General features: G+C 42.2%; 58 protein-coding genes and 1 pseudogene (1 of these 59 only partly in view). 16 read left to right on the top strand and 43 right to left on the bottom strand.

What is annotated here, in order from left to right; translation table 11 throughout:
• On the top strand, positions 1-489 hold the 3' portion of the coding sequence (locus tag RMX69_RS08815) for an NADPH-dependent F420 reductase (protein WP_289796599.1). The gene continues 192 nt to the left of window position 1, outside the view; 489 of the gene's 681 nt are visible here — the last part of the coding sequence; the start codon falls outside the window, past its left edge; the stop codon is at positions 487-489.
• Between the two features lie 133 nt (positions 490-622).
• Here RMX69_RS08815 and RMX69_RS08810 read toward each other — a convergent pair whose 3' ends face one another.
• The 9 genes from RMX69_RS08810 to RMX69_RS08770 form a co-directional block, all read right to left on the bottom strand.
• Positions 623-2236: an NAD(P)H-quinone oxidoreductase subunit 4 gene (locus RMX69_RS08810; RefSeq protein WP_322637204.1), complete on the bottom strand. Its 1614-nt coding sequence runs from the start codon at positions 2234-2236 to the stop codon at positions 623-625.
• A gap of 581 nt (positions 2237-2817) precedes the next feature.
• The gene (locus RMX69_RS08805) at positions 2818-3051 is read right to left on the bottom strand and encodes a type II toxin-antitoxin system HicB family antitoxin (RefSeq protein ID WP_289796598.1); all 234 of its coding nucleotides are present in this window, start codon (positions 3049-3051) and stop codon (positions 2818-2820) included.
• Positions 3052-3350: 299 nt separating this feature from the next.
• On the bottom strand, positions 3351-3521 hold the full coding sequence (locus RMX69_RS08800) for a type II toxin-antitoxin system RelE/ParE family toxin (RefSeq protein WP_322637203.1): 171 nt from the start codon (positions 3519-3521) through the stop codon (positions 3351-3353).
• On the bottom strand, positions 3508-3720 hold the full coding sequence (locus RMX69_RS08795; RefSeq protein ID WP_322637202.1) for a hypothetical protein: 213 nt from the start codon (positions 3718-3720) through the stop codon (positions 3508-3510). Before RMX69_RS08795 ends, RMX69_RS08800 begins: the two co-directional genes overlap by 14 nt.
• Before the next feature lie 101 nt (positions 3721-3821).
• A complete protein-coding gene (locus RMX69_RS08790) occupies positions 3822-4499 on the bottom strand; it encodes an MAE_28990/MAE_18760 family HEPN-like nuclease (protein ID WP_322637201.1) in 678 nt (225 codons plus the stop codon).
• Positions 4499-5587, bottom strand: a complete 1089-nt coding sequence (locus tag RMX69_RS08785; RefSeq protein ID WP_322637200.1) for a DUF262 domain-containing protein — start codon at positions 5585-5587, stop codon at positions 4499-4501. The genes RMX69_RS08790 and RMX69_RS08785 overlap by 1 nt, the downstream gene beginning before the upstream one ends.
• Positions 5588-5921: 334 nt before the next feature.
• Complete coding sequence (locus RMX69_RS08780; protein WP_322637199.1) at positions 5922-6119, bottom strand: element excision factor XisH family protein; 198 nt, start codon at positions 6117-6119, stop codon at positions 5922-5924.
• A 17-nt stretch (positions 6120-6136) separates the two neighbouring features.
• Complete coding sequence (gene acnB, locus RMX69_RS08775; protein ID WP_322637198.1) at positions 6137-8800, bottom strand: bifunctional aconitate hydratase 2/2-methylisocitrate dehydratase; 2664 nt, start codon at positions 8798-8800, stop codon at positions 6137-6139.
• Between the two features lie 357 nt (positions 8801-9157).
• Entirely contained in the window at positions 9158-10090 is a 933-nt protein-coding gene (locus tag RMX69_RS08770) for a DUF4351 domain-containing protein (protein ID WP_322637197.1), read from the bottom strand.
• Positions 10091-10776: 686 nt separating this feature from the next.
• On the opposite strand from RMX69_RS08770, the gene RMX69_RS08765 reads away from it, so the two are divergent.
• From RMX69_RS08765 to RMX69_RS08745, 5 genes are all read left to right on the top strand, one after another.
• Complete coding sequence (locus tag RMX69_RS08765; RefSeq protein ID WP_069068216.1) at positions 10777-11097, top strand: 2Fe-2S iron-sulfur cluster-binding protein; 321 nt, start codon at positions 10777-10779, stop codon at positions 11095-11097.
• 285 nt (positions 11098-11382) lie between these two features.
• Positions 11383-11562 carry a hypothetical protein gene (locus RMX69_RS08760; protein ID WP_069068215.1) on the top strand — a complete coding sequence of 60 codons (180 nt, stop codon included), beginning with the start codon at positions 11383-11385 and terminating at the stop codon, positions 11560-11562.
• Between the two features lie 87 nt (positions 11563-11649).
• The gene (locus RMX69_RS08755; protein WP_322637196.1) at positions 11650-12717 is read left to right on the top strand and encodes a DUF3326 domain-containing protein; all 1068 of its coding nucleotides are present in this window, start codon (positions 11650-11652) and stop codon (positions 12715-12717) included.
• A gap of 85 nt (positions 12718-12802) precedes the next feature.
• Positions 12803-13399: a CPBP family intramembrane glutamic endopeptidase gene (locus RMX69_RS08750; RefSeq protein ID WP_322637228.1), complete on the top strand. Its 597-nt coding sequence runs from the start codon at positions 12803-12805 to the stop codon at positions 13397-13399.
• A gap of 506 nt (positions 13400-13905) precedes the next feature.
• On the top strand, positions 13906-14526 hold the full coding sequence (locus tag RMX69_RS08745) for a CP12 domain-containing protein (protein ID WP_289799964.1): 621 nt from the start codon (positions 13906-13908) through the stop codon (positions 14524-14526).
• A gap of 143 nt (positions 14527-14669) precedes the next feature.
• On the opposite strand, the gene RMX69_RS08740 is transcribed toward RMX69_RS08745, so the two are convergent.
• The 14 genes from RMX69_RS08740 to typA all read right to left on the bottom strand — a co-directional run bounded on the left by RMX69_RS08740 (position 14670) and on the right by typA (position 25319).
• On the bottom strand, positions 14670-15785 hold the full coding sequence (locus RMX69_RS08740; protein WP_322637195.1) for an LptF/LptG family permease: 1116 nt from the start codon (positions 15783-15785) through the stop codon (positions 14670-14672).
• Positions 15786-16014: 229 nt separating this feature from the next.
• Positions 16015-16743 carry an LPS export ABC transporter ATP-binding protein gene (gene lptB, locus RMX69_RS08735; protein WP_289796586.1) on the bottom strand — a complete coding sequence of 243 codons (729 nt, stop codon included), beginning with the start codon at positions 16741-16743 and terminating at the stop codon, positions 16015-16017.
• A gap of 30 nt (positions 16744-16773) precedes the next feature.
• Positions 16774-17271 carry an LptA/OstA family protein gene (locus tag RMX69_RS08730; RefSeq protein WP_094351304.1) on the bottom strand — a complete coding sequence of 166 codons (498 nt, stop codon included), beginning with the start codon at positions 17269-17271 and terminating at the stop codon, positions 16774-16776.
• A 303-nt stretch (positions 17272-17574) separates the two neighbouring features.
• Positions 17575-17967: a DUF309 domain-containing protein gene (locus tag RMX69_RS08725; protein WP_322637194.1), complete on the bottom strand. Its 393-nt coding sequence runs from the start codon at positions 17965-17967 to the stop codon at positions 17575-17577.
• The gene (locus RMX69_RS08720) at positions 17964-18329 is read right to left on the bottom strand and encodes a ferredoxin thioredoxin reductase catalytic beta subunit (RefSeq protein WP_099100573.1); all 366 of its coding nucleotides are present in this window, start codon (positions 18327-18329) and stop codon (positions 17964-17966) included. Before RMX69_RS08720 ends, RMX69_RS08725 begins: the two co-directional genes overlap by 4 nt.
• A gap of 206 nt (positions 18330-18535) precedes the next feature.
• Positions 18536-19696, bottom strand: a complete 1161-nt coding sequence (locus RMX69_RS08715) for a DUF58 domain-containing protein (protein WP_322637193.1) — start codon at positions 19694-19696, stop codon at positions 18536-18538.
• Between the two features lie 297 nt (positions 19697-19993).
• Positions 19994-20149, bottom strand: a complete 156-nt coding sequence (locus tag RMX69_RS08710; protein ID WP_322637192.1) for a hypothetical protein — start codon at positions 20147-20149, stop codon at positions 19994-19996.
• A gap of 60 nt (positions 20150-20209) precedes the next feature.
• Positions 20210-20404: a hypothetical protein gene (locus tag RMX69_RS08705; RefSeq protein ID WP_322637191.1), complete on the bottom strand. Its 195-nt coding sequence runs from the start codon at positions 20402-20404 to the stop codon at positions 20210-20212.
• Entirely contained in the window at positions 20401-20661 is a 261-nt protein-coding gene (locus RMX69_RS08700; RefSeq protein WP_322637190.1) for a hypothetical protein, read from the bottom strand. Before RMX69_RS08700 ends, RMX69_RS08705 begins: the two co-directional genes overlap by 4 nt.
• Positions 20662-20850: 189 nt before the next feature.
• On the bottom strand, positions 20851-21135 hold the full coding sequence (locus tag RMX69_RS08695; protein WP_289796581.1) for a hypothetical protein: 285 nt from the start codon (positions 21133-21135) through the stop codon (positions 20851-20853).
• Positions 21125-21421 (bottom strand): BrnT family toxin, encoded by a 297-nt coding sequence (locus RMX69_RS08690; protein ID WP_322637189.1) that lies wholly within the window; start codon positions 21419-21421, stop codon positions 21125-21127. Before RMX69_RS08690 ends, RMX69_RS08695 begins: the two co-directional genes overlap by 11 nt.
• Before the next feature lie 262 nt (positions 21422-21683).
• On the bottom strand, positions 21684-22871 hold the full coding sequence (locus RMX69_RS08685; protein ID WP_322637188.1) for a caspase family protein: 1188 nt from the start codon (positions 22869-22871) through the stop codon (positions 21684-21686).
• A gap of 10 nt (positions 22872-22881) precedes the next feature.
• On the bottom strand, positions 22882-23256 hold the full coding sequence (locus tag RMX69_RS08680) for a hypothetical protein (RefSeq protein ID WP_289796577.1): 375 nt from the start codon (positions 23254-23256) through the stop codon (positions 22882-22884).
• A 272-nt stretch (positions 23257-23528) separates the two neighbouring features.
• Positions 23529-25319, bottom strand: a complete 1791-nt coding sequence (typA, locus tag RMX69_RS08675) for a translational GTPase TypA (protein ID WP_289796576.1) — start codon at positions 25317-25319, stop codon at positions 23529-23531.
• 475 nt (positions 25320-25794) lie between these two features.
• On the opposite strand from typA, the gene RMX69_RS08670 reads away from it, so the two are divergent.
• The 3 genes from RMX69_RS08670 to RMX69_RS08660 all read left to right on the top strand — a co-directional run bounded on the left by RMX69_RS08670 (position 25795) and on the right by RMX69_RS08660 (position 30027).
• Entirely contained in the window at positions 25795-27165 is a 1371-nt protein-coding gene (locus RMX69_RS08670) for a serine/threonine-protein kinase (RefSeq protein ID WP_322637187.1), read from the top strand.
• Between the two features lie 83 nt (positions 27166-27248).
• Complete coding sequence (locus tag RMX69_RS08665; protein WP_289796574.1) at positions 27249-28709, top strand: ABC transporter substrate-binding protein; 1461 nt, start codon at positions 27249-27251, stop codon at positions 28707-28709.
• Positions 28710-28974: 265 nt separating this feature from the next.
• The gene (locus RMX69_RS08660; protein ID WP_289796573.1) at positions 28975-30027 is read left to right on the top strand and encodes a hemerythrin domain-containing protein; all 1053 of its coding nucleotides are present in this window, start codon (positions 28975-28977) and stop codon (positions 30025-30027) included.
• 81 nt (positions 30028-30108) lie between these two features.
• On the opposite strand, the gene RMX69_RS08655 is transcribed toward RMX69_RS08660, so the two are convergent.
• From RMX69_RS08655 to RMX69_RS08610, 10 genes are all read right to left on the bottom strand, one after another.
• Positions 30109-31293 (bottom strand): M20 family metallopeptidase, encoded by a 1185-nt coding sequence (locus RMX69_RS08655; RefSeq protein ID WP_322637227.1) that lies wholly within the window; start codon positions 31291-31293, stop codon positions 30109-30111.
• Between the two features lie 467 nt (positions 31294-31760).
• On the bottom strand, positions 31761-32324 hold the full coding sequence (locus RMX69_RS08650) for a pentapeptide repeat-containing protein (protein WP_322637186.1): 564 nt from the start codon (positions 32322-32324) through the stop codon (positions 31761-31763).
• Positions 32325-32712: 388 nt separating this feature from the next.
• Positions 32713-33033 carry a type II toxin-antitoxin system RelE/ParE family toxin gene (locus RMX69_RS08645; protein ID WP_322637185.1) on the bottom strand — a complete coding sequence of 107 codons (321 nt, stop codon included), beginning with the start codon at positions 33031-33033 and terminating at the stop codon, positions 32713-32715.
• Entirely contained in the window at positions 33030-33284 is a 255-nt protein-coding gene (locus RMX69_RS08640; protein ID WP_322637184.1) for a type II toxin-antitoxin system ParD family antitoxin, read from the bottom strand. The genes RMX69_RS08645 and RMX69_RS08640 overlap by 4 nt, the downstream gene beginning before the upstream one ends.
• 25 nt (positions 33285-33309) lie before the next feature.
• Complete coding sequence (locus RMX69_RS08635; protein ID WP_322637183.1) at positions 33310-33474, bottom strand: hypothetical protein; 165 nt, start codon at positions 33472-33474, stop codon at positions 33310-33312.
• On the bottom strand, positions 33461-36571 hold the full coding sequence (locus RMX69_RS08630; protein ID WP_322637182.1) for an eIF2A-related protein: 3111 nt from the start codon (positions 36569-36571) through the stop codon (positions 33461-33463). Before RMX69_RS08630 ends, RMX69_RS08635 begins: the two co-directional genes overlap by 14 nt.
• A gap of 13 nt (positions 36572-36584) precedes the next feature.
• Positions 36585-36959, bottom strand: coding sequence for a hypothetical protein (locus RMX69_RS08625; RefSeq protein ID WP_322637181.1), 375 nt, complete (start codon positions 36957-36959; stop codon positions 36585-36587).
• 194 nt (positions 36960-37153) lie between these two features.
• Complete coding sequence (locus RMX69_RS08620) at positions 37154-38914, bottom strand: serine/threonine protein kinase (protein ID WP_322637180.1); 1761 nt, start codon at positions 38912-38914, stop codon at positions 37154-37156.
• Positions 38915-39162: 248 nt separating this feature from the next.
• Positions 39163-39351, bottom strand: coding sequence for a 30S ribosomal protein S21 (gene rpsU, locus RMX69_RS08615; RefSeq protein ID WP_012407716.1), 189 nt, complete (start codon positions 39349-39351; stop codon positions 39163-39165).
• A 116-nt stretch (positions 39352-39467) separates the two neighbouring features.
• On the bottom strand, positions 39468-39800 hold the full coding sequence (locus RMX69_RS08610; RefSeq protein WP_094351322.1) for an RNA recognition motif domain-containing protein: 333 nt from the start codon (positions 39798-39800) through the stop codon (positions 39468-39470).
• 807 nt (positions 39801-40607) lie between these two features.
• Here RMX69_RS08610 and RMX69_RS08605 point away from each other — a divergent pair.
• On the top strand, positions 40608-40964 hold the full coding sequence (locus tag RMX69_RS08605; protein WP_289796572.1) for a hypothetical protein: 357 nt from the start codon (positions 40608-40610) through the stop codon (positions 40962-40964).
• 206 nt (positions 40965-41170) lie between these two features.
• Here the strand turns inward: RMX69_RS08605 and RMX69_RS08600 are convergent, their stop codons facing one another.
• Together RMX69_RS08600 and RMX69_RS08595 are read right to left on the bottom strand one after the other, a co-directional pair.
• Positions 41171-41518 (bottom strand): cupin domain-containing protein, encoded by a 348-nt coding sequence (locus RMX69_RS08600; protein WP_099103194.1) that lies wholly within the window; start codon positions 41516-41518, stop codon positions 41171-41173.
• Entirely contained in the window at positions 41515-44409 is a 2895-nt protein-coding gene (locus tag RMX69_RS08595; RefSeq protein ID WP_322637179.1) for a glycerol-3-phosphate acyltransferase, read from the bottom strand. Before RMX69_RS08595 ends, RMX69_RS08600 begins: the two co-directional genes overlap by 4 nt.
• A gap of 739 nt (positions 44410-45148) precedes the next feature.
• On the opposite strand from RMX69_RS08595, the gene RMX69_RS08590 reads away from it, so the two are divergent.
• On the top strand, positions 45149-46114 hold the full coding sequence (locus RMX69_RS08590) for an SGNH/GDSL hydrolase family protein (RefSeq protein WP_322637178.1): 966 nt from the start codon (positions 45149-45151) through the stop codon (positions 46112-46114).
• A 10-nt stretch (positions 46115-46124) separates the two neighbouring features.
• On the opposite strand, the gene RMX69_RS08585 is transcribed toward RMX69_RS08590, so the two are convergent.
• The 4 genes from RMX69_RS08585 to RMX69_RS08570 form a co-directional block, all read right to left on the bottom strand.
• Positions 46125-47018: a lysophospholipid acyltransferase family protein gene (locus tag RMX69_RS08585; RefSeq protein WP_289796568.1), complete on the bottom strand. Its 894-nt coding sequence runs from the start codon at positions 47016-47018 to the stop codon at positions 46125-46127.
• A gap of 76 nt (positions 47019-47094) precedes the next feature.
• Complete coding sequence (locus RMX69_RS08580; protein WP_289796567.1) at positions 47095-47718, bottom strand: class I SAM-dependent methyltransferase; 624 nt, start codon at positions 47716-47718, stop codon at positions 47095-47097.
• Positions 47719-47756: 38 nt separating this feature from the next.
• Complete coding sequence (locus tag RMX69_RS08575; protein ID WP_322637177.1) at positions 47757-48101, bottom strand: DUF1772 domain-containing protein; 345 nt, start codon at positions 48099-48101, stop codon at positions 47757-47759.
• Between the two features lie 689 nt (positions 48102-48790).
• On the bottom strand, positions 48791-49222 hold the full coding sequence (locus tag RMX69_RS08570; RefSeq protein ID WP_289796565.1) for a nucleoside deaminase: 432 nt from the start codon (positions 49220-49222) through the stop codon (positions 48791-48793).
• Positions 49223-49235: 13 nt separating this feature from the next.
• Between RMX69_RS08570 and RMX69_RS08565 the strand changes: the two genes are divergently transcribed.
• The gene (locus RMX69_RS08565; protein WP_322637176.1) at positions 49236-50159 is read left to right on the top strand and encodes a nucleoside hydrolase; all 924 of its coding nucleotides are present in this window, start codon (positions 49236-49238) and stop codon (positions 50157-50159) included.
• Positions 50160-50447: 288 nt separating this feature from the next.
• On the opposite strand, the gene RMX69_RS08560 is transcribed toward RMX69_RS08565, so the two are convergent.
• The 3 genes from RMX69_RS08560 to RMX69_RS08550 all read right to left on the bottom strand — a co-directional run bounded on the left by RMX69_RS08560 (position 50448) and on the right by RMX69_RS08550 (position 52883).
• Positions 50448-51575, bottom strand: coding sequence for a hypothetical protein (locus RMX69_RS08560; RefSeq protein WP_322637175.1), 1128 nt, complete (start codon positions 51573-51575; stop codon positions 50448-50450).
• A gap of 230 nt (positions 51576-51805) precedes the next feature.
• Positions 51806-52204: a tyrosine-type recombinase/integrase gene (locus tag RMX69_RS08555; RefSeq protein WP_322637226.1), complete on the bottom strand. Its 399-nt coding sequence runs from the start codon at positions 52202-52204 to the stop codon at positions 51806-51808.
• 127 nt (positions 52205-52331) lie between these two features.
• Positions 52332-52883: an NUDIX hydrolase gene (locus RMX69_RS08550; RefSeq protein WP_289796563.1), complete on the bottom strand. Its 552-nt coding sequence runs from the start codon at positions 52881-52883 to the stop codon at positions 52332-52334.
• 130 nt (positions 52884-53013) lie between these two features.
• Between RMX69_RS08550 and RMX69_RS08545 the strand changes: the two genes are divergently transcribed.
• The 3 genes and pseudogenes from RMX69_RS08545 to RMX69_RS08535 form a co-directional block, all read left to right on the top strand.
• The gene (locus tag RMX69_RS08545) at positions 53014-54066 is read left to right on the top strand and encodes a dipeptide epimerase (protein ID WP_322637174.1); all 1053 of its coding nucleotides are present in this window, start codon (positions 53014-53016) and stop codon (positions 54064-54066) included.
• On the top strand, positions 54050-55096 hold the full coding sequence (locus RMX69_RS08540; protein ID WP_322637173.1) for a DUF1611 domain-containing protein: 1047 nt from the start codon (positions 54050-54052) through the stop codon (positions 55094-55096). The genes RMX69_RS08545 and RMX69_RS08540 overlap by 17 nt, the downstream gene beginning before the upstream one ends.
• A gap of 25 nt (positions 55097-55121) precedes the next feature.
• Positions 55122-55238: pseudogene (locus tag RMX69_RS08535) on the top strand (Uma2 family endonuclease); the annotation flags it as partial.
• A 38-nt stretch (positions 55239-55276) separates the two neighbouring features.
• On the opposite strand, the gene RMX69_RS08530 reads toward RMX69_RS08535, so the two are convergent.
• Positions 55277-55477, bottom strand: coding sequence for a hypothetical protein (locus RMX69_RS08530; protein ID WP_099101515.1), 201 nt, complete (start codon positions 55475-55477; stop codon positions 55277-55279).
• A 239-nt stretch (positions 55478-55716) separates the two neighbouring features.
• Between RMX69_RS08530 and mnmE the strand changes: the two genes are divergently transcribed.
• Positions 55717-57159 carry a tRNA uridine-5-carboxymethylaminomethyl(34) synthesis GTPase MnmE gene (mnmE, locus tag RMX69_RS08525; RefSeq protein ID WP_289796560.1) on the top strand — a complete coding sequence of 481 codons (1443 nt, stop codon included), beginning with the start codon at positions 55717-55719 and terminating at the stop codon, positions 57157-57159.
• The last annotated feature ends 512 nt before the right edge of the window (positions 57160-57671 follow it).

Here is a 57671-nt window from a genome sequence, read left to right as displayed (position 1 = left end):
ACAGTACGCAACATTATGCCAAAACAGTTGCTTTCTCATCCTGAAGTTCTCGACAGTAAAATTATTATTGATTGTAATAATCAGGATATTCCTGAAGGATTTGCTTATCCACCAATAGTAGAATCCCTAGCCGAAAAGCTTGCTAAAGATATACCTCAAGCGCTGGTGGTAAAAGCTTTTAATACGATGGCGCAGGAAGTCTTTGAATTAGCACCTGAACCACTAAAAGATTATGGAGTTTCTGTTTTTGTTGCAGGAGATGATGAACAAGCCAGAAAAACAGTGATGGGACTTGCCCAAGAAATCGGATTTTTAGCAGTAGATTCTGGTGTTTTACGTAACGCTCGATTGGTAGAAGGCTTAGGAGATTTTATTCGCCTGATCATGATTGGTCAAAAACAAGGTGTTTATGCAACAATCTCTGTCAATGTCTTACCTACAGCGTCAGAACAACGCTTAGGTGGACGGCAAGCTTCGAGTTTGAAGTAAGTCGGCGATCTGGTGGCAACAGGATGAAATGGTGATTCTATAAAGCCAAAATGTTAGGGGTAGTTATTTAACCACCCCTCTATTGCCCTAATAATTTAGAATTTACTTGCAGACCCCTTAATGGGAAGTTAATTTACTCAGAAATGTTAATCGAACTTTCAACTTGAGAAGTAGCCAATGTTGGTGCAGAGAAAATCCGCGAGTACAAACTTGATGGTTGTTGATGAGCAACAACTGGTAGAACTTGACGAGCATGAGCAGCTAGTTCTATTGCCTTTACATCATAAGTCTGCGTTGCCAACTTGGGATAAAATCCGATTCCGATGATTGGTAGCAGCAAACAAGCGGTAATAAATATTTCGCGGGGTTTGACATCAGATATTACAGCATCCAAGTGCAAGTCTTGACTTTGCTCACCGTAAAACACTTGACGCAGCATCGACAGTAAATAAATTGGTGTCAAAATCACGCCAACTGCTGACAGCAGAACGACTACAACTTTGAAGCTGGAACTGTAAACATCACTGCTGGCGATACCCAGAAATACCATCAACTCACCCACAAAACCACTCATTCCGGGTAAGGCGAGAGAAGCCATTGAACCAATGGTAAACAGAGCAAAGGTTTTGGGCATTACCTTAGCCATACCGCCCATTTTATCCATCATCAAGGTGTGGGTGCGATCGTAAGTCACGCCAGATAGGAAGAACAAGCTAGCAGCAATCAAGCCGTGGGAAACCATCTGTAACACTGCACCACTGATACCCAGTTCTGTGTAAGAGGCAATCCCAATCAGCACAAACCCCATGTGGGCAATTGAAGAGTAAGCCAAACGACGTTTGAGATTGGTTTGAGCAAAGGCACAGCAAGCACCGTAGACAATGTTCACCACACCCAAAACTGCTAACACTGGGGCAAAAGTCACATGGGCATTGGGCAACATTTCCACATTGAAGCGGATGAGAGCATAACCACCCATTTTTAACAACACACCAGCCAAAATCATCGAACCGGGTGCTGATGCTTCACCGTGGGCATCAGGTAGCCAAGTGTGTAAGGGGAAAATCGGTAACTTTACACCAAAGGCTATTAAGAAACCTGCATAAACCAACAATTCCAAGGTTTTGGGGTATTCTTTCATTCCTAGAGTCGCCATGTCGAAAGTGACGGTATCTCCAGAGAATGCCATTGCAAAACCGGCAATCAAGATAAATATTGATGCAGCAGCGGTGTAAAGAATGAATTTGGTAGCAGCATAACGGCGGTTTTGTCCTCCCCAAATGGAAATCAGCAGGTAAACTGGCACTAACTCGATTTCCCACATCAGGAAGAACAACAGCAAATCTTGGGCAACAAATACGCCAAGTTGGGCGCTGTACATCGCTAACATCAAACCATAAAATAATCGCGGCTTGGTGTTAACTTTCCAAGCCGCGAATATTGCGAGGGTATTTATTAAGCCTGTCAGAAGCAGTAAGGGCATCGATAAACCGTCAACTCCCACAGCCCAATGCAAACCTAACTGCGGTATCCAAGGATAGTTTTCTATAAGTTGGAGTGTTGAGCTTTGGAAGTCGTACTTATACCAAAAGGCATAAATCATCAGTGCAAAGTCGGCAAAAGCAACGCCCAGACCATACCAGCGGACAGTTCTACCTTCCTTGTCTGGGATTAGGGGGATGGCTAAAGCAGCCACCAAGGGTAAGAGGATTATGGCTGTTAGCCAGGGAAATTCAATAGCATTCATCACTTCTGACAATCAATTTGGCTTATCGCTTTTAATTTCATTATATTAAGGATTCAATACTTTTGTAAACATTCTTTAACTATAGAAAATTAAATTTTTGACATAGATAAGAATATATACTCATTGAATGTCAAATTATCAGGATAAATAAGAATAAATACTTATCTGTTTTTGACGATTCCATTCTAAATGTAAACTTTTGCAACGTCAACAAATAACAGGAGCTAAAGCCACCGTTACAATACAGTTAAATTTCCATGCTTCATCCCTATTGTCAGGGCTATCTAGTCTATGCTTCTAAGTTGAGTCATAGACCTAACGCCCAACCCTTTTTCTACTAGCGTTGGGTAGGGTGTAGAAAATGGATAACTAACAAGTATGAATCTCGTCTAATCAATTGCAGCAAGTCCCAGACTATAGGTACATCCGGGGACGAAGACATGAATTATGGCTGGTATAAAAAATTAGTAAGATACCGTAGGCGTAGCCCGTCGTAGACATCGTACAGCCATTAATATCCGAAGTATGTGATGGGCTACCTGATGCACTTTTATGTCAACTTTCTTGAACTCGAAGATGTATCATCCTAATTCAGTGTCATCCACTGACAAAAACTCATGTAATTCTTTTATAGTGAGTGCAGGATGGTACATATTAGGTTCGATTTTATAGACTTCCAAAAAAGATGCGATCGCTTCTTTAAGTTGCTTGATTGCTGCTGCTTGATTTATCCCTTGTCTTACCAGTCCATTTTCTAAACATAAAGCAAACCAATAACCAGCACTCTTTCGCAAAACTGTTGTGTAGAAGTCCATAAATGTTTATTAGTGAGACAATAGTTGAAGCAACAGGTAATTTGGGCAATTATTCATGATCAAAAGCTAGCCACTTCCACAGGAAGTTCAACGGCTAATTTTTTACGGTTGGTTTTGATTTGTTCAATTTTTTGAAGAGTTTCAGCAGTTAAATAACTTTTGCGATCGCCTATAATTTTAATACTACAGTATGTGCTTCAAGGAAAAATTCTGTAGATGTCTTTGCGGTGAGCAACTCGTTGGCAGATTAATGTTTTTGTTTCTTGATCAAGAGTAATGCCAATCCGATAATCACCAACTCAAATTTTATATTTATCGCTATAGCCTTTCAGTTTTTCAAGATATCCTAATTCAAAGGGATTCTCTGATTCAATTTCTTGAAACACGATAGGTTCTATGCGGCTTTGAATCTCAACTGGTAAAGCAGCAAGTTCTTTCAAGAATCTTTTGGTATATTCAACTTGCCACATTTTCTTCTTTTAGTGATTGATAATATTGTAGTGCTTCATCTTTTGATAATGGTTTTTCTTCCTCTACTTCCTCCATGAGTTTTGCTAAACCATAATTCTCAAGAATTTCTTCAATCTTTTCAAATTCAGCGATAGGAATTTGTACCGCAATAGGTCGTTGATTGTCATCGATAACATAGCTTTTGTGAAGTTCAAGCATTTTAATAACTCCTATGTGTAGAAATCCATACCCTTACTATAAGCTGTAGTAATGAGGCAGGTTTTTATATCTTAATTTTCCACAAAACTCACCTGAACTAACTATTTTAAATATTCTTTGTTAGATAGATAACTCTCTATATTTTCTAATATTCCCTTTAAATAAGAAATAACTCTTTTTTGAATTTCCAATAATTCGTCCGCAGTAGCATCTCTACCAACCTCCTCAAATGATTTAAAACCATGTGCCAAATCATTCCTATTAGTCTTAACTGTTAGTAAATCGCTACCGTCTTTAGTTTTCTTAGAATTTGTTGTACATGAAAAGCCATACATCTCAGATGTTTGTCGTATTTTTCTTGCGTCAATATTACCTGAAAATAATTTTTCTTTATCAAAACTGCTAGATATTATATCACATGAAATATTGTTTATATTCTGTAAAAGAGTATCAGTAGAGTTGTTATCCTTGAAGTTCTTAATAATAATTTTTTTAATTTTATTTGTGGCATCATCAAAAGAAATATTTTTATTTTGAAATTCATCAAAAATTGTTGTAATTGCATTACGCATTGTGGATTCGACCAGATTATAGAGCAACAAAAACCCTGTTGCTTTAAGAGTTTTTTCTAAATCATTGTTTATTGATTTTGTTTTTGTATTCTTAGCATTACCCATGCTTAATTTAATTGAACCTTGCTCTAAATTTTTCAAAAATAAAAAATATCTACTAACTTCTTGAGCGCGGTCATCAAAATCTTGAAATAATGTACTTTTCATTAATTGCCTAGAAGCTGATCGCGAACATAATGAATACGCTTATTGACTTTATTTTGAGAACTACTTGCATCAGATTGAGTACAATCTTTAAATGCTTGAGAATCTAAAAAACCAGTTGATTTTGGTACTAGATTTGGGTTTTTTCTTAATGCTAAAGCAATACCGACAGAGATTGATTCAAACTTGATTCGAGTTGTCGGTTCATAGCGATTTTTTATTTTTCGATAAATATGTAAAGCATTAGGGAAATGCTTTTCCACAAATTCTAACATCAAATAAAACTCATTTTTCATTGCATCAATACTTAGAGAACTAGATTTATTTTCTTGTTCTAAATAGTCATCCAAAAACTCATGAACTTTTCTACCAGAGTAATTTTTATAGTTATTTAAAAATGCAAAAAAACGTAATACAAATTCCTGTGGATCTCTTTTATCAATTTCAGGTTTAGTAAAAGAGCATAAATCTTGAAATTTTTTATTTCTTGATAGTTCCTCAATTAGATCGAGAAACTTTCCTGGTTTACTTCCCCTGCGTTTCTCCATTTCGTTTAATTCAAGACTACCACTATTAATTCTCTCAAACAGATCCCTTCTGACTTCTTCATCTGCTTCTTCTGTTAATTGAATCATTCTAATAGTAGTTCTGTTAAAACGCCTTTGGCGTTGTGGCGGTAAATCTTCAAAAGTAAACCCATTCAGAGTTTTTAATTTTTCAAGATTTTTTAATCTAAGTTCATTGTTAATAAACCTAGTTAAAGTGCGAATACGTTGTGTACCATCTATAATTTCTAAACGTGCTAAATCTTCTGATTCTGATATATCAGCAACGAAAATATAAGGTATTGGTAAACCTAAAACTACAGATTCAATAAATTTTGATTGCCTATCTTCATCCCAAGCCATTTCTCGTTGATAGTCTGGAATAAAGAATTCATTTTCCTCTTTATCTTTGCCATCTAAATATTTTTGAACAATTACTTCGATAGGGTATTCTAAGGTGGTGTAGTCAACACGCTTTCTTTTGTCACGAATTTCTTCTTCAGCCTTTTCTTTGCGTTCCTCTGTAATTTCTAATTGAGTTACCATAAATTGACAATTTGTTTTTGTTAATGTTTAGTCTTAGAAAATTTTGTATTGATTTAACTAGTCTGACCAAATTTTACCACTTGGCTAAGTTAAAGGTGAGTCTCGAAAAAAACATTCTATCTGATATAGCAACGGACAGGGAGCTTAGGACAGCAATAAAATCACAAAGTACGCTGTTGAAGACGCGTTTCCCGCAAACTGTCCTAACGGCTTTGGCGACTGCTATATAATAATTATATGAAACCCTAACTTCATTAAGCTTAAGTATCTTCTCCCCAGGAATCATATCATTTCCTAAAGTCAAGACTCAGTTTCGCTTAAATTATACCAACTGTTAATTTTCTCTACTTATAGACAGGTTTTTTTCACCAGCCATATCCGCAAACAGTTTAACTTCAGGATATTTGATTGGATAGGGATCAGCCGTAATTACCGAGCTATCTTTAATTAAGGCATTTTTCACGGCATTATGGTAAATATCTTTTACTGGCATTTTTATCCAGATAATTAAAGTAGGGTGGGCATTGCCCACCCTACTTTAATTATCTACTAACGCAAACTACTAGCTGGCATACCCAAAATATCCTCAAGCCTCGGCATATCTTCCAACGCAATCACTCGCCCTTCATCCTCAAAACCGACGATTTGATCGAAGTTCAAATACCGATATAAATCATCGGCAAAAGGCTCAATTCTATTCGCCACAATATCCAAGTATTCCTGCACTGTGGGAAGCCGTCCTAGCAGCGCACAAACTGCGGCTAATTCTGCTGAACCAAGATACACTCGCGCATCTTTACCCATACGATTATTGAAGTTGCGGGTTGAAGTAGAAAATACTGTTGTGCCATCAGCAACTCGCGCTTGATTACCCATGCACAAACTGCATCCTGGCATTTCTGTACGCGCACCCGCAGCGCCAAAAACGCTGTATACACCTTCTTCTTTTAATTGGTGTTCATCCATGCGGGTTGGTGGTGCTATCCACAGGCGAGTTTTCACTTCACCTGCGCCTTCCAAAACTTTTGCTGTTGCCCGATAATGACCAATATTCGTCATACAAGAACCGACGAATACTTCTTGCACTGGATCGTTAGCAACTTCCGATAATAATTTAACATTATCGGGGTCATTGGGAGCAGCAACAATTGGTTCTTTGATTTCGTTCAAATCAATTTCAATTATTTCGGCATACTCGGCATCAGCATCCCCTTCTAATAACACGGGATTTGCTAACCATTCTTCCATTTTTGCCACACGGCGCAGCATGGTACGCGCATCTTGATAGCCCCGTGCTATCATATTTTTCAGCAACGCAACGTTAGAACGCAGATATTCCGAAATTGTCTCTACACTCAGCTTAATTGTGCATCCGGCACAAGAACGTTCGGCGCTAGCATCGGTGAGTTCAAAGGCTTGTTCAACTTTTAAATCTGGCAAACCTTCTATTTCCAAAATTCGCCCAGAAAAGATATTTTTCTTGTTCTGTTTTTCTGCTGTCAGCAAACCTTTTTGAATTGCTACGTAGGGAATAGCATTCACGACATCGCGCAGGGTGATACCTGGTTGCAATTCTCCTTTAAATCTTACCAAAACTGACTCTGGCATATCTAAAGGCATGACACCCAAGGCGGCTGCAAAGGCCACTAATCCAGAACCGGCGGGGAAGGAAATACCCAAGGGGAAGCGGGTGTGAGAGTCGCCGCCAGTTCCTACGGTGTCGGGTAGCAGCATCCGGTTTAACCAAGAGTGGATGATACCATCACCGGGACGGAGGGCGACACCGCCACGAGAAGCAAAGAAATCGGGGAGTTCGTGATGGGTTTTGATGTCTACTGGTTTGGGATAAGCTGCTGTGTGGCAGAAACTTTGGATAACTAAGTCTGCACTGAAACCAAGACAGGCGAGTTCTTTCAATTCGTCGCGGGTCATGGGGCCTGTGGTATCTTGAGAACCAACGGTAGTAATGATGGGTTCGCAAGATGTGCCGGGACGTACACCAGGTAATCCGCAAGCTTTACCGACCATTTTTTGTGCTAGGCTGTAGCCTTTGCCTGTATCAAAGGCTTGCTGGGGACGGGTGAAAACTGTGCTGGGTTCTAAACCGAGTGCAAGACGAGTTTTGTCGGTGAGGGTACGGCCGATAAGTAGGGGGATGCGTCCACCTGCGCGGACTTCATCGAGAATGGTGTCAGGTTTGAGGGCAAAGGTGGAAATGACTTCGCCTGTTTCGTTGGTGATTTCGCCTTTGTAGGGATGGATGGTAATTACCATGCCGGTTTCGAGTTTGGTGACATCGCACTGAATAGGCAAAGCACCAGCATCTTCTGCTGTGTTGAAGAAGATTGGCGCGATCGCACCACCTAAAACATAACCCCCAGCGCGTTTGTTTGGCACAAAAGGTATATCATTTCCCATGTGCCACAATACTGAGTTGATGGCAGATTTACGCGAGGAACCTGTACCAACTACATCTCCCACGTAAGCTACAGGATGACCTTTCTTTTTCAGTTCGGCAATGGTTTGTAAGCTTCCCGGTTGCCGTGACTCTAACATCACTAAGGCGTGTAAGGGAATATCTGGGCGAGTTGTGGCGCTTTGGGCGGGGGATAAATCGTCGGTGTTGGTTTCGCCAGGAACTTTAAAAACGGTAACAGTAATCGCTTCTGGTACTGTGGGACGCATGGTAAACCATTCAGCTTCCGCCCAAGAGTCAATTACCCGTTTGGCGAAAGGATTGGTTTTAGACAACTCTAAAACATCGTGGTAAGCGTCATACACCAAGAGGATTTTGCTTAAAGCGTTGGCGGCGTAGGCGGCGATGGGTTCCTTTCCTTGTCCGCCCATTACCAGAGGTGTTTCAGATGAGTCAGAGAGGGATACAGTGGGCCATTGCAGTAAATCGATTAAGGATTGCACATTGTAACCACCTACCATCGTCCCTAACAATTGTACCGCTTCTATGCGCGAAACCAAGGGACTAGTGATTTCCTTTTTGGCGATCGCGGTGAGAAATCCAGCTTTGACATAAGCTGCTGGATCGACACCAGGAGAAACGCGATCGCTCAATAAATGTAATAATATCTCCTCTTGACCCTTGGGCGGATTTTTCAGTAATTCACATAATTCTGATGTTTGCTTCGCATCCAATGGTAAAGGAGGAATACCGAGTGCTGCTCTTTCGGCAACGTGTTTACGATATTGTTCTAGCATTTTGATGTTCTCCATTGGGATGTTCTATCTTTAATTATGAAATTTTTAGGCAATACTTGGCTATAAAAGTTTAGCTTACTTTTATGATGAAAGCCTTACTGGTAATCAGTTATTAGCAGATTTTTTTATACTGAAAGTTTAAAAAGCGAATAGAATTTGTTACTACACAAAACTTAGTCCACCTCCGTGGACTAAGAAGATGTTTGGAAAGTCATGATTGATGTATCAAATATTGTTTTACCCCACCCTAACCCTCCCCTTATAAAAGCGAGGGAACCGGATTTTCTTGTTTCCCCCTTTTATAAGGGGGGATTAAGGGGGGTAATAATTCGATTTCTCAGGTGTAGTAATAATAAATTAGATTGATTGTTGGTTTAACCAAGTTTCTAAATCAGAAAAACTAGAAAAATCTAGCAATGCTTCTCCTAAATTCTCTAATTGTTCAAGTGATAAGCCTTGAATTTGCTCGATTAATGACGTATCAATCTCACCAATACGGCGATTGAGTTGACGCAATATTAAGTTTTGTTTTCCTTCTTGCCTTCCTTCTTGCCTTCCTTCTTGTTTTCCTTCTTGCCTTCCTTCTTCTCTGGCTTGTTCTCTATTTTTTTGATAAAGTGGTTCTAGTCGCATAATTAACTCCCTATCATCTGCTTCTAATTCTTGATTTACTCTCAAGTTTTCGCGCAAGTTGTAAACTAATTCAAGAGTTTGTTTCTGGTATGGATGATCTAATGGTAACGCTTGCAACTCGATAATCGCTTGTGACTGCACACTTCCCCTACCTAAAAGCCTCAACCATAATGTCTCTGGTGTTTGCGGTAGTTGGTGTATCGCTACAATTGCTGTTCGCAAGGCATCTGGCAGAAAATGCACTCCTGATAACCAACCTTGTTTTTGAATAGTTCCAAAGCTAGACAATCTAGTTTCAGATATGGTTGGTGTAAAAACCCACAATTTGGGAATTTCTGAGTCTTGAAGTTTGGTTTTATTTGCCTTAGCTTCTCGTCGCAATAAAGCCTTTATTTCTAATAATTTTAGAATACAGTCGCAGATTTCATCGGTAGAAGCTGGATTGCGGTACGGTTCTATAATTGCAGGATGTTCAGCAAATCTTCCTAGCAAACCCAGTATTTGTATATTAGAGCTTTGCTGTTTAGCAGGAGTGAATAAAACATCTATTTCTTTAATCTCTCCTGATACTTTTTCTGATGCCTTGACTTCTCCGTAATCTTTTAATAATTCTTCTAGATAGTCTTTGGCAAATTGATCATGTATAAACCTGGTCATTAAATCTTAAGATTTCAGAAGTTCTGGGTTAATGCAAAGTCTTATTATATAGCAAGCCTGAATCATTCGTGATGAAATAGATCCCCGACTTCTTTGCGAAATCGGGGATCTGCTGGACACCTTTAATTTTCACCGAAAACTTGGGTCTAAAGCCATGTCTTTTGAGGACGGCTTTTTATCATTGGTGACAGTACTTTAAATGAGTAATGAGTAATGAGTAATGAGTGGATGAGAAATGGGTATTTACTCATTACTTATTACTTATTACTCCAAAATCACCGGCTTAATGTTGTAACCTGAAGGCTTTATGTTGTAACCTTAAGGCTTTATGTTCTAGCTCTAAGGCTTTATGTTGTAACGTTAAGAGTCAACTTTACAACATTGATGACCAAAGTTGGTTGGTGAGTGCAACCATCGCTACATAGTGTATATTGTTGATTTACAGCGATCGCAAGAAACGCGATGCCTACGGCGGGCTACGCCTACGCGAATATTTTATAGTAAGCAAATTTAACTAATTTATTTGTGTATTATATTGTAAATAATGTTACAAACATACAAAATATTCAGAATTAGCTGCTATGATTATCAATCTTTTAGCTAAATTTTTGTGGTAACATCTGGATATTTTTAACTAATTCAGATAAACTGATAAATTTGTCCGTTGCATCACGCTTCTTTTGTATATGCCCAAAACTTACACCGTAGAAATTGATCACCAAGGCAAAATTCATACCTTGCAAGTTCCTGAAAATGAAACGATCTTATCAGTTGCCGAAGCTGCTGGTTTGGAACTGCCGAGTTCTTGTAATGCAGGTGTCTGCACAACTTGCGCCGGTCAAATAAGCGAGGGAACTGTAGATCAAGCTGATGGTATGGGCGTTAGTCCAGATTTGCAAAAGCAAGGTTACGTATTGCTTTGTGTTGCCAAACCCCTTTCTGATTTGAAAATTCAGACCGAAAAGGAAGATGTACTTTATCAGTTACAATTTGGCAAAGGCAAATAATCAGCGAACAGTTATCATGATGATGTTTGTAAAGCCCTGGCGACTAGAAGTCGCGGCTACACAGACTTGTGTTGAGCGGAGTCGAAATACAAAACCTGCCTCCGCAGGTTAAAAACCCTTAATTTTTTCTTAGTCCACGGAGGTGGACTTTGTTTGTGTAGTAGCAAATTCTATTCGCCCAATACTTTTAAAACATCCTCTAAGTACTTTATAAATAACACAAGGATTTTATAGCAACTGATATTCAGTTATTCTAGAAACTACAAATCAACAGGATTTACCAAAATGACGACTCATTTTATTACCGCAGAAATTGATTTACAAGAAACTCCCGCAGAATTACTAGAAGTCATTGAAACAGAGTTAAAAAAACAAGGCGAACCTCTGCGTTGGGCAGTTACTTCTGTAGATGCTGACGAACAAAAAGCTACAGTTGAAGCTGTGGTGACTACAGTCAATAGTTAGGAGTTAGAAGTTAGGAGTTAGGAGTTAGTATTTGATGGCTTGTTATTCATAAACTCATAACTCATAACTCAGCACTCATAACTTAAGATGAATTGTCCATACACCGCTATCTTAATCGTACCAACAGGCGTTGGGGCTGCCATTGGGGGTTATGCAGGAGATGCTTTACCTGTTGCCAAACTTATAGCACAGGTTTGCGATCGCCTAATTACTCACCCCAATGTCCTGAATGGCGCAAGTTTGTATTGGAATCTGCCAAATGCTTTCTATGTTGAAGGTTATGGACTTGACAAATTTGCCTCTGGATGCTGGGGTTTGCGTCCAGTCCGCAACAACAAAGTAGGTTTGCTTTTAGACCAAGCCATTGAGCCAGAGTTACGGCTACGACATATACAAGCAGCGGATGCAGTTAGAGCAACTCTAGGATTGACCTTAACAGATTATGTAATTACTGATGCACCATTAAATGTAGAATTACGGACTACAGCATCGGGAGCGAGTTGGGGAACAATTGGCAACCCAGATAGCTTGTTAAGGGCAGCTGAGATATTAATTAAAAAAGCGGGGGCAGAAGCGATCGCAGTTGTTGCTCGTTTCCCTGATGATATGGATGAGGAAGCAGTACAAAAATACCGCCAGGGTGAAGGTGTTGATTCCTTAGCGGGTGCAGAAGCCGTAATTAGCCATTTGCTAGTGCGAACCTTTCAAATTCCTTGCGCCCATTCTCCCGCCCTTTTGAGCGAACCTCCACAACCTGATTTATCTCCCCGTTCCGCCGCCGAAGAATTGGGCTATACCTTTTTACCGTGCGTCCTTGTAGGATTAAGTCGTGCCCCACAATTTATAGTAGACAGAGGAACAATAGCATCACAGCAAGGAGATATTTGGGCAGATGAAGTAGATGCTGCGATCGCACCTGCAAATGCTTGTGGTAGCAGTGCCTTACTGAGTTTAAGCCAAAGACAATGCCAAATAATTACAGTAGAAGAAAATAAAACTCTGATAAAAGTTCCTGCCCAACCTTTGGGGATCAAATCTATACAGGTAAACTCATATTTAGAAGCAGTAGGTGTATTGGTAGCACACAAAGCAGGTATCAATCCCTCCGCTCTCCGTCCCAAATTATTACCTTTGCAGCCAGTAATTAAAAGTTAGGAGTTAGGAGTTATGAGTTATGAGTTGTTATCTTCCTCATCTTCCTCATCTCCCTCATTTCCCTCATCTCTCCCCTAAAAAACCCGTGATTGAACAACAAAAGCAAGAGCCAGAAATTCCATACCTGACGCGCATCCAAGTACTTGGGGCGATGGGAGCGACTGCAATCATTTTGTTGATAGTCGCCAAACTTTCGTTATACTTTGGCAACTTTTCGCTATTTTCTTGGGACTTGAATCAAAGAGAGTTGCTGTTAGGTGTAGGGTTGGGGTTTGTACTCACCGCGTTAAGTGGCTTAACTTACCGCCTGTGGACTGCCTATCGTAAGAGTGCAGATTATTACCTAGAAGTAGTACTCAAGCCTTTAGCTTTACCAGATTTAATTTGGCTGGGGTTGCTACCAGGGTTGAGTGAAGAATTGTTATTTAGAGGTGTGATGCTACCAGCTTTAGGCTCCGATCTTACAGCTGTAATTGTATCCAGTCTTTGCTTTGGCATCTTGCATTTTAGCGGTTCCCAACAATGGCCTTATGTAATTTGGGCAACAATTGTCGGGATGATATTGGCATATAGCGCCCTGCTTACGGGCAACTTGTTAGTGCCGATTGTCGCTCATATTATTACTAATTTGATTTCTAGCTATTTCTGGAAAATGCGGCAATTTTCGGCAATGAAAAAATAAACCTTCAAACATCCAACCTATCATCAAAATATGGCTATTATGGTGTTGGATAATTTAGGTTGAAACTGAACAAAAAGATCAAATTCCCCAAGTTTTGCGGGTGTGGTTGCGTTACCGCAGTAAGAAATACTTTGGATGCACCGAACGCTACCGAAGTCACGCTAGGTTCAGTAAGAGAACTCCAAGAAATAAATTATCCAATATTGTGGGGTGGGCATCCTGCCCGCCCAGTCTACAGGGCGGGCGAGACGCCCACCCCACAAGAGTTAATTGGATATTTTTTATTTGCAAGTCCCTAAGAGAGTTTTATCACAATTTATGCTTAGTTTTTGGGCATTGGTTACATTGGATAACATCATAAGTTGACAACTGGTCTAATTTATTGTTGTAGCTGGGCAAAAGTTCAACTTTTTTACTTTCTAGTTAGCCAACTGTGCGCTGCAATGCTTCGATACGTCCATGAGGGCGCAGTGCTGCACCGGACTATTAACCAGGAGACTACAGCAATGATGAAAGCTGAAGATATCATGACCAAAGACGTAGTTACCATTCGCGGTTCGGCAACTGTTGCTGAAGCGGTGGGGCTGATGAAAGATAAAGGATTGCGGGCACTGGTTGTGGATTGCCGCCATGAGAATGATGCTTATGGCATTGTCACAGCAACGGATATTGTCTATAAGATCACAGCCTACGGTAAAGATCCCAAGCAAGTGCGGGTTTATGAAATTATGAGCAAGCCCTGCATTGTAGTCAATCCTGATTTGGGTGTGGAATATGTAGCGCGGTTATTTGCTAATACTGGTATTCATCGCGCACCTGTGATTCAAGGCAAGTTGTTGGGCATCATCTCGATTACCGACATTTTGACTAAAAGCGACTTTGTGGAAGCGCCAAAATCGCTACTGCTGGAGGGGAGAATTCAAAAAGCAATTGAGCAGGCTCGTGCTATTTGCACTGAACAAGGTGCTTATTCTAAAGCCTGTGCAGCTGCCTGGGATGAGGTAGAAGAACTTCAGGCAGAAGCAGCTCATCAGAAAGCTGAGGGTATGATATCAGCTAAAGTCTCTTTTGAAGAATACTGCAAGGAAAACCCCAATGCACCAGAATGTCGAAATTATCACCCGTAATTGAAGTGGGAGAATAATAGACATCTGGTGAAAAATAATGTAGAGATGTACCACTGCGATGTTTCTACAGGGGTTATGGATAACGCATATTTAATTTCACCAGATGTTTAATATTGTTTGTCTACTGCCGCATCCACCTCACTTTACCGTCTCGCAACTCGCATCAATAAGAATAAACCTATTCCCAAAAAAAGAAAGTTGGGCAACCAAGCGCCCATAAAGGGAGAGAGGACACCTGCTTGTGCGATCGCGCCACTAATAAAGAAAATTAAGTAGTACGAAAATATAACTAGGACACTAATTCCAAAGCTTGTACCTCTCCCCGTCCGCTGGGGTATGCTTCCCATCGCTGCACCTACCAAGCCAAAAACTACGCATACAAAGGGCAAAGAGATTTTTTGTTGAATCCGCACTTCAAGTTTACGAATTTTTTGGCGATCGCCACCAAGATTTTCCACTTCTAGTTGATTTAGTGCTTCAGAAATATTCATTTCACCATAATCGCGGCTTTTTTCTGCCAGACTTAATGGCGTGCGCGGTAGTTGCAGTTGTTGTTGTTCAAATTTGACGATGTTACGATAAGAGCGATCGGCAGCAACAAAATAGATCGTACCGTTGTAAAAATCCCAGACATTTTGAGAAGGATTCCACTGAGCCGATTCTGATACTACAATTTGATTCAGATTTTTTGTTGAGCGATCTATAATTGTCAACCCTGTCATACGCTTACCATCAAATTGGTCGGCGTAAAACAAGCGTGTCAATATCCGATTTTTAGAACCATCCGGCTGGACAACATCCTGGTATTCAGGATAGAAAATATTTTGCTGTTTAAAAGTTGGCTTGTCTGATTTGAGTGCTTTCTGTAAAGTCATCGCCGCTTGATAATTTGCTGCTGGTGCAATTTCTTCATTAAAGACAAATGTCATTCCTGTGACTACAAGACTTAACATCACAGCAGTTAGCACCATGCGATAGACACTGACGCCACAACCACGCAAGGCAATTAGTTCGCTCTCGCTAGAAAGACGACTGTAGGTCATCAAAGTAGCCAGCAGCGTAGACATGGGGAAAGCTAAAACGATAAAATTGGGAAATTTTAACAAAAAAACTTGAATAGCAATGTCTATGGGTAGCCCAGATTCTACAATTTTTCTGACGAGATCAAATACAGCATCAATGGTGACACCAATTGATGAAAAAGCTCCGACACCAAAGAAAAACGGCGCTAACAATTCGCTGGCAAGGTAACGATCCATGATCGTAAAAGGCAGCAGCGAATAGAGACTATTAAAATACGTGAGCTTCTTTGATATCATAAGCAACTTGAAAATTTAGATATTGGCAACCCTGGCAAAGCAAAGCATCTCTACTGTATTTAAGATCAAAATTAAATTCTTAATGGCTAAACATTAGCTAATAAATTTATGCTGAAGAATCAAAAATCAAAATATCCTTGGAAATTTTCAAGTCTAAATTGATAATAATTTAGACTTGAAAATTATCCCCTAAATAATATTGCCGCACAAGGGGATTGCTGTAGAGTTCGTCAGCAGCGCCAAAAGCGAGAATTTGTCCCTCACGCATGATGTAGGCGCGATCGGTGATCGCGAGGGTTTCACGGACATTATGATCTGTAATTAAGATTCCCATACCGCGATCGCGCAGTTGTGCTACGATTTGTTGAATTTCTGAAACTGCGATCGGATCGACTCCCGCAAATGGTTCATCCAAAAGTAAAAATTTTGGACCTTCTTGTCCAGCAGCTAAAGACCTTGCTAATTCCGTCCGCCTTCGCTCACCACCAGAAAGTTGAATTCCTTTACTCCTAGCTAATTTTTCCAACCGAAACTCCCGCAGTAAAGTTTTGAGTCGCCTTGCCCACTCCCAACGTGGTACATGAGTTTGCTCTAGTACTAACAGAATATTATCCTCTACCGAGAGCTGGCGAAAAACACTTGGTTCTTGTGCTAGATAACCAATACCCAGTCGTGCCCTTTTATGCATTGGCATTCCCGTCACGTCTACATTACCCAGCCAAACTTTTCCTTGATTGGGTTTTTCTAAACCTGTGGCAATGTAAAAAGTCGTGGTTTTACCAGCCCCATTGGGGCCTAGTAAACCAACAATTTCGCCCTGAGCAACTGAAAGATTGACACGATTGACAATTACTCGCTTGCCGTAAGATTTGTGAATATTCTCTAAAACAATTTTCACGCTGGAAGCACCCTTTCTTGGTGGTAAATGCTAATTAGAAGGCTTCAAAGGTGGTGTTTGTGGGGCAGGTGTCGCAGTTTGTCCGCTATTATTTGATTCCTCGATCATGTAGATGGACTCTACCTGACGGTTGGATTGGGGTAAAGCAACAAATCGCCCTTCATCGATTAAATAGGTTACTTTCTCTGCTCGGATACTGTTACCGCCCTGTTGCAAAATATAGACGTTACCACTGAAATCAATTCGGCGTTCCTTACTAAAATACTGTGCTTGGGCAGATGTTGCCTGAAGTTGACGAGCCGGATACAACATTTGCACATTACCACGAGCGGTAATTACTTGATTTTTAGCGTCATATTCTTGCACATCAGCGCGGATAGTCAGGGGGCGATTTGCCTGAGATGTTTGTGCAGTAGCGGTTTGCACTTGGGTAGGGAAGGCAAAAGCGCCCAAAAGTGCAGCTGGCAGCATTAAAGCTAATCCAAAGCGACGCATTTGGGATATGGGTAATTGATAGCAGGGCATCATAGCAATTGGGGATTTAGGATTTCAGCTTGCATTCTAATTATCTCAAGTACTTTATCCAGATATGAAGTATACAATCTGGAGTGATTGCCGATAACTACTGGCTGAAATAGTGACGCTAGCCCCAACCTCAAGGTTTCAGGTAATTAATATCTGAGTGAAATCGATGTAGGCACAATATTCTTCTTTTAACGGAGACACTACGCGTAGTTTGCTTCCACGTAGCGGTACGGGAAGTCGTCAGCTAGATGAATTTTGCCTACCAAGGATTTCGGGCAACGCAAATTAATTAATTTCACCTGAAGTTTAATCAGTCGCTAGCACAATTCTAGGCAAAGATAAGACTTGATTTTCGCCCAGATCGCCAGCGGCAATTTTATCTGGCCCGATTTGTTGTAAATTCGTCAACAACACTGCGCTCTGGTTCAATAGCTCATCTACGTCAACGCCGCTGTAACTAGATGGGTAACGGCGTAGGCGATTGCTGCCTTCTCCCAATAGAATTACAGCACCTCGCCAGTTCCGATTTTCCAAATGATACAGCGCTACAGCAATTTGGAGAATGCCTTGATAAAAGCTTTTTTCTGGTTCGCTAGCTTCAATCCACAAAGCCTCTAAAGTGTCATGACAAGCGTAGAACTCTCCAGAATTGAACTGTTCTACGCCTTGCCAAAACTCTTGGGGGATGATTTCGCTCATCCCATGCTGTCTCGTACTTCTTTGATTGTTTCTAGAGAGATTTCTTGTTTGTCTCCAGCAAACTCGTTGTCAGGGGTGAGGAATAACATGCAATGACACTCTTTGCGTTCTCTCATTGGCACACAAGGACAGTTCCAATATGTGGCGTGAATCTCAGCTTCTTTATCTTCGTAATGGCGACAAGGACATAAAGGCGCACCCAGGTCGTCTTTATGTTTGGCTAGTCCTTCAATCACGACTGCGGTGACAGAAGGTTCAGAACAGAAGTATGTTCCAGTACGCTTGGCGTATTGTTCGGAAAAATGCCGCATTGCCTCTAGGCTTTTATCGCTGGATTTTGTGTTATGTTCTGATGCGATCATGTCGTTCATAATTTAAATATTTCTTTGCATTGTACCTCAGCCTCATGTGGGGATTACTGGGTGTATTTCCCCAACCTTACCTGCTCAAATTGTTTTACATTTGCTCAAAGGCTGATATATCCGGTGTTCTGGGATCAGAGAAAATCTCAGAAATCGCAGAAGCTGTACTTGTCAGCAGTCTTTGAAATTATAAAATTTGAATTGATTTATGAATGTAATGTTTTTTGTAGCTGGGGTTGCAGTTGGCCATCGCTTTGCAAAACTATACCAGGGTGTTCCCAATTAATTACCTCTGGTTCTGCTGCTGAGGAGATATTTGGCCACAAAACCCAGCGACTACCTTGAGGAAGAGTAGCAAGGCTCAGAGGATTCTGAGTTAGCCAAATCAAGGGATAGCTTTTAGGAACAACTGAACTGGCATCTTCTAAGGCTGCGGTTGCTGCTAAGGTTTCTAGAACAAAGCGATCGCCTTTAATTAAATTTGTTGATGCTGTCCATAGTTGCACCTGTAATTGTTGTTGCTGTGCATAAAAATACAGTGATGCTGCGGCAATTACTGCTTGTTCAAAGTTTTCTTCTTCCCAATTGCTAGCACTGTCAAGGGCAATAACTATTTCTTGTCCACCTGTTACCATCTCTAACTCTCGCACCCTTAATTCGCCATAGCGGGCGCTAGTCCGCCAGTGAATCAGACGGGTGGGATCTCCTACACGATAAGGACGGAGCGATCGTACCAGTCCGGTTGTCGCTGTTTGCAAGGGTTTACCACGAGGATCGCCCCTTTTGCTCTCTTCTTGTCCCATTTCATCTACTAAGGGGCAGGTAGCCAAGGGTAACACTGTCGGATAAACGATCGCAGTAGCAGCACAATCACGCTGACGGCGACACCAGAACAACCCCAAAGGCGCACCAGAACCTAGTTCAACTGTGTGCCAGCGATAAACACCCCGGCGCTGAGTCGGGTGGTAATATACCCAACGGTAACTACCTTGGCGAGGAATTGTTTCGATTGCCTTTTGTACTGGTTTCCCTAAGACGAAGGGCAGTATATCTTCAACTTGCAATAAGCTTACAGGCTGCTGTGTCTGATTGCAGATTTCTAATTCCACCGTTAGATCGTCACCTGCTGACACTGGTTGCATAGGACGGCGAGTGATGGATAGACCTGTGAGCGATCGCGGCGGTAAGATGGCTGCTACACCCAAAAGGGCAAAACTGATGCCGCTAATGGCGTAAAGCCAACCAGCCATCGTATTGATACCTGCGCCAAAAAAACAAATAGCCGTTGCTGCTAGTACCCAACCGCCATAAGCAGGGGCACTGGCGCGAGTTTCTAACCAATTGGTGATGGGTTTGATGATTTTCATGTTTCTTTTTTAACCCAACACCACCAGAAATTCACAGTGTTTCAGGGATTTACCAAAAAAATCTGTAGTTACGAGGCTTGTTGAAGTTAGTAGAAAGTTTAGAAGCCGAGGATATCGCAAATGAATTAGTGTTTCTAAGAAAATATATTGATAATTTTTAATCGGCGATCGCTTTGTGTGAAATATGTAAAAGAGCGATGTCTACGACGGGCTACACCTACGCGCAGGTCATTCAAACAGACATCCATCCTAGCGTTGCTAAACCTCATCTAAATCGTGATTTGGTTACTCATTGCTTTAGACTGAGATAATTTCAAAGGTGTCTTGATGACCAATTCGATAAAATAAGAAATCAGAATCGAGAGTGAGAATTTGACGATAGCCTGTCTTTTCAGCAGTCAAAACCAATGTTGCATCTGCTAAATCCATTGGGCGATCGCGGTATTGTTCCATCAGCGCCAACAAACGGCTGTAATCACTCTCCTGAATCTCGTAAACTGTCAGCAGTTTATTTCAAAGAAGCTGCCCCAACTGTTTTTGCATTTGCCAGCCACCACGATGCAGGGCAAGATACATGGCTTCTGTCAGGCATGACCAGGTTGTAACAAGAGGCTTTGCCAAATGCATCACTGCGATTTTATAAGCATTGTGCTGAGGTTGAGTGCGATCAACTAAACACAATAAGACTCCTGCATCGCACAGGATCATAGCTCTAGCCCTTGTTGCCGATATTTGTTGAGTAAGAGTTGCTGATAATTACTGACTGCTTCAGGTGGAGATACCTCTAGGGAATCCACAGCCTCAAACCATTGTGACCATTTTTCCACAAGTGGTTCATCAGGCTGACTGTCAGCAATTTTAACTTGATGTTTGTGGATCACAAAATCAATGAAATCGGTCACTTCTTGCAGGAGTGGTTCGGAAAGTTGCTGCAATTTTGCGATCGCAGTTTCACGAATAGTCATGATAATTGCCTTTTTCAGTCCTCTTCATTTTGACTCAAAAATTTGACTAATATGCACGACAAGGGCGATCGCACTGTAAACCTATGCTGCTAATTGGCGATCGCAGTTTCACGAATAGTTATGATAATTGCCTTTTTCAGTCCTCTTCATTGTTACTCAAAGATTTGACTAAGGGCGATCGCAATTGCACTATTTTTGAGTAACTTCACTGAGGGCTTCATGGATAACCTCATCGCTAACACCATGACGCTTCAAGCTAGCAATCAGTGCTGAGATAGTATCATCCTCTAGTCGTTCCAGATCAACTCTTAGCCCTTGTCCAATATAGGCACGAACTAACGGCTGATAGCCAGAAAATCCCAGTAATGGTGCTATTCTTTTCAAATCTTCAATGACATCTTCGGGAATACGAATTGTGATTGTAGTCATTGGACGATTTTTATCGAGTCGCTTTTTCAGTGCTTCAACCTTCATAATATTCTCGCTCCTTACGTGTAGCTTTACGAGCTGAAATGATCCGAATTATGTCGTTTTCACGTTCAATGTAGACGACATACAGAAGATTCCACCGTCTGTCTAAGCCAATAACAGCATCTCTTTGTTCATCATTGCGACTTGCATCAACAACCACTAAAAACGGATCGAAAAATACCTCTGTGGCTTGCTGAAATGTCACGCCATCATGATTGCTAGGATTTATCCAAGCTTTTTCTTCGTTCCAAACGAAAGTGACACCATTAAGCACGAAATACACATCCATACCTTACATAGTAGGCATTGTGTATTTACGTTGTCAATACGTTTTATGAAACAGAGATATTTCCGTAAGAGCGAGCGCACTCTAAATCTATGCTATGGTTTGGCGATCGCAATGTCACAAATAGTTACGATAATTGTCTTTTTCAGTCCTTGTCATTTTTACTCAAGGATTTGACTAAATGTACGGTAAGTGCCAACACTTACATCTTTATCTAATCTGCTTATTTTAATGAAGTTCTCATGACTTAATTGACTGATAAAATCTAGGCTAATTTCTCCGAGTCTTTACAATTAGGACAAATAGAAACTTCAGTAAAAGAACCAAATGGAGTTCTTACGCGTTTGCGAACTTCTCTCGATCCTTTGCAAGCTTGACATACAAACTGTGCCTCGATTTGTTGCTTAATCGGCAAAATATTATCGTCTTTTAACCCTAAAAGCTCTTGAAGCATATTCATTTCTTTACAGGCTTCCTCACTTAAAGGATATTCATGGTCTACTTCTGCAATTAAAGCTTCTCGATAGGTTTGTAAATTCTCTAATCGCTCCTGATAAGGGCGTAATACCTCGGTTTCAATTTCAGCAGCTTCTTCAGAGGTCAAGCCTAACTGCTGCCTCAGTGTATTCAGAACAGCCCGACCAGCAGGTCGAATAGTTCCGACATTTGCATAACGTGAAGTGGCTTTCCGATATCTCAACTTAGGGTCAGTAACTCGTGCTTTAGAAAGAACAATTTCAAACCCCTTGTCTTTAAGAACAATAATCTTCGGGGTCATATTGGGGGCAGTTTCCTGCACCTTGCTGACAGCATACTCATGCAATTCCAGTACCGAAACAAAGCCATCCTCATCGCGATCGCCTGCTCCTGTTTCAATCCCCTCCACTAGATATCTGGTGTAAATCGATAAGTCTGATCCCTGCTGCTCAAAGGAATACTGAGTTGAACTGGAGGAAGTGAGTACCACTCGCCCTTCAGATCCGAGTTGTGTTTGCAAGTCAACTAATCCATCATCTTTGGCTTGTAAGGCAGGATCGAACGCTCCACTAAAGCAACAGTCTAAGATAATTACCTGCCGTTTAGCACGGCTATTGTTCATGATTTCTTGAACAAAGTTGGCAGGTACAGATGTTGACCGAATCAACTCCCCTTTGGAATTCTTGCGAGTTATCGGAGTTGCAAAATATAGCTTGCCACCATCATCTTTGATGCCATGTCCAGAGAAAAATAGCAACACAAGATCGTCTTTGGCTCGACCTGAAAACAAGGTTTCAATCTCAGATTCCATTGTTTGTCGGTCAGGATTAAGAAGCGCTTTCACGTCATCAAATCCGCCCATTCCCGAATCTTTCAAAATCCGTTGCAACGCCTCAATATCTTTGACAGCCGCAGGTAAAGGATTTAGTTCTGGCTCATACTCACTGACTCCAATCAGCAATGCTACCTTTGCCATCTTTTCCTGTCTATACTGCAATAAAATCTTCGGCTGCTTTGATGGCGGCTTCTAGTTCTTCCCGACTGTGTGCTTTCACCGACAGTTTTTTGCCGTTGGCTTCCACCGACAATTCAATCGGTTTACCACCGAGGCGATCGCCCAGAAATCCCACTAACTTTTTTGCATTGGCTGTATTTACCTCAGCCATTAACAAACCCACCAGAAACCCGCCTAATGCTTTGTTGCCTTCTGGTGGGTTGGGATCAAGAACACGACCAACTGCATCTAATTCGTCAATTTGCTTAAGTTCAGTAATTAGTCGTTGAACCTGCTCGTCCTTTTCTTCCGCGTCCAAGTCAGGGTCGTTGAAGGCGATCGTAAATTTAATGTTATTTGCGGTCATGCTGTACTAATAAAAGCTTAGTTAGTTTTTTTATAAAGACTGACAATTATATTTATTTATACCAATAAAAACCTTATGTTCTAATGAACATAACGAACATTTGTATAAATCTTCATAGAAAACAAATTTGTCTTTTGGGATACAAGTACGACAAACAATACCAGATAGTTTCGAGGAATTGAGCAACTTAAAAAAGACATACACGAGATATAACCAACAAAATAAAAAGCCCACATCAGTGGGCTTTCTAAATCAATAAGTTATAGCTTTACTTACCGTTTCGCCAACTTCTTCGACATCTTCCGCAGACGAATTGATTGGGGTGTAACTTCTACCAATTCATCGGGGCCAATGTATTCCAAAGCACGCTCTAGGCTCATGTCTATCGGTGCTTGCAGTTGCACTAGTTCATCGCCACCAGCAGCGCGGTGGTTGGTTAACTGCTTGGTTTTACAGATATTTAGTTCCAAATCTTGGGAACGATTGTGTTCTCCCACAATCATGCCTCTGTAAACCTTTGTGCCGGGAGTAATAAAGAATGCTCCTCTATCTTCGGCATTTCTCATGGCGTAGAAGGTAGAAACGCCTTCTTCAAAGGAGATTAAAACGCCTTTGTTACGTGCTTCAATGTCACCACTAAGTTGACGGTAGTCTAAGAAGCTGTGGTTCATGATGCCTTCGCCACGAGTCATCCGCATGAATTCACCCCGGAAACCAATCAAACCACGGGCGGGTATGACAAACTCTAGCTGAGTGCGATCGCCACTACCTGGTTGCATATCTTGCATTTCGCCTTTGCGTTGTCCCAGGCGTTCAATACAGCTACCCACAGCATCAGCAGGAATGTCTAACACCAAAAGTTCGTAAGGTTCGCAAGGTTGACCGTTGATTTCGCGGTAAATTACCTGTGGCTGAGATACCTGAAACTCGAAGCCTTCCCGGCGCATGGTTTCAATTAAGATACCCAGGTGGAGTTCTCCACGACCGGAAACGAGGAATTTATCGGGAGAATCGGTTTCTTCGACCCGCAAAGCAACGTTGGTTTCGAGTTCGCGGAATAGGCGATCGCGTATTTGACGAGAAGTCACCAACTTACCTTCTTGACCAGCAAAGGGCGAATCATTCACCCAGAAGGCCATTTGCAAGGTTGGTTCATCCACTTTAATTAGTGGTAAAGCTTGCGGTTCATTGGGGTCAGTAATCGTTTCTCCAATATAAGCATCCGCGAAACCAGCCACCGCCACAATATAACCTGCGGTTGCTTCTTCCATCTCTACGCGCTTCAGTCCATCAAAGCCCATCAATTTGGTAATTTTACCCTTGACAATAGTGCCATCTTCTGTTACCAAAGCGGCTTGTTGTCCTGAGCGGATAGTACCGTTGTGAATTCTGCCAATGACAATCCGTCCCAGATATTCAGAATAATCTAGGGTTGTGACTTGCAATTGCAGAGGCTTATTGCTATCGCCTACTGGTGGTGGAACGTGTTGCAGAATCGCATTAAATAGGGGTTGCATATCTACCGATTCTGCTTCCAAGCTTTCCTTGGCGAAACCTGCCATACCGGAGGCAAACAGGTAGGTAAAATCACACTGGTCTTCATCTGCCCCTAATTCCAAGAACAGATCCAATACTTTATCAACAGCAACGTGGGGGTCAGTTTTACCACGATCAATTTTGTTGATAATAACGATGGGGCGCAGACCTTTTTCTAAGGCTTTTTTGAGGACAAAGCGGGTTTGGGGCATGGGGCCTTCATTGGCATCGACAATCAGAAGACATCCGTCAACCATGCCGAGTACGCGTTCAACTTCGCCACCAAAGTCAGCGTGTCCAGGAGTATCAACAATATTGATTAGTGTTTCTTTGTAGCGAACTGCTGTATTTTTGGACAGGATAGTAATACCCCGTTCCCGTTCTAGGGCGTTGGAGTCCATAACGCAATCCGGAACGTCTTCGCCTTCGCGGAAAATGCCGGATTGTTTGAGGAGTGCGTCAACCAGCGTGGTTTTGCCGTGGTCAACGTGGGCGATAATGGCGACGTTGCGAATTGGGAGCGTCATAGAAGCTTTTGGTGAACTCTAGAGGGTGTTTATAAGATTTACAATTTGAATGCTAGGCTGTTTTAACAGAATTGGGGATGATCGGCAAACTCTGTAAAGAACCTTTAATAATTCTAGCGTAATCGTCACAATTGCGGGGAGTTTTGTAAACCCCACAATGGAGAAGTATGGTAATTACGGCGTTGCTGGGATGAAAAAAAGCTTCTGTTACAAACAAATGTTCCGTAAAGGGCAGTATTGCTTTTGAGAATTGCGGTTGATTTGCAAAGAGAAATGAGTCCTTGATATGCTTTAGTAAGAAGTGCGAACTTTGGCCAATAGAGATAAAGTTGCTGACTGCTAAAGGTGATTTCGTGTTTGGGATCAAAGGGAAGCGATCGCTAGGCAATTATCATTGTCTATGTAGAGACTTTACAATGCAGCGCCTTTAGTTAAGGTATATTCTAAAAACTAATAAAATGACAGCGATAATTATATGGTCTGCTGCCTAAATCCTAATTGCGAGAATCCCCAAAATCCTGACGGGGCAAATTTCTGCCTCAGTTGCGGCACAGAGTTGGTATCACTATTGAGAAATCGTTACCGAATTATCACACCATTAGGGAGAGGAGGGTTTGCACGCACATATATCGCACAAGATATAGACAAGCTCAATGAACGATGTGTTGTGAAGCAGCTGGTTCTCAGTCAATTTTATGGCAGTCAGGGTAGTCAGGCACATAAAAAAGCGACTGAGTTGTTTGAACGAGAGGCCAAACGTCTCCAAGAACTAGGAGAACATGTCCAAATTCCCAATTTGTATGCATATTTTAAGGAAGCTGAATATCTGTATTTAGTGCAGCAGTTTATCGAAGGGCAAAATCTGTTGCAAGAGTTAAAACAGCAGGGAGTTTTTGATGAAGCCAAGATTCGAGATTTTTTAAATGATTTATTGTCTGTACTGGTAGACATACATCAGCAACAGGTCATTCATCGAGATATTAAACCAGAAAATATTATTCGCCGTCAAAATGATGGGAAGTTGGTACTTATTGATTTTGGGGTGGCAAAGCAAAAAGCGGAACCGACAAACACTACGGTGGGGACAATTATTGGTTCATTAGGTTATGCACCAATTGAGCAAATGCAAGCGGGTAAAGTTTTTCCTTCCAGTGATATCTACAGTTTAGGAATAACTTGCTTTCATCTGCTGACGAATATTCCTCCTTCGAGTTTGTGGATAAAACAAGGCTATGGTTGGGTTTCTAGTTGGCGGCAACATTTAACGCAACCCATAAGTCAGGAATTAGAGATGATTATTGATAAGTCACTACAAGAAAATCACGAACAGCGTTATCAATCTGCACAGGCTGTCTTACAAGACTTAAATAAGTTGCCACCGCTAAGGTATACATCGGCTCCTACAGTTATTCCACCTACTCTGCGCTCAAAATCGCAACCACAAAATCAACATCAATCAACTCGATATCTACCACAATTATCTAATATTAGATTATTGTCTGGAGCAATAATAACTGGATCGGGTAGTTCATTTTTAGCGATCGCACTTATAAGTTTTCTTGGAACGTCTTGGATTAGCTCTGGATTGTGGTTGCTAATTTTAGGAGGATTAGTCTTTGTTCAATCTCGTCCGCTTCTCGAAAAAGCTTATTTAATTTTTATTGCTATCATAGCAAATTTACTCATTGTCTTGATTTTCAGAAATCTCCTAACCAATAATCTTTTTGTAGCTGGTGTAAATGGATTGCTGCTAGTAGGATTACTAGTTATTCTTGCAGGTTTATTGACAGTTATTCTTATGGTTGTGTCTGAAATAATCAACAAACTTATTTCTCAATATTTTTAAATCGTTGGTAAATTGTTGGTCTTGCTCAATTGTCAGAAATCTCTTTGTTTCAGATAAATTTTGTAAAATTTGGGTAATTATTTATGACAAATAAAAAAGAAAACTTCAGACTGCTTATTTCTCTAGGTCTGGCTGGGGTAATGGTAGCAGCTATTTTATGGTTAATTAGCAAAGTTTCTTCTACTATCATCAAAACATCATCAAACCCCACATCTACTATATCTTCATTTACAAATAAGCCTTCAATAATGAATTTGGGTACAAGGATTTTGTTGAAAGTGCAAACATACCCTGAGAAAACAGATGGAGTTAAAGCTTTTGCTGAAAAAGATTTTAACACTGCTGTTAACAAGTTTACCGCTTCACTAAAAAATAATCCTAATGACCCGGAAACTTTAATTTATTTAAACAATGCTAAAATCGCACAAGATAATTCGGACACTCTCAAAGTTGCTGTTATAGCATCAATTAACTTTGATCCTAGTTTATCAGAAGAAATTTTGCGTGGTGTAGCTCAAGCTCAAAATGAAGTTAATAACCAAGGAGGAATTAATGGTAAGAAGCTGCAAATTGTGATTGCAAGTGCTGAAAATAGAGAAGATTTTGCTCGACTAGATAATGAATTAGTTCAAGACAAAAGCATTGTGGCAGCAGTGGGGGTTAGACGTAACACCGCAATTTATAATCAGAATCGCTTGGTGTTAGTCTTACCCGTTGAGCGGCCAAATCAAGCCGAAAATCCCGAAAAATTAGATAACAATTCCATAAATAATCAGCCTAATAGTTCTCCAACTAACTACTTATTTCATATAAATCCGCTCTATGAGAATTTAGTAGATAATCATTCTCGCTACATTGCTCGACAAGCAAGAAATGTTGCTATTTGTGGCGATGTTCGTAGCTCAAGAGATACTTCAACCCCTTCATCAAATCAGATACTTGTAGAACAGTACACTCAAGCTATCAAGAAATATGGCAGCAACGTTATTAGTACACCTTGTAATTTAGCAGATAAGAATTTTGATCCTAGAGCTTTTGTAGATAAAGCCATAGAAGACAATGCAAGTGGCTTTTTATTAATGCCTTCAATCAGAAATATATATTTTGCCACCAAAGTAGCACAAGAGGTTAAAGGTAGAAAGCCACTGTTTGCTTCTGAAACTATGTACAGTGCAACAACTTTACAAAATGGCAAGGATCTCGAAGGAATGGTGTTACCTGTGTATTGGCATCGTGATGCTAATAAAGATAATCCCTTTGCGAAAAATGCCTTTCAGCTTTGGAATGCACAAGTAAATCAGAGAACGGCGGGAGCTTATGATGCACTCCAAGCAATTGTTGCTGGCTTAAAACAAGACAGCACCCGCGAAGGGTTGCAAAGGGTATTGTCCAATCGCAATTTTTCAACATCTGGAGCAACGGGAACGATTAACTTTTTGCCCTCCGGTGAGCGTAAAGGAGAAGCAATGCTAGTCAAAATTGAGCGTTGTGAGTCTTGTTCTAGTGGGACTGGTTACGATTTTGCCCTCTTGAATAAGAAGTAGTTTTTTTGATGTTAATTTTCATTCCAAAGATATAGATTACTCCTAAATTGGTAATCTATTCAATTTGAATGTCATACTAAACTGCTTGATTTGATTGCAACCATAAATTAAAGCGATCGCTTCAATTTTTCTGTAACGAAAAGTTTTATTTCTCTACCCAGAGTTGTGAGAGCGATCGCTCAAAAGAAAGATGGAATCTCCCTAACCTCTGTGTCAAGGTTATATCAAGTAAGAATTACGAACACTTTGCCGACGGAGAACACAGATGGTAACTACTTTAGATGATACGAAACGCAATGCTATTGCTGTAAAACTTGCAAGTCTTAAAGCCCTGCAACAGTTGGTCATCGAAAATGAACAATCGCTTTTGACACAAGGACTTGATAGCGAAATTGCCGATCGCATCCGAAATTTTATCAAAGATGATGAAAAAAACCTTGGTGTTTTAGAAACCGTAATTGGTCAATATGGGATTCAGGCAGAACCCAAAAAAAATGTTACACAATTCATTGAAAAAGCTCGTGAATTGTTCAAAGGTTCTGAGTTGAGCCTGTATGAAAAAGTCTCTCAGCATGAATTACTGAAACATCAAATAGTAATGAGTGGCTTGATAGTTCACAAAGCTGCTCAAAAAATTGGTGCTGATGTGTTGCTAGCGATCGCACCTTTGAATACTATTAACTTTGAGAACCGCGCTCACCAAGAACAACTCAAAGGCATTCTGGAAATTCTGGGTGTCCGCGAACTCACTGGACAAGATGCAGATCAAGGAATTTGGGCACGTGTTCAAGACGCTTTGGCCGCAGTCAGTGGTGTGGTAGGTAGTGCTGTCACCCAAAACAGCGACAAAAAGGATCTAAATATCCAAGATGTCATCCGCCTCGATCACAACAAGGTAAATACCCTGTTCACCGAACTACTACAAAGCAACGATCCACAGAAGATCCAAGAGTATTTCGGTCAAATTTACAAGGATTTAAGTGCCCACGCTGAAGCTGAAGAGGAAGTAGTCTACCCAAGAGTACGTCCTTTCTACGGTCAAGATAACACCCAAGAATTGTTTGATGAACAAGCTCATGCCAAGCAAGCATTAGAAGAAATTAAGGCTCTTAGCCCATCTTCACCTCAATTCAAAGAAAAAGTTAAACAGTTGATGGACGCGATTGGCGACCATATTCGTCAAGAAGAAAGCACAATGTTTGCTGCCATTCGCAACAACTTAAGCAGCGATGAAACCGAACAACTGGCGACTGAATTCAAAGCCGCTAAGACCCGAATTCAACAAAAGCTGGGTGTTGTAACTGAATCGAATGTATAGGATGCTTTCGGACTTTCTATATCCGCTAAAAAAGCTTAATTAAACAAAAACTCCCAGTATTTATCTGCTGGGAGTTTTTATTTACAAATTTTGCTGACAGTATTTATAAGCTGTGTATGCCATAGTGACAACCCCGGTGATAATAGCAGATTCATCGACTTCAAACTGGGGATGATGTAATGGGTGGTTAATGATTCTTTCTTTATAGCCGACACCCAAGCGAAACATAGAACCGGGGACGCGTTCCAAATACATAGAAAAATCTTCAGCACCAAGAGACGGTTCGGGTAGTACTTGAACGCGATCGCTACTCCAAGCTTCTTCTGCGGCTGACTGTAACAATTGCGTCAGGGCGTAATCATTTTGGACGCTGGGTACACCTTGGCGATAATTGACTTGATACTTTGCTCCGTAAGTTTGGCAAACATTAGATACAATGTTTTCAATCCAGTTTGGGAGATGGGCACGGGTTTCGGGATGAAGCGATCGCACTGTTCCCAATAACTGCACTTTATCCGCAATTATATTCGGCGCTCTGCCACCATTAATTTTCCCGATACTTAATACTACAGGGCGCAAAGGATTTTGTGTCCGGCTGATGGCTTGTTGCAGCGCAGTAATAACTTGGCAAGCAATCCAAATCGCATCAATCGCCTCATGGGGACGCGCCCCGTGTCCAGATTCTCCCATAATCAGAATCTCTAAATCATCAGCTGCGGCTGTCAAAGCCCCGTAACGCACACCAATAGAACCTGCGGGTATAGAAGGGAAAACATGAACCCCTAATACAGCCGAGACATTTTCCATCGCTCCATCTTTCACCATCCAGCTTGCCCCTTGGGCAATTTCTTCAGCTGGCTGAAATAAAAACCGCACTTTCCCACCCAACTCCTCTGCCATTTGAGACAGCACCATTGCCGTTCCTAACCCCACAGTGGTATGGACATCGTGACCGCAAGCGTGCATAATACCATCTGCACGAGAGGCATATTCTAAATTAGTGCCCTCTTGAATTGGCAAGGCATCCATATCAGTGCGAATTGCCAATAAACGGTCATTTTGGCCAGTGCCTTGGAGTTCTCCAATCACGCCCGTTTTACCAACTCCCTCTTGTACATGCAGCCCACTAGAAGACAAAACACCAGCTACGAAAGCTGCTGTTTGGTACTCCTGACCGCTGAGTTCTGGGTGAGAGTGGATGTGGCGGCGAATTTCAATTAAGCGAGGCGCTAGTTTTGCTGCTAAGTCTTTTATATGGGTAAGCATCGATTCAATTAATCTATAGGCTTTTTTCCCATGATAAAGAACTGTTAACAAACAAAATGCTTTTGCTATACAAGAGACTTCTTGCATAAGTCGGGAAAAGGGAGAAAGGTTTGGTATTTTCCCTTTCCCCTTTAACATGCACCCTTTTCCCACCTCTTGCAAAAAGCACTTTTGCAAGAGACTCCATGAGCTGCGTTCACAAGGAACAATGAAAATGTCTTTTCCTCCTGCCTCCTGCCTTCTGCCTCCTGCCTTATTTTCAAGGCAGGTCTAAGGAGTGTTGATAACAAGCAGGGGAGCAGAGGAGCAGCACTTCTCTACGTTCGCGCAGCGTGTCGCAGACAGAGGCTGCGCCCGAAGCGAAGCTATGCCGCAGGCTTTACGGCTACGCTCTGTTACCGAGGAGAAGTTGCAGTAATTTTTTCCCCTCTGCCCTCTGCTCCTCTGCCTCTTTTCAATGCCCCAGTTTATTTTGAGTAGCAGGTTGTGGCTAAAGTATTTTCGGGTTTGTACTCGTTACATTCTCTGGAATTTGGACGCTCTAACGACCAGCCATAGGGTTTGTCGGAGGTGACGACACCATTAGCCAGAGTTGTTAGTCGGTAGTTAGCACCCCGAAAATTAGTAAATTGCAATTTGGCATCTTTTAAGTTTGCTGCTTCTAAATTGGCACTGATGAAGCCTGCAAAAGACAAATCGGCATTTTCCAGGGATGCTGATTTTAAATTTGCTCCAGTTAAAGAAGCACCATTGAGATTCGTCGAAGTTAGAACCGCACCTTCTAAATTTGCACCGGTGAGATCGGCATTTGTGAGATTAGCTTGAGATAATGTAGCGCCGCTCAAGTCAGCCCCTCGCAAATTTGCTCCAGTTAGATTCAGCTTACTTAGGTCAGCACCACTCAAATTACACCGAGGACAGGCACTTGTTGCCTTCAACTGATCCAAGTCTAGCTGATTTAACGCAAGAGCCTGCTCTGCAAACCCTAAACAAGCTAACAAGGAGACGGTAGCAACAATCTTAAGTTTCATATTTTTTACTGATATTTACAAAAATGACAAGTTACGAACATCACGTACTGTCATCCTTACATATACTGCTTCTCTAAGGAAGTACAGGGATGAAGCATTGATTAAGAAGCTGTAAAAATACCATAAATTCTAATAGTAAGACTACTCAAACGGAAATATAAACTATAGAATCAAATCGTAAGGAACTATACCGAACCAATTATAGACTACCAAATATGTGATCCCCCTAGCTCGACGAAAAATACGACTAGGGGGATCTTGTTTTTAGGCACTTGATTGACAACAAAGGCAGAGGACAGGAGGGATTTATCCCAATATCAGCAATTCTCAATTTAGGAAAACTTCCCCAAAGTGCGTTCACGGAGTGACTCTGAAAGAGTATCGCCCCTTATCCGTCACCATCCAAAATGCTGCTAATGTCTTGTGTTGCGTATAGGATTCGCACAACCTCAATGGCATCCTCCCATACAATATAAAAAATCAGGTACTTCCGGTAGTGTTTCACTGCCCACTTTCGTAGTCCCTGCAAACGAGGATTGCTAACGGGATAAAGGCTACCCACTTCTGGCATTTTGGCAAGTTGGGCAATAGTCATCCGAGCAGAATCGAAGAAATGCAAGGCAGCTTCAACATTATTTTCTGCAATGTACGTAAAATGGTTATCTAAATCTTGGCTTGCCAATGGCAAGATGATGATGCGTTTCGTCATGCATCTGGCTGCTGAAATTGTTCAACTAGCTGAGTACGCTTCTGATCCCACCAGTCATCGGTTGCAACAATTGCTTCTCCGCTATCTAACCCCTCTAGCAGCAGCACCTCAACCCGGTTTTGCTGGGCAACCCGCACCTGTTCCCGCAAAATCAATTGATAGATATACTCATGCGGTGAGTTAAAGCCTTCTACTTTAGCTTGCTCTTCGACAAACGATTGAACCTGCTCTGGCAGAGAAATATTCAGCATTCGCAACCCACCTCATAACATCGGGTCATCTGTTTTCAGAATAGCTATAAATATAGTTATACAACGAGTCAAAGGGCGATCGCTCCTGAAGTATCCCCAAAATGCGATCGCCCTTTCTAAAAGTTGTTCTCAGTATACCAATCGCCCCTGAAGTTTCCCCAAAATGCGATCGCCTTTTAAGTTTGCCCAAAGCGCGATCGCCTTTCAATACAGAATTCGCACGCTTTCTTTGCTATATCTGTTTCAGGATTTTTGAAGATGGGATGGTAACGCAACCTGTTACACGCCACTTGGAGATAATCTTGCCAATTTTCGCAGTCGTGGTTACGAATGTCCCATAACCTCACTGTCGTGTCACTACTGCTACTTACAATGTATTGTCCATCAGGGCTAAAGGCGACTGATGTCACATCATTCTCATGTCCCTTGAACGGTTCACCAATCGGATTACCCTTATTATCCCACAACCGCACTGTGCGATCGCGGCTGCCACTTACAATGTATTGCCCATCTCGGCTAAAAGCAACTGAGGTCACATCATTCTCATGTCCCTTGAACGGTTCACCAATAAGCTTACCCTGCTTATTCCACAACCGCACTTTGTTATCGCGGCTGCCACTTACAATGTATTGTCCATCCGGGCTAAAGGCAACTGATGTGACAGCATCTTGATGTCGGAAGAGTTGACCAATCTGCGTCTTCGGTGGATAGAAATATCTAAACACCAGCCAAAATGGGAAGAAATACATTCGGGCAAAAATATCTCTTATAAAAGTCCAATATAATTCTATTATTATGCGGAAGTCCCAACTAAACTTAAACGAGCTTTTCTTGGGCATTCCCCGCAAATTCCACAACTGGAAAGTCAAGTCCTGACCAGTACTGACTATTTGTTTGCTATCTGGACTAAATGAGACGGATGTAACACTACCCTGATGACCTTGGAAAGGCATACAAATCAGCTTATCCTGCTTGTCCCACAACCGCACCTTTTTATCTTCGTGACCAGTGATAATGTACTTACCATCGGGGCTAAAGGCGACTGATGTGACAGCACCCTTCATTTTAAACCAAGGACTGAACCAACAGATAGAAACGACCAACGTAAGAACCATCCAAACAAAATAAAATGAATTCAAAATCATTTTATTTTTAATATAGATAGAAGCAAAATAAAAAATACCATACGCATAATAACCGTAACCTATCGAGGGTAAGACAAGCGAGTAAATAGTGATTATCCAGTTACTTTGCAAGTTACTAAGACAAAGTTTAAGAAGCAAAATAACTGGTTGCCAAGACACCTTTTTCTTATGCTTCTTGGGAAAAAGCTGACCAATCAAATTGCCTTGAGTGTTGCAGAATAGCACCGCCCCGTCCTGACCGCCACTAGCAATAAACGTGCCATCTGGACTAAAGGCAACTGCACAGACAGACCCCTGATGCTCCTGAATGGGTTTGCCAATCGGGTTGCCCTGAGTGTCCCAGAGCCGAACTGTACCGTCTTTACTGCTACTAGCGATCAAATTGCCATCTGGGCTAACAGCAACGCATGTTAGCCCATCCTTATGACCTTTGAAAACGTTTTGTTCTCGGGCTGATTTTGTGGCTAGGTCTAAGCCTTGCTTAACAGAATCCAAAATATTTCCAGACGATTGCACTAACGCTAAATTTAAACCAATTGACTGGATTGCCTGAACTAAAGCATCGACAGGCTTTATTGGGAGTAAATGCCCAATCATAGTCAATCCTTCAATTAATCTTTCTCGCTGCTGTTGTTCTTCCTTTTCTTTTTCGCCGCGATAGCGTTCTTGGATACTCTGCTCGATAAATTCTTTCTCATCAATTAAGTCTTCTGGGCGTTCCTTCAATTTTTCTTCTGCTTCTGCTAATGCTGCACCCCGCAACAATGAACCCGGATCTCGCTTCGTTGCTTCCCATTGTCCCTTGGCTGAACGTAGTCGCTCTTGCCAAGCTCTAAAAACGCGGTTTGTATTCATCCATTCTCGCAGTTCTCCCCAATTGCGAATCAGAGCTTCATGGACTACCTCCACCGTTTCTTGACTGGTAGCATTGCGACTTGTCACCACCAACCGAGCATCAGCCAATTGTTTTACCAAAGACCAACTTTGCTCCCCCAATTCCGCTTTCATCGCTATGCGTCTTGTATCTTCTGCTCCCTCACCCGGACGCACTAATTGAATAAAAATCCGCCGCACTTTTTGCTTCTCATCATCTGTCAAGTTGCCATATTTCTCATCAGCATGGCGGGCTAAGGCACCTTCTACTTGACCAATTTCTTCATAGATTTTGTGAGTTAATTGTTTACCCGATCGCTTATTCCACAACTCTGTTAAAGCAAACTCTAGCAAAGGTAAATTTCCCGGTTGGTTTTCCACATCATCCAGAATGCGTTCTACCAGTCCGTCTGCAAATGTCACCCCGAATTTTTGGGCAGGTTTTTCAATGACTTGTGTTAGTTCCTCCCGATTCATCGGCCCCAGTTTCACATCACCATTTTGCAAGACATCAGCAAAGGGACGATAGGAGAGAGCATTTCCCAAAAAATCTGCCCGCATCGTTGTCACCAATACCGTAGCTGATGAAGTCAGAGAAGTAGGAGTTACTAAACTGGCTAATAAGCAGTCGAGAAACTTAAGGCGAATTTCTTGATTGTTACAGAGTGTGTAAATTTCTTCAAATTGGTCAGCAATCAGTAGCACCCGATGATTGGGGTGATTTTGCTGAATTTTAGCAAAAACATCTAAGAGAATAACAGAACCATCTTGCAAGTAACCAGCCATCTTTCGGGCTTGGGCAATTTGGTCTGTTTGATCTAATTTGGGTGTATAAAGAGGAACTAGAGCTAAAGCTAGAGCATGGAAAGGATCAAAACCAGGACGAAAGTGAGTAAACTGCCAATGACCTGCTTTTTGTAACTTAGGGACTAATCCCGCTAATACCACCGAAGATTTACCGCTTCCTGATGCACCTAGCACCGGAATAAAATTCTTGGTTTTAGTTGCACTATAAAGTTCTTCGATAAATATTTCCCGCCCAAAGAAAACATCCGCATCATTGGGGCCAAAATGAAACAACCCCCGATAAGGACAAGGCAAATATTCATCAGCAGCGTCGGTAGAATCAGACGGGACTAATCTTGCTTCTTCTCGATAGTAGTAGTTGATTATCTGTACAGGAGCGAAAGTCAAATCACGCCCAACACTATTATCCTTTAAGAGATTTTCTTGTTCTTGATATGAGTGATTTGGGACTGACTCGCTCATGATCTTGGTATCCTTAACCTTGATTTTGCACAGTCGGTGCAAAGTTCACATTTCCACCAACGGTATTTCCACTCATGGTGTTGGTTTGAGTTTGATTGATTATTTCCTGTCCCCCAGGTTGTTCTTTCACTTTTTCGAGTAAATCCTGAGCCACTTTAATAATTTCCTGGTCTTGATCAGCACCAGCTTTGGTAATTTTATCTTTTAACAAACCTTCCGCTTGCTTGATTTCTTCTGGTTTGGCATCTACCATCGCTTGTCCCAGAACATCGCCCTCAAACTTCTTCTTAATCAAGGCTTTCAAACCCTGATAGGCATCTTTAACTGCTGTTCCTGCTGTATCCTTAGTAGCTGCGATCGCACCAGCACCTAAAGCAGCAATAATCATAGAAATAGTTCCATAGTTAATCCCCAATTATTTGTATCTAACAGCTAAAATAGCAGGATTTACGCAACTGGCACGTATATCTTCATGCTATCGGGGTCAAGGGTCAAGATTTCGATTTTTTGACTCTTGATAACCTCTACAAAAAAATATGACACTTAGGCAAGTCCTAAATATAGGAATCCCTCTTTCCTCTTTCATCGCCATCCCAAAAGACGCAATCCAGGGACAATTAGGTAGTAACTTATTCCTAACCAGAAGCTGATAAAGAAGCCTATAGAACCAAAAAAAATCAGAGGTAACTGTAACTCTGACCAACCTGGTTGACTGGTAAATTGGAAGATGGGAGGTGCTAACCTCAAAAGAATCAAAACTGCATAGGCGATCGCACTGCCAAAGGCTGCGAACACAGCGTACACTACATGATGGCTGCGAAGTCCTAAACTCAAGGTGAGTAGGCAAACTGCCACTAAAATCACTGCCATTAAGCCCTCGCCGCTATCTTTTGGGGTGATTAATTGCAAAATTAACCAGCCGAAGCCATAGCTAATTATTCCCATCAGGGAAGCCACTAAAAACCGCCGCCGTTGACCAAAACACCCGGATACTGTCAGTCCCCATGCGGTTCCCCAGCCTGCGGCGACGAACACCAAAATATCTGCCCCGAAGACGGGTTGAGTATTTGGTACTAATTGATTTAGCTGATTCCCAATCAATTCCACAACATGAGGCCCCAAGCTGGTACGATAGGCCAAAATAAAACCTGCGATCGCACCAAAACAAGCGCCGATAGTACTCAGTACAATCGCCCAAATCGTCGCCAAACAAGCTCGGAAAATTTTGAAGATTGTCTGAGTGATAAAAAGAACGGTTTTGGTAACAGCTAGGCTAAAGTTAGCTAAAACTTGTTCAATAGCTTGTGTTATCAGTGTAAATCTCTGGGAAACTTGCGTTGAGGCAAGCTTTATCTTGTCTTGCAGTTGAGCAAATAACCCTGGTGGCGGTAATGGTTGAGAAATCTTCGCCAAACGTTTTTGAATTATAGCTGCATTTGCTGGACGCGATCGCACATCCTCCTGCACCATCTCATCCAGCAAATCTGCTAGTTGCGGGTTGACATTCACCACAGTTCGCCAGCGCAATTTACCCGTTTGTTGATCTTCCAACTCTAGGGGGTATTTGCCTGTTAGTAGTTCGATCACCGTTCGACCAAGAGCATAAAAATCGGCACTTGGCCCAACAATACCTCCAGTCACTTGTTCTGGTGGACTGTAGCCAGAAGAAAATAATCGTGTGGAACTAGACTTAGAACGCAGCTTAGAGGCGCTAAATTGTTTTGCCCCGCCAAAATCAATTAACACCAAGCGATCGCCTTCTGCTTGCCCTGAAGACGGGGTTACAGATGGCGAAGATGTACCCAGCATTAAATTAGAAGGTTTGATATCCCGGTGAAGAATCTGACGTTTGTGTAATTCTTGTAAAATCTGCACAGCTTGGGCAAACCAATTTAAAACCAAACTCTCTGGACACCCTTGGGGAAACTTTTTTAATATCTCCTCTAAAGTTCGTCCATTGATTTTTTCCATTACCAGACAAGGCAGTTGGTGCGGTTTGGGGTTAAACAGTTGTACCTGAAAATACCCTTCGGCATCGACTCTGGGGACACCCGGATGGTGCAAACTAGATAAAACTGCCGCTTCTTGGGTAAATAACTCCAGTGCCTTTGGTGAATCTTCTACCAATACTTTCAATACTTTCTCTGTTTGAGTTGTTTCATCCCAAACTGTGTAGATTTGAGCAAATCCTCCCGATCCCAAGGGTTGAAGTGGAACATAGCGGTCTAACAACTCTAGCGGTGCGCCACAGCTGTTGCAAAATTTGTTTCCCCAAGGCTGAGGATAAGGACGTTGACAATCAGGATTTATGCAGTGAACCGCACTCTGAGTGATGTGGGACACAACCGCTACAATACAAAGGCTGACTTGATTTTAGCGTTTCTTTAGGTTTCCTGATTTTAAAATCGACAAAAGAAAAACCCTCATAGAATCTATGAGGGAATTCATTCAATTCATATTTACAACAGAATTCAAGGAAGACGAAGTACACAACGATTCGTGTCAAAGCAAGATATAAAGCCTGTTTTACTTCTGAATTCTGACTTCTGAATTCTGAATTCTGACTCCTAAATTCTGCTGTATCTCAGCCCTTAGTTACGAAAACTTCTCTTACTTTGTCTGTGCTTGGCAACTTCTTTGCGCTTGCGTTTTTCTAAGGGTGTTTCAAAATGACGATGCTTTCTCATGTCTGGGAAAATTCCCGCCTTGGAAACTTCTCGTTTAAATCGTCGTAAGGCTGACTCAATGTGTTCATTGTCACCTACAATTACTTGGGTCATTATTTCTCCTACTAAGTTGACTTCATCAATGGCTATGCAGGCGGTAACATTACAAAAAAAAGACAGACTCTTGTTTGTCTGACCTTAAGACTCTTGGTGAGTTTTTGTTTCCAAGGTTAGTATCGTCCGCCACCGCCACCGCCACCGCCGCGGTTGCCGTATCCTCCTCTGTTACCACCACCAAAGGAACCTCTATCACCTCTGTCTTCCTTGGGTTTAGCCTTATTCACTTTTAGGTCACGACCCATCCACTCAGCACCGTCTAGAGCTTCAATGGCAGCAGTTTCTTCAGCTTCAGTTCCCATTTCCACAAAAGCAAAGCCGCGCGGACGACCTGTTTCACGGTCAGTAGGTACTTGAACGCGCTTTACAGTACCATATTCTGCAAAAATACCACTTAAATCTTCTTGTGTAACATCATAAGAGAGGTTACCTACATAAATTGACATCGATTCTCTCCAAAATCATCACTGTGTAGAGATTTTAATTTCTCTCAGAAGTCTGTAAATACTAAAAGGAAAAAGCCTTTCAATACTAAAACCAAAGACATCACTGAATTAACTCTCATAAATCTAGGATGACATACGAGTCAACTCTTTGCACCCAGTAGATAGTTAACCAGTGATGCGATCGCACTTAAGCGATCGCCCGCCCCCACATACCCTAAGTACAATCCACCGCAAAAAGGGGTTGGAAATGGAATAAGATAAGTTCTGTAGGGTGATATAGAAAATCAGACATGCAGGGGCGCATCTTTAATATCCGAATTGAACGTTTGACTGCATTCACCATGAAGCATTACTTCAAAATTTTAATACGAAAGGCAGAGTCAGGCAACAAATATAAAACTATTGTGACTTGTACTCTTTTGGAGAACCCGCCATCAAACCAACTGTGGTGCTTATAGCAGCAAGCATCGCGAGTCTTTTTCTTTGGTGCTAGCCTCTCCTGGTGGAAAAGGGGAGAAAGTGGCGTAACATCATGTTCGGCTAAGGGATTTCCAAATAAAAAAATATCCAATTAACTCTTGTGGGGTGGGCATCTTGCCATTGGTGTCAAGTTAAGGCAGATGCCCACCCCACAAAAATAGTAAAATCATCCCGCAAATATGCAACCCCGAAAATTTTAGAGCGGCAAAGACGCGATAAATCGCATCTCTACATCTGGATTTTGGGCTATTCCTGATACACATTTACTTGCACTGTAAGATTTAATCGGATAATCTGAGCAATCGAGATTGTTTTTCAAGAAAACCAATGAACAAATTCATACTGAGTTTGCTTTCTTCTCCTGTGCTGATTAGCTCTCTTCTCTCTATGGGAGTAATGCTCAATCACGCACAAGCTATGGAGCCAGAACCAGGAACCAAAACCACAGATCGTCTATCTTGTATACGCAATAAACATAAAGTGGGTTTAGTATGTGCCAGGGCTTCCGTGTTGGCTCAAATTCCTAACTATCAACGTGAAATAGAGTTTTCTCAAGAAGATGCTCCCATGCTGGAGTTCAATGAACAAGAAAGCAATGTGGCAATCGACTTATTTGGCTGCGACTGTGCTGCTTGTATAAATTCTTTGCGTCAGATGCGCGGGGCGACACCCTTGGTATATTAGGATTTTGCAAATTTATCTTTGTTTATAACCCAATACGCTTGGGTTAAGGCTAAGACCTTTTTTTAACGAACCGCAAAGGACGCAAAGGAAGAGAAGCAAGAGAAGCTTAACTGAACTGTATTGGTTTATAACCCACATTCCGCAAACTTTTATGAGGGCACAACACAACATGGTTATGCCCTCACTGTATCTTGTATTCAAAATAATTACGCTGATTTTTCGACTCGCAAACCAAAGTATGTCAAAACAAGTTCGGTTGAGCCACTATTGACAACTTCGTGTACTTCTCCCGGTTCGATGGCTACACAGTTTCCCGGAAGTAAAGGGTATTCTGTACCATCAATGTGAATTACTCCTGAACCAGCTTCTACAAAAAATACCTCGCACATATCTTGATGTGCGTGTGCTGGTGCGGTTTGTCCAGGAGCAAAACGTGCTTGAGAAAAGTTAGTCAGGTGAGGTAAATCGCCGAAGCGTAACATCACCTTTTTCTTGATTTCGGCATTGTGAGAAACCGACTCTTCTGGCAAGTCTTTCAAAGAAGTGGTAATCATTCGGGTCTTAAATCATTAGATAATTCCACAATACCCCTAGACCCATCAATCCTGACTCGTTGACCATCTTGCAAGATCCATGTAGCACCGCGAACATCCATCACTGCGGGAATTCCATACTCACGAGCAACGATCGCACCGTGAGAAAGTCTTCCCCCAGCTTCGGCAATTAATCCCCCAGCCCTTAATAACAATGGGGCCCAGCCGGAATCTGTATAAGGTACTACCAAAATCGTATCTCGGTCAATGTCTGGAATGTCTTGTAAATTTCGCAACACTTTCACCCTACCTTCGGCTTGCCCATGACTGGCTCCAATACCTTGTAAAATTTGGTCAGAGTAAAGTTCAGAGGGAGCTAAGGGGTGAGGAGGTGTATTGCCGTAAACTAAAAGAGGTATTTGAATAATCTCGCTATCTTGCAGGAATTGCGATCGCCTAAATTCGACTAACTTATCTAGCTGCTCTATGAAGCTAGAATCTTCATCTCCAATTAGACGCCGCACTTCATCAAAGTTAAGAAAAAAGATATCGCCTGTTTGCCTGAGTAAACCAGACTCTAACCAAATCTTCTCTAAAGCCACAAAACTCCAACGCAATTCAGCTAAAAGTCGGGAATAAACTTCGGTGACTCGTCCTTTGATATCTACGCGCCGTTGCACAAAAGAGCGTTTGCGCTTACCAGCAAAGATACTATTAATCGCGTCTTTAGCACCTGATTGTGGTTCGTTCCCCTGCATTAACTGCACAAACATCTGCTGAATCATCTGGGGATTTTCCCGCCAAGTGGGAACGGAGATATCGGTTCCTACTTCGCTTAAGTAGCCGTAATCTTGCAGCAATTCGTTAAATGCTTGGAGGATTTTCTCTCCTTCGGGGGTTTGTTTTAATTGTTCAAATACTTGCTGTGGCTCAAACTCCAGCAATACCTGCTTGGCATCTGTAGCGATCGCACTGAGCGATCGCAATGCCGCTACCTCTGGGGTAACGCTATGATCGATTTGCTTATCCTTTACCCGAAAAATCGCCTGTCTCAGGGCAGCACTCAAGGGAGCTAAAATGCTGTAATACGTTCCATGACGCAGCAACTCCAGAATAAAATCAATTCTTGCCAACAACGCCGGTGGTTCCAAGCTATCTATATCTTCCTGCGCCAACTGCGACAACCCAGGAATGAATCGGTTGTGATAATCTTCCTTAAAGTCCTTTTCTAAACTTAATTCCCGCTTCAGCAACTTTCCTAGTCCTGGCAAATTTTCCCAAGTTGACTGCAAGGAGGGTTTACTTAATTTAGCTCCTCTGGTTAAAAATTCCAGACTTTCCGGTGGTAGTCCCATGCGGAGAAAAATATCTCCTAAGAGGGACGCATTAAAGTAAGCTCTGGAATAGTGCAGAGTTGCTGTTTTGGCAAAATCTAACCCCAAAGCGCGATCGCCTAAAACTAAAGTAAAAAATTCTCCCCAAACTCCACAAGTTAAGGGACGATTAATTGACCATGTTAAGGGGTGAATTACTCCGGGAATCACTTCAGCAGCGATTTTGCGTGTCCACATGGGTAACAGAGTGGTGATCGGTCGAGATTGCAGCACCCAAAGCGTTTGCCCATCATAACTCCACTCGATATCTTGAGGAGTGCCATGATAACGTTTTTCGAGTCGGTAAGTAAGGTAAGCAACTTGCTTAATTAATGATTGTGGGACTCGTCCTTGACCCTCTAATTGTACAGAGTAGGAATTTTCTGTTTCAACGACAAAAGCGCGATATTGTTCTGGTGTGATTTTTCCCGAAACGACTTGCGTTGCACTGCCTGGAAGGGCTTCAATAATGATTGCATCGCCTTGCTGGGTAATGGGATCGCGGCTGAAGGCAACACCAGAATATACACTCTGGACTTGTTGTTGAATCAACACAGCCATTGCTGTATCATTTAAGCCGCGATCGCGCCGATATTGGATAGCTGAGGGATGATTGTAGGAAGCTTGAACTTGGGCGATCGCTTCTTTTAATGCCTCTTGGCTAGTAACATTTACAACTGTTTCATACTGTCCAGCAGCAGAAGCTTGTTCTGAGTCTTCTCCAATAGCGGAGGAACGCACCACCAAGGGAGATAATTCTGAGGGTTGGAGAAATTCTGTTAACCCTTCTGGATTGTCGATAGGTGCTAGTACCCATCCCTTCGGCACTGGATAGCCCCAGCGCTTAATTTGAGATAATGTCGCCGCCTTTTCTCCGACTATGGCAGCATTCAACTCTTCATCTAGAGAAACCATTGTGCGCTCGCCGCGTAAAAATTCCAACATCGCTTGCGATTCTGTTTGTGCCTCTTGGGCTGGCAGTTTCATATCATCAGGAATTTTGGTGTAAATCCAGCCCATTAAACCAGCTAAGGCCACAGCAGCAAATATTCTGGGAATATCGCTAAAGTGCAGAAGTGCCACAAACAATGGAAAAAGTAGCAAAACCCCAAATTTGACTAACTTTCTTGATTGCAGAATTGTAAAAGCAATACCTGCAAAGAAAGATACAAATATCGCTACAAGTGGATCGTGTACGACAAATCCCCAAACAACATTTGTCGTACCTGCTCCTCTGCCTATCCAGTATCTACCGATTACCAGAGCGATTAGGGCAAGTAATTCCCAAGACGATCCATCTGGGAAGAAAATGCGGCTGAGTAAGACTGCCGCAACTCCTTTAAAAGCTTCTGACAAGACTGCCAGAATTCCGACAATTTTACCGCCATGATAAAAGGCAGCTGATACACTAATATTTCCTGTACCAACTTGTGATAACTGCTTCCGTTTAAGGGCATAAGTTATCCATGCAATCAGGGGTAATCCGCCCAAAAGGGGGCAGAGAATTAAAATAACTAAGATACCCCAAGGTTCAAACATTCTGGATTTTGGATTTTAGATTTAAATTTTCCATCTAAAACCTCAAATCTAAAATCTAAAGTTTTTCTGAAATTTTTGATGGTTATTAGGGGGGGCTTTTTCAAAGAGAATTCAGGAGTCAGGAGTCAGAATTCAGAATGATGGCTAAGGCATAAACACGGGGGTTTAAAAACAATCCAAATTATAGATTTAGAAGTATACAATCAGCTAGTGGTTTGAATCCCCCAAGGAAAGACATTCTGAATTCTGGATTCTGGATTCTGTATTCTTCTTCAATGACTAGTTGCTAAATGGACACTTGGCTAAGACGGAAACCGTTTAAGACAAGTGTCCTTCTAGACTACTAATGGTTTTAGTTTAGCGCATAGGCAGCTTGCAGCGCCCAAATGACAAGAGCAGCGATCGATCCCAGAAGCAACACGGTAGAGATAGTGACTACTTTTGGGGAATCTGCACCCTTAAATTTCATAATTCCGCGATTTAAGTCGGACACAGCTTTGTAATCCTCTGTTGTTGGAGCATGAGATATTTGTCCGTTTTGATTGTAGTCCTTCTCTTTGCGGATGACGTTAAATTCACTTTAAAAATTTAGGACTGGGGGCTGGGGCGCAAGGGGGACAAGGAGATAAACAAAACTCCTAACTCTTAACTCCTAACTCCTAACTCAGCACTCAGCACTCCTAACGCCCAATCCCCTACTATCATTGAAAAGCAACTCAGTATAAGAGGGTGTGAGTAGGTGAAAATAGCACTGAGCGTAATTTTAGCGGTGGTTGTGGGATTGTTTGTGGTAATCGAGATTGGATTGCGATCGCTGTTTGGTTTTGGTAATCCTCTGATTTATATTGGCGATGAGCAGATTGGTTATTTGTTGGCTCCTAACCAGCGTACCCGTCGTTTTGGGAATCGCATTGAAATTAATGAATATTCTATGCGAGGTAGTCCGATAAAAAAGATACCCGCATCTTCTGACCTGCGAATTCTACTTTTAGGTGATTCTATTGCTAATGGTGGTTGGTGGACAGATCAGACTAATACAATATCTAGTTTGATGATGCGTTCTCTAGCATCATCCACTAATAGTAATTATCAGGAAGTAGAAGTGCTAAATGCTTCAGCAAACTCTTGGGGGCCAAGGAATGAATTAGCCTATTTAGAGAAGTTTGGCAATTTTAACGCGCAAGCAGTGGTGTTATTAATTAATACCGATGATTTGTTTGCAACTCCTCCTACTTCATTACCAGTAGGACGCGATCGCAATTATCCAGATCGTAAACCTCCCCTGGCATTAGTGGAAGTATGGCAGCGTTATATCGTCAAGCAAAAGCCAATTCCTGAACTGCAAGCCGTCCAAAATGAATCAGGCGATCGCGTGGGGATTAATCTGGAGGCGATCGCTAAAATTCAAGCCTTGACTCGCCAATCCAATAGCAAATTTCTGCTGGTGATGACTCCTTTACTACGAGAAATTGGTCAACCAGGCCCCCGCGATTACGAAATTAAAGCACGTCAGCGCTTGAGTGATTTTACCAAAGCACAGCAAATTAACTATATTGACTTTTTACCGAATTTCAATTCAACTACCAACCCCCAAAGTTTGTTTCACGATCACATCCACCTCAACTTACAAGGTAATAAATTTGTCAGTGAAGTTATGGAGCGATCGCTTTTGGAAATACTGGGGGAGGCGTCACTTCGTCACTAATATTCGTGTTTTAGTTAGATTTTTGAGTATCTCTAACCAAATTATTTAACTCTTCCTGCATTTGACTTTGGACTATTTCATAACAAGTATTCACATAGTTACGATCTCTAGCTGCATCTCGACCATATCTTTCAAAAGTAATTGGATGACAGACACGAGTGTGAATCTGCACAGGTAGAGGAATATTAGGCAGAGGGCCAATAGACAAGCCCCAAGGCAAACCTAAGTAAATTGGGAAAACTCCAGGGTCAATTTGATATAACCACGGCAATCCCCACTGATGCAATTGTTTGACAAAATCATAACAATCACATAAGACTATCAAGCTATCATGAGCGCCTACCGAGATTACAGGAATAATCGGAACTTCTTGTTTTAAAGCTAGCTTGATAAAGCCCTGATGACCAGCAAAATGAATTTTATAACGTTGGCTATAAGGACGAAACATATCATATTGTCCTCCAGGATATACCAGAACGCTAGCACCCCGATCGAAAGCCGCGCTAGCCATTTTGGGATGTGCAACAATTGCTCCGAATTTCTGGGCTAATCCTGCTATTTCTGGACTCACTTTCCAAGCGGAAGGGTGCATTAGACCATACACCAAACGCTCGGTTCCAAATCTCGAAAACCAATCGTACATCATCATGATTAAATCTGGAGACGCCATTCCCCCATTATGAGATCCAACCAGTAGCACTTTCCCTGTTGTTGGTATGTGATGCCATCCATCAGTTTTTACTTGAAAGTAATAACGGTAAAACCATTCCCATACAGGCATCAATGATTCAATAAACTGAGCATCTCGCTGTGTTAATGAGTGATGAATCTTTTTCGAGAATTCTGATGTTAAACAATTGTCAGCGCTGACAGAAATTTTCTCTATCTGTTTTGGAAATTCCATAATTAATCGCCCATCTTCCATCACTCTTGCAAGTATCTCTGCAACTGCTCTAAATTCCAATACCCCAAAATTTTCTTCACTTTCTAAACAAGATTGATACTAGCCTTGGTGGTTTATTTTTATCTTCTTCATGCCACCATTCTTTGAAATCTTCAAGTAAGAAGCCATGAACTTTCGCTGCGTTAAAAAAATCTGATAAATGATGCACAAATGCCGGAATTTCAATGATCTCTTGCTGTCTTTGGAAATTAGCTTTTGTACCTTTATATTGCTTAAATGGATGAAGCTCACAGATAAAAAAATATCCTCCTTTGACTAATACACGAAATGCTTCTGAAAATATCAAGCTGAGGTCTTCGATATGTTCTAAAACAAGATTACAAGTGACCAAATCGGCAGACTCATTTTGACAAGTCCATTGCTTAGTAATGTCTTCTGTAAGAAATACCACATTAGTAGCCCTCACTTTCTCTTTCGCCTTTTCGATCATCTGTGCTGAAAAATCGATCGCACAAACTTTCAGAGCAATTTGTGAAAGTAAAAGTGTATTTTTACCTGTGCCACAGCCAATTTCTACGACTGATTTACACCTCAAACCCATCAAGGTTTCTCTGGTGACAGTTTGATCGAGATCGCGCGTCAGATTTTTGTCAGCATCGTATGTGGCTGACCAATTATCGTATGCTGCTTGAATACTCATATAGCTTCATTTTGCCGATTACAGGGTATTATCCTATTTCACGTGCGATCGCACAGTCCGAGTACAAGTGCTGCCGCCAGTGCCGCTATTGTCCGAACGTGGTTCCAGAACGTCCAATTGGTAAGATATCTAGCCCATAGGTTCGTGCCTTCAGTGCTATCCGGTTTGGCGATCGCTAAGGCATCATTCAGCGGCACATTGAACGCGATCGTCACTAGAACGGTGCCAATAAGATAGAGCAAGCTACCGATAAGCAAATAGGCAGCATCAGGTTGATGCCACTTTAACACCGAGGAAACCGCTAGAAAGATGCAAGCCACAGCCGTCCCGAACAGTGCCAACATGAATAACGGATTGATCGCAGTGATATTGATGGATTGCATGGCGGCAATGCCCTCCTTTGGCTGGAGTCGTGCAAGGGCATTCATCACGAAAGTCGAGAAGGCAAAGAAGACGCCAGCCACCAATCCGCAGCCTAGTGCTGTGAAAAGCGTCAAAGGGAAGCGCAAATTGTCAACAAATATCATAAAGCCTCCTGTTAATTACTGCCCAACGCCTTGTTCGCAGATGGTGTTATGTCACAATACGCTTGGGTTAAAGGTTATTGGTGTAGATGATTGGTCTTTCAAGACGCGATAAATCGCGTCTCTACAATCTGGGTTTTGGGCTTATCCGATCGGACATGATGTTATTTTATTTGCTGTTGATCCCACAACTACTCTTATTACTGCGTTGCGACGCAAGCAGTTTGTTTAACGAGCGATCGCACTGCTTGGGACAATGTATTTGCAACCTTTTGACACCTACGATCCACAGACTAGGTTACTGGAAATTTGAAACAAATATCTTAGCTGTATAGTTTGGCAAGTCAGCTACTAAACCATCCTCTCCAGATTTCACTTCTTGATTGCTAACCAGACCCAATTAAAGCTGCTCTTTTGTTGCAACGCAGTGGCTTTTCCAGTCATCACATTACTCTATCTACTAGCTGATTTTAAAATACCTATCCTTAAAAGGTGGATAGTGGGGAGCAGGGGAGGATAATTAATGACAAATGACAAATGACCAATGACTATTTACCAATATCTTCATTCCAAAGTTCGGGGTTAGTTTCAATAAACTCACTCATCATTTGTTCGCACTCATCAAGATTAAGATCAATTACGTCCACGCCATGAGATACCATAAATTCTTTAGCACCAGGAAAAGTTTTGGATTCTCCAGCGATGACTTTTTTAATGCCAAATTGTACTACTGCCCCAGCGCACAGGTAACATGGCATTAAAGTTGAATAGAGTGTTGTACCTCTATAGCTGCCAACTCTTCCAGCATTGCGGAGACAATCAATTTCGGCGTGGGTAACAGGATCGCCGTCTTGTACACGTTTATTGTGTCCTCTGCCGAGAATTTTACCATCCTTGACGAGAACCGAACCAATAGGAATTCCCCCTTCTTGTCTGCCTTGTTTTGCTTCTTGAATTGCAGCTTCCATAAACTCATCCATATAATTCTCCTTTATGACAAAACAACTTGTATTAATGGATCACGATGGCGGTGTAGATGATTATTTAGCAACTATGCTGCTGTTAACGATGGATAGTATTGAACTCCTTGGTGTTGTCGTCACTCCAGCAGATTGCTACGTTCAACCGGCTGTTAGTGCCACACGTAAAATTATAGATTTGATGGGATTTTCTCATATCCCGGTAGCAGAAAGCACTGTGCGCGGTATCAATCCATTTCCTACTCTCTATCGCCGTGATTCGTTTATCGTTGACCATCTCCCCATTCTCAATCAAAGCAAAACCATCACCACGCCTCTGCTTGCCGAAACAGGTCAAGATTTCATGATACAGGTGTTGCGGGACGCATCAGACCCCGTAACGTTGATGGTAACTGGGCCGTTGACAACGGTAGCCGCAGCTTTAGACAAAGCACCAGAAATTGAAGCCAAGATTCACAAGATTGTGTGGATGGGGGGTGCGTTGAATGTTGGTGGCAATGTAGAAAAAAGTTTAGAACCTGGACAAGATGGTTCTGCTGAATGGAATGTTTATTGGGACGCGATTTCAGCCGCGCGGGTATGGCAAACCCAAATCGAAATTATTATGTGTCCTTTGGATTTAACTAATAATGTCCCAGTCACGTCAGAGTTAGTATACAAAATGGGACGACAACGCCACTATCCCATCTCTGATTTAGCCGGACAATGTTATGCACTAGTTATCCCCCAAGATTATTATTTTTGGGATGTGTTGGCAACGGCTTATTTGGGACATCCAGAATTTTATCAACTGCGCGAATGGGAAACAGAAATTATCACCACTGGTCTTAGTCAGGGGCGTACTAAAGTAGTTACTGGCGGTCGTAAAATTGATGCAATGGATCAGGTAGATAAAGAGGCTTTTTATGGTTATATTTTGCAGCAATGGGCAAGATAAAAAACTAAAAAATTAGGTGGCGTGGTAGGGCGAACGCATCTAAGGGACTTCCAACTAAAAAAATATCCTATCGCTGGGTAGGCAGGGGAGCAGGGAGCAGGGAGCAGGGGGAAGACAACAAAATATTATCTGAGTAAATTGGATAATTTATTTTCTGGAAGTCCCTAATAGCAGGCATCGCCCCCACAACATTCTTAGAGTAAAAAGGAGCGATCTTACCCCCCACCCCCAAGCGTGATGGATGCTGACGAACCTCAAAGTCCGCAGCCCACGGCGACCAGTCAACCGTCAGACCATCGTGAAGGTCGGCAGCTGACCAGTGTTGTCAAAGAGGCCAACGCTGTAGCTGCCTCCATACGGCACGATCATCGCGTTTGATCGCACGGCGGCCCGCGCCCAGTCTGCGTTCCCAACTGCCGACGCTGCAAGCGCCGCCAGCCCAGTAGCCTGTATGCACTGCAAGAAGTACGCGCTGGTCACGAGGAGTAGGTCGTAGGTGGGCTGGTCGTAGTTTGCGATCGCGAGGAACACGTTCTGGGGCTGCCATGTTGCCTTGCCCCGTGCAACCCCAGCCGACTGGATCGCCAGGAGTGAGTCGGCACCACCTGCACCGTTGACAATCTCAGCATAGCGACTGCCCGGCCGACTTACGGCTTGCTCGACGTGTCGCCGCCAATCATCGAGCGGGCGGATCTCCTCGACAGCATAGGTACCATTGAAGAGTAAAGTTGGGTTGTAGATGAAGTAGCCTACAGGAGCCATTGCGTTCGTCGGCTTTGAACCGGTGAGAATCTGGTCGAGGTAGCCCGCGTTGTACCCGTAGCTGTCAGTGAGTCCCTGGAGCTGCGCGCCCCGAAGACTCCCCTCAGCGTAAGCGATCGCTCCGGCATCGTTGCCGTTGAATGCTGTGAGCGCGGCGTTAATGCGCGTCACAATCGCGTCAAAGCTATTCGCAGTCGGCAAAAATCCGGGACGTGGGTTCGGCGAACCCGGCACCGGAAAGCGGATGAAAGCGTCGCGCAACCACACGCCGCCAAAATACCCGGCGAGGTGCATCAGCCACAGCAACGTCGGGAGCGACGGGTCGCCAGGTTCGGACGGTCGGAGTGTGCGCTCGAACACGTACACCGGGACGTAGCGTGAGAGAAAGTCGATCGGATCGTGACCCCCAGGCGGGGTTGTGCGTGCGTAGGCGCTCACGAGTCGGTCGAGGAGGTCTATATCTTCGGTCATGACAGTCCGAAGGTTGTCGAAGAATGGGTAGGTCGGCAGGTTGAGCCGCAGCCGAGGTTGGCTTTGTGCGACGGCGATGCTGCCGAGAAGTCCAGTTCTTGAGAGGGACGTGGTGGCGAGTCCGGTAACTCCCGCTCTCACAGCGCCGATGAAGAACGCACGGCGCGAGATGTGGTTGTGCATGATGATTCCCTCTGCTACTGAATTAAAATACAGTAAATTTAATAAATCTCCAATTTCAAGAATTTTCTATATAAATTAATAGGCTTATTTATCAACAATCAACTATCAAGTAAATATCAAGTAAATATTAAGTAAATATCAGGTATAGAGGATAAATCCTAAAAGCGATACCGATAGAGAGCGATTTTTTTCGGGGGAGATGGGCAACAATTAAGCAGAGGACTTAAACATCAATCATCCCAAAGACCTTGAAACTTGGTAGATGCAAGTTCGGTGTAACGAACAGTATGCGGAATATTTTTATGCCCCAAATAACTCTGAATTGTTCGGGTATTAATACTTCGATTAGCCAGATAATAACCTGTTCCATACCGCAGCATATGAGCATGAATAGGGAAAGACAAACCAGCTGATTCACCAGCCCGCTCAACAATGCCGGCGATCGTATCATGTGCCAACGGGCCAAGTCGAGAAGACTGGAAAATATAGGGACTAGCAGGATAATCTCGTTGCAGATGACGGAGAGAGCGAATCTCCAAACCTGAAAATGGTTGAACCGAGGGCGTACGTTTTTTGACTCGCCTCACGTAAATTGTACCACCATTCCAATCTATTTGCTCGCAGCGCAGAGATGCCGCTATGGAAACTTTATTAATATTATTCTATGCTCAAACATCCAAAAAAAGTTGCTGTAAAAGCTTCACGATACAATTCGTATAAAGTATTTTTTTAAACAGAAGAGAGGTTTAATGATTATTAATAATTAATAAAATTTAAACCTAAGAAGAGAGCCGCTACAGTTCCGGCAACAGAAATTTCTCCCTGAATAATTTTATCTAAAACTGATTCTACAGGAATTAATATAACTTCAATCTCTTCTGTAATATCTAGTTGCTGCTCTCCAACTTTGGTCACATTTTCTGCTAAAAATAAATGTATTTGATTAGTATCTTTACTCGGCTTATCGTATAGAGTTCCAATTTTTTTAAATTCTTGGGGAATATAACCAGTCTCTTCTCTCAGTTCTCTAATTGCTGCTACTTCGGCACTCTCTTTTGTGGGATCGAAATTACCTGCTGGCAGTTCCAAGAAAAATTCACCTACGGCGTGTCTATATTGCCGGACAAAAATAATTTCTTTATTACTAGTAATAGGTAAAATCATTGCAACGTCAGGCTTAATACTGACAAAATAATCATCTATAATTTTACCATTCGGTAATTCTATTTCATCTTGCCTCACCTGACACCAAGGGTTATCTAAAACCATTTTTGATTTTAAAATATTCCATTTTTTTAAGTTGTTCATAAACTAAGTAAAAATAAAATGTATATATAAAAAGTTTGCAATGAATGTAAAAAAGTATAACAGATGTATCCGATAATTTAAATTTTGAACTTACACTGGCTTTTGCGATAACATAATATGTAAAATAAGTATGCAAATAAATGTAAATTTATTTACAGTAAACAAGAGATTTCCGTTGACTATTAGTCGAGGTACAACGGCACAGACAACGAATGTATGGGTGAGGATTTCACAGGATGATATCGAAGGCTGGGGGGAAGCATCGCCATTTGGTGTGGGTAATCATCGGCAATCAACTGATGCAATCAAAGATGCTCTAGAGCAAGTTGTGCCGCTGTTGCAAACATTCAGCCCCTTACAACGTCAGGAAATTGAGCAAGTTTTAACACAAAACCAAGTTCCTTCTGCTGCAAGAGCTGCGTTGGATATGGCAATGCACGACTGGTTGGGTAAGCGCGTAGGTTTACCTTTGTGGCAACTTTGGGGACTCGATCGCAATCAAATAGTCCCGACTTCTGTCACAATTGGGATTAATTCGCCTGAAGGCGCTAGGGCGAGAGCGCGAGACTGGTTAAAATTTACCGATGTCCGTCTTTTCAAGGTGAAGCTAGGTAATCCAGATGGCATAGATGCCGATCAAAAAATGCTCTTATCGGTGCGAGAAGAAGCACCTGAACTAGAATTTTTCGTTGATGCCAACGGCGGTTGGAGTTTAGAAGATGCGATCGCTATGTGCAATTGGCTAGCAGATTTAGGTATAAAGTATGTAGAACAGCCATTGCCACGGGGAGAAGAACCAAGTTTAGCAAAACTCAAACAACACTCTCCCCTCCCCATCTTTGTCGATGAAAGTTGTTTCACAAGTGCTGATATTCCCGATTTGGCAAATTACGTGGATGGCATTAATATCAAACTGATGAAATCAGGGGGACTAACAGAGGCAATGCGAATGGTGCATACAGCACGAGCATATCGGTTGCAAGTAATGTTCGGTTGCTATTCTGACAGTTCGCTAGCTAATACAGCAGCATTACAGCTGGCACCACTAGCTGATTATTTAGATTTAGATAGTCACCTGAATTTAATTGATGACCCTTTTACGGGTGCATTGCTAAAAGCAGGAAGAGTTTTGCCAAACGATTTACCAGGCTTGGGAGTACAACACAGTGCGTCTACCACTTAATCAACGAGTAGCTATCTTGCTACATGAAGGAACTACTGGGACTCAGGGTAAAACAGGGCTAGCAATTTTACGTTACAGTGAAGCCCCAATTGTAGCCGTAATCGATCGCGAGTGTGCTGGTAAATCCCTACCAGAATTAACAGGCATCAAGCGTGATGTGCCGATTGTGGCATCGGTAGCCGCAGCCCTAGAGTACAAACCAGAAGTTTTAGTAATTGGTATTGCCCCTGGTGGTGGTGCTGTACCAGATGATTACTGGCTGGAAATCAAAGATGCTTTAGAAGCGGGAATGTCTTTAGTGAATGGTTTACATACACCAATGGCAAGTATCCCAGAATTAAATGCACTGCTCAAACCAGGGCAACTAATTTGGGATGTCCGAAAAGAACCATCTAATATCAGCGTTGCTAGTGGAATGGCACGTACCCTTCCGTGTCGGCGGGTGTTGACAGTGGGAACCGACATGGCGATTGGTAAAATGTCAACTAGTCTAGAGTTACATTGGGCATCAAAACTGCGGGGCTGGCGTTCTAAATTCCTCGCCACAGGACAAACTGGGGTGATGTTAGAAGGAGACGGCGTGGCTTTAGATGCCGTGCGGGTAGACTTTGCCGCTGGTGCTGTGGAACAGATTGTTATGCGCTATGGCAAAAACTACGACATCTTGCATATTGAAGGACAAGGTTCGCTGCTACACCCTGGTTCAACAGCAACTCTACCCCTAATCCGTGGTTCGCAACCAACCCAACTAATATTAGTACATCGGGCGGGACAAGTTCATGTCCGCAATCATCCCCATGTAATAATTCCACCTTTACCAGAGGTGATTCAAATGTATGAAAGTGTTGCTAATGCTGGTGGTGCTTTTGGAAGTGTTTCTGTAGCGGGTATAGCACTGAACACAGCCCATTTAGATGAATCTGCGGCTCAAGAAAGCATCGCTCAAACAATAGCAGAAACAGGGCTACCTTGCACTGATGTAGTCCGCTTTGATGCCAATGTACTTTTGGATGCGGTGATGAATAATTAGTTGCTGTAGAATGCTTTAACCCTAAACTCCTGAAAGAAAACTGGTTCCGACACCGGAAGAAGTGGCACAACACGAGAAGGAACACAGCGATCGCTTGGCAGCAAAACTGCGAGAATTAAATATAGATCCAGATACCATTTAACTTCCCCGCTGTCTTGCTTGTGCCTGTTGGCTTAAATGCTATGGATCTTCAGGAAAAACCCATTTTGGCGGTTCTGCCATTTTTTTCCGCAGACGTTCTTGTGCCAACTCCAGCATTTTGTCTAAGGGAGTCTCTTCAATAAATTTTGCGGCTGACTCTCTAAACTCGATATTGGGGCATTTATCCCCTAAAACACACCCGTTAACACAGGCTACAGCGCAGTTAATCTTTTGCTCCACAGTACATTCCTCTCTCTAAAGTTATGAGTTATAAGTTGTGAGTCATGATTTTTATTTCTAACTCTTCACTCTTAACTCTTTACTATCAGGCATGACCTACAGGTAAATTTTACCTTGCCAGTTGGTATCTCATTAGTCTAAATACTCACCATTTAGAAACTTATGAGTTATGAGTTATGAGTTATGATTTTTACTCCTAACTCCTCACTCCTAACTCCTCACTTTTATAAAGGGCGCTCATGTCAGAACTGTTTGCTACTACTGGAACTATAGCCGCGATCGCTACTGCTGTTGTCCCCCAACAGGGTAGTGTTGGCATTGTGCGGGTGTCCGGTTCTCAAGCAATGGCAATCGCCCAAAGTCTCTTTCATGCACCAGGGCGACAAGTTTGGGAAAGTCACCGGATTCTCTACGGTTACATTCACCATCCCCAGACGCAACAAATAGTGGATGAAGCTTTGTTGCTGATTATGAAAGCACCCCGTTCTTACACCCGTGAAGATGTTGTAGAATTCCATTGCCACGGGGGAATTATGGCGGTGCAGCAGGTATTACAACTGTGTTTGGAAAATGGGGCTAGACTAGCGCAACCGGGAGAATTTACTCTCCGCGCTTTTTTGAATGGACGATTGGATTTAACTCAAGCCGAAGGTATTGCCGATTTAGTGGGAGCTAAATCGCCCCAAGCTGCTCAAAGTGCTTTAGCTGGTTTACAAGGAAAATTAGCTCATCCAATTCGGCAGTTACGCGCTAACTGTTTGGATATCTTGGCAGAAATTGAAGCTCGGATTGATTTTGAGGAAGACTTACCTCCGCTGGATGATAAAGCAATAATATCAGCAATCGATCGAATTGCCGCAGAAATAACTAGGTTATTGGAAACCAAAGATCGAGGTGAGTTGCTACGCACTGGTTTAAAAGTGGCAATTGTTGGGCGTCCAAATGTGGGTAAGTCGAGTTTATTGAACGCTTGGAGTCGGAGCGATCGCGCCATTGTGACTGATTTACCTGGTACAACCCGCGATGTGGTGGAATCTCAGTTAGTTGTTGGGGGAATTCCCATACAAGTGCTAGATACAGCAGGGATTCGGGAAACAACAGACCAAGTGGAAAAAATTGGCGTCGAGCGATCGCGTCGTGCTGCCAATGCAGCTGATTTAGTCTTGCTTACCATCGATGCTTCCGCAGGTTGGACAGCAGGCGATGAAGAAATTTATGAAACAGTACAACACCGTCCGTTGATTCTAGTGATTAACAAAATCGATTTAGTAGAAGAAAGCAAAAGAACAACTCTGCAATCCAAAATCCAAAATCGTTCGACTGAGCGACTTGTGCCGAGCGGAGCCGAGGTAAGCCGAAGTCCAAAATCCAAAATTGTCACAGCCGCAGCCCAAAATCAAGGTATTGATGCTTTAGAAACAGCAATTTTAGAAATAGTTCAATCTGGAAAAGTGCAAGCTGCTGATATGGATTTAGCCATTAATCAAAGACAGGGAGCAGCCTTAACTCAGGCTAAAATTTCTTTGGAACAGGTGCAAGCAACAATTGCCCAGCAGTTACCTCTTGATTTTTGGACAATTGACTTACGGGGTGCGATTCAAGCTTTAGGAGAAATTACTGGAGAAGAAGTAACAGAATCAGTTTTGGAGAGGATTTTTAGTAAGTTCTGTATTGGTAAATAACCTAGAAAAAATTTTGTTTAATCTATTTTTATTTAATATTTATTCATAAATAAATAGACATCTCAATTCGTCAAGCAAGTATACAAGATACAGCGATCGTTTCAGATGTGCTACTAAAAGCAGCTTTGTGGCTTCAGCAGAGTGGTAAGCTGTTACGCATTTAAGTTGCACATCAACTGGTGAGGTTTCGCCAGGGCAAGGTGTTGGGTGTAGTGTTTAAGACAAATGAATGCGAGTATATCGCATAGTACAACATCTTTTCAATTTCCCACACCCGAACCTGCAACTCCACACCCTTTCATCCAGGAATACCAGGGATTTAGGGTTTACAAGCGTGCTATTCTGCCTTTGATACTTGATCAAAAACATCACATCGCGTTTCATCCACAGTCAAAAGCACGGAATACGATGCTATGCGCCTGTGACTATCGGACTTTAACGCTCTTACTAAATTTATTGTAAAAACCTCTTGATTTTCATCACCAATTGTGAGAGAGTCTGATTTAACATTT

Origin of the sequence: Nostoc sp. EspVER01 (genome assembly GCF_034530635.1) — a bacterium.
Lineage (GTDB): Bacteria > Cyanobacteriota > Cyanobacteriia > Cyanobacteriales > Nostocaceae > Nostoc.
Note: the sequence above shows the minus strand (reverse complement) of the source record. Positions and strands in the feature narration are given on the sequence as shown.

Coding starts and splice junctions, on each gene's coding strand:
- RMX69_RS08810 (WP_322637204.1), bottom strand. CDS start 2,236: ATGAATGCTATTGAATTTCCCTGGCTAACAGCCATAATCCTCTTACCC.
- RMX69_RS08805 (WP_289796598.1), bottom strand. CDS start 3,051: ATGGACTTCTACACAACAGTTTTGCGAAAGAGTGCTGGTTATTGGTTT.
- RMX69_RS08800 (WP_322637203.1), bottom strand. CDS start 3,521: ATGTGGCAAGTTGAATATACCAAAAGATTCTTGAAAGAACTTGCTGCT.
- RMX69_RS08795 (WP_322637202.1), bottom strand. CDS start 3,720: ATGCTTGAACTTCACAAAAGCTATGTTATCGATGACAATCAACGACCT.
- RMX69_RS08790 (WP_322637201.1), bottom strand. CDS start 4,499: ATGAAAAGTACATTATTTCAAGATTTTGATGACCGCGCTCAAGAAGTT.
- RMX69_RS08785 (WP_322637200.1), bottom strand. CDS start 5,587: ATGGTAACTCAATTAGAAATTACAGAGGAACGCAAAGAAAAGGCTGAA.
- acnB (WP_322637198.1), bottom strand. CDS start 8,800: ATGCTAGAACAATATCGTAAACACGTTGCCGAAAGAGCAGCACTCGGT.
- RMX69_RS08770 (WP_322637197.1), bottom strand. CDS start 10,090: ATGACCAGGTTTATACATGATCAATTTGCCAAAGACTATCTAGAAGAA.
- RMX69_RS08765 (WP_069068216.1), top strand. CDS start 10,777: ATGCCCAAAACTTACACCGTAGAAATTGATCACCAAGGCAAAATTCAT.
- RMX69_RS08760 (WP_069068215.1), top strand. CDS start 11,383: ATGACGACTCATTTTATTACCGCAGAAATTGATTTACAAGAAACTCCC.
- RMX69_RS08755 (WP_322637196.1), top strand. CDS start 11,650: ATGAATTGTCCATACACCGCTATCTTAATCGTACCAACAGGCGTTGGG.
- RMX69_RS08745 (WP_289799964.1), top strand. CDS start 13,906: ATGATGAAAGCTGAAGATATCATGACCAAAGACGTAGTTACCATTCGC.
- RMX69_RS08740 (WP_322637195.1), bottom strand. CDS start 15,785: ATGGATCGTTACCTTGCCAGCGAATTGTTAGCGCCGTTTTTCTTTGGT.
- RMX69_RS08730 (WP_094351304.1), bottom strand. CDS start 17,271: ATGATGCCCTGCTATCAATTACCCATATCCCAAATGCGTCGCTTTGGA.
- RMX69_RS08725 (WP_322637194.1), bottom strand. CDS start 17,967: ATGAGCGAAATCATCCCCCAAGAGTTTTGGCAAGGCGTAGAACAGTTC.
- RMX69_RS08720 (WP_099100573.1), bottom strand. CDS start 18,329: ATGATCGCATCAGAACATAACACAAAATCCAGCGATAAAAGCCTAGAG.
- RMX69_RS08715 (WP_322637193.1), bottom strand. CDS start 19,696: ATGAAAATCATCAAACCCATCACCAATTGGTTAGAAACTCGCGCCAGT.
- RMX69_RS08710 (WP_322637192.1), bottom strand. CDS start 20,149: ATGGAACAATACCGCGATCGCCCAATGGATTTAGCAGATGCAACATTG.
- RMX69_RS08705 (WP_322637191.1), bottom strand. CDS start 20,404: ATGATCCTGTGCGATGCAGGAGTCTTATTGTGTTTAGTTGATCGCACT.
- RMX69_RS08700 (WP_322637190.1), bottom strand. CDS start 20,661: ATGACTATTCGTGAAACTGCGATCGCAAAATTGCAGCAACTTTCCGAA.
- RMX69_RS08695 (WP_289796581.1), bottom strand. CDS start 21,135: ATGAAGGTTGAAGCACTGAAAAAGCGACTCGATAAAAATCGTCCAATG.
- RMX69_RS08690 (WP_322637189.1), bottom strand. CDS start 21,421: ATGGATGTGTATTTCGTGCTTAATGGTGTCACTTTCGTTTGGAACGAA.
- RMX69_RS08685 (WP_322637188.1), bottom strand. CDS start 22,871: ATGGCAAAGGTAGCATTGCTGATTGGAGTCAGTGAGTATGAGCCAGAA.
- RMX69_RS08680 (WP_289796577.1), bottom strand. CDS start 23,256: ATGACCGCAAATAACATTAAATTTACGATCGCCTTCAACGACCCTGAC.
- typA (WP_289796576.1), bottom strand. CDS start 25,319: ATGACGCTCCCAATTCGCAACGTCGCCATTATCGCCCACGTTGACCAC.
- RMX69_RS08670 (WP_322637187.1), top strand. CDS start 25,795: ATGGTCTGCTGCCTAAATCCTAATTGCGAGAATCCCCAAAATCCTGAC.
- RMX69_RS08665 (WP_289796574.1), top strand. CDS start 27,249: ATGACAAATAAAAAAGAAAACTTCAGACTGCTTATTTCTCTAGGTCTG.
- RMX69_RS08660 (WP_289796573.1), top strand. CDS start 28,975: ATGGTAACTACTTTAGATGATACGAAACGCAATGCTATTGCTGTAAAA.
- RMX69_RS08655 (WP_322637227.1), bottom strand. CDS start 31,293: ATGCTTACCCATATAAAAGACTTAGCAGCAAAACTAGCGCCTCGCTTA.
- RMX69_RS08650 (WP_322637186.1), bottom strand. CDS start 32,324: ATGAAACTTAAGATTGTTGCTACCGTCTCCTTGTTAGCTTGTTTAGGG.
- RMX69_RS08645 (WP_322637185.1), bottom strand. CDS start 33,033: ATGACGAAACGCATCATCATCTTGCCATTGGCAAGCCAAGATTTAGAT.
- RMX69_RS08640 (WP_322637184.1), bottom strand. CDS start 33,284: ATGCTGAATATTTCTCTGCCAGAGCAGGTTCAATCGTTTGTCGAAGAG.
- RMX69_RS08630 (WP_322637182.1), bottom strand. CDS start 36,571: ATGAGCGAGTCAGTCCCAAATCACTCATATCAAGAACAAGAAAATCTC.
- RMX69_RS08625 (WP_322637181.1), bottom strand. CDS start 36,959: ATGATTATTGCTGCTTTAGGTGCTGGTGCGATCGCAGCTACTAAGGAT.
- rpsU (WP_012407716.1), bottom strand. CDS start 39,351: ATGACCCAAGTAATTGTAGGTGACAATGAACACATTGAGTCAGCCTTA.
- RMX69_RS08610 (WP_094351322.1), bottom strand. CDS start 39,800: ATGTCAATTTATGTAGGTAACCTCTCTTATGATGTTACACAAGAAGAT.
- RMX69_RS08605 (WP_289796572.1), top strand. CDS start 40,608: ATGAACAAATTCATACTGAGTTTGCTTTCTTCTCCTGTGCTGATTAGC.
- RMX69_RS08600 (WP_099103194.1), bottom strand. CDS start 41,518: ATGATTACCACTTCTTTGAAAGACTTGCCAGAAGAGTCGGTTTCTCAC.
- RMX69_RS08595 (WP_322637179.1), bottom strand. CDS start 44,409: ATGTTTGAACCTTGGGGTATCTTAGTTATTTTAATTCTCTGCCCCCTT.
- RMX69_RS08585 (WP_289796568.1), bottom strand. CDS start 47,018: ATGGAATTTCCAAAACAGATAGAGAAAATTTCTGTCAGCGCTGACAAT.
- RMX69_RS08580 (WP_289796567.1), bottom strand. CDS start 47,718: ATGAGTATTCAAGCAGCATACGATAATTGGTCAGCCACATACGATGCT.
- RMX69_RS08575 (WP_322637177.1), bottom strand. CDS start 48,101: ATGCAATCCATCAATATCACTGCGATCAATCCGTTATTCATGTTGGCA.
- RMX69_RS08570 (WP_289796565.1), bottom strand. CDS start 49,222: ATGGATGAGTTTATGGAAGCTGCAATTCAAGAAGCAAAACAAGGCAGA.
- RMX69_RS08565 (WP_322637176.1), top strand. CDS start 49,236: ATGACAAAACAACTTGTATTAATGGATCACGATGGCGGTGTAGATGAT.
- RMX69_RS08560 (WP_322637175.1), bottom strand. CDS start 51,575: ATGCACAACCACATCTCGCGCCGTGCGTTCTTCATCGGCGCTGTGAGA.
- RMX69_RS08550 (WP_289796563.1), bottom strand. CDS start 52,883: ATGAACAACTTAAAAAAATGGAATATTTTAAAATCAAAAATGGTTTTA.
- RMX69_RS08545 (WP_322637174.1), top strand. CDS start 53,014: ATGCAAATAAATGTAAATTTATTTACAGTAAACAAGAGATTTCCGTTG.
- mnmE (WP_289796560.1), top strand. CDS start 55,717: ATGTCAGAACTGTTTGCTACTACTGGAACTATAGCCGCGATCGCTACT.